We start from the raw sequence: 57,671 nt of genomic DNA, 5'->3' as shown, positions 1-57,671 counted from the left end.
CCGCTAATTTTCTGAAAAATTACAGTAATGATCCCCAAAGTTTAGCATCCCAAACAATTTTAATCGATCGCTCCGATTGGGGTTTATTAGAATTAAAAGGCCAGGACCGACTGCGTTTTCTCCACAATCAAACCAGTAACGCGATCGATCGCCTGAAACCGGGTCAGGGTTGTGAGACAATTTTCCTTAACTCTACCGGTCGTACCCTCGATTTTGTCACAGTTTACGCCAGCGATGATTCCCTCCTCATCCTCGTTTCTCCCCAACGTCGTCAATTTTTACTGGAATTGATCGATCGCTATATTTTCCCCTTCGATAAGGTGGAAATTAGCGACTTAACCGATAATTTTGGCATTGTCACCCTAATAGGTACTGAAAGCGGGCAATACCTGCAAAAAATCGCCATTCCAGAGCAGATTTTAACGGGGGTGCAGCATAGTCATTATCTCCTTTCTCAACCCGCCCTGAGAGTGGCCGTCGGCACCGGCTTAGACCTACCCGGATATACTTTAATCGTCGCCGCCGCCGAAGCGGGCCCCTTTTGGGAAAATTTAATTAAAAATGGCGTTACTCCCGCAGATGAGCAGGTGTGGGAATACCTGAGAATCCATCAGGGCCGACCGGCAGTCGATCGAGAATTAACCGAAGATTATAACCCTTTAGAGGCCGGTTTATGGCGAGCGATCGTTTTTGATAAGGGCTGTTATATTGGTCAAGAAACTATCGCCCGTCTCAACACCTATAAAGGCGTAAAACAAAGACTTTGGGGCATAAAACTCAGCCAACCCGTCCCCAGCAATACCCCGATTATTTTAGAAGCGCAAAAAGTCGGTTTACTCACCAGTGTGCTGGAGGATTTTGGCTTGGGTTATGTGAAAACAAAAGCGGGAGGAGAGGGTTTAAAAGTACAAATCGGCGAGGCAACAGGAGAATTAATCCCCTTACCCTTCCTCTCTCACGAATACCCCTTTCAGTGAACAGTAATCAGTAAACAGTGATCAGTAATCAGTAATCAGTAATCAGTGACCAATCACTAATCAATGATAACTGATAACTCACATCTTATAAGTAGTTGTGCAAAATTAATTTATTGGTTAGGATAGGCAAAAGGCAGGAGGCAAAAGGCAAAAGCTTTATCGAAATGTGTAATTAATTTTGCTTAGATACTTAACTAATAACTAATAACTGATAACTGATAACTGATAACTGATAACTGATAACTGATAACTGATAACTGATAACTGATAACTGATAACTGAAAAACCCCCTAACCCCAGCGACTAGCGATAGGCATTCGCCAACCAGTGCCAAAAGCGCGATCGCTAATTTTTAGACCCGGGGGGGCTTGTTTGCGCTTAAATTCGGCATTTTTAACTAATTTAATCACTTTCTGCACAATTTCTGCCTCAAAGCCGGCGGCGATAATTTGTTCGGCGGATTGATGGCGATCGATTAATAGTGCTAAAATAGCATCTAAAATCTCGTAGGGAGGTAAAGAATCTTGATCCTTCTGATTGGGTTTTAATTCAGCACTAGGAGCTTTATTAATCACATTGAGGGGAATAATTTCCCCGTGCCGATTTAACCAGCGACAGAGGGAATAAACCCTCGTTTTCGGCACATCAGCAATCACTGCTAAACCACCATTCATATCACCGTAAAGAGTGCAATATCCCACCGCCATTTCTGATTTATTGCCAGTGGATAATAGTAAATGACCGAATTTATTAGAGAGGGCCATTAATAAATTACCGCGAATGCGTGACTGAAGATTTTCTTCGGCAATACCAAAATCAGTCCCAGCGAAAACCGGCTCTAAAAGTTGATCATAAGCGGTCATAATTTCCTGAATTGCTAACTTCTCACTTTTGATACCTAAATTATTAACTAAAGCCACTGCATCGCTAATGGAATGGTCGGAACTATAGGGAGAAGGCATCATCACAGCGAGAACATTTTCTTTACCTAATGCGTCGCTGGCAATAGCGGCAACTAAACTAGAATCAATGCCACCACTCAAGCCGAAAATTACCCGTTTAAAACCGCATTTCTGCACATAATCTCGTACTCCTAAGACTAAAGCTCGATAAATTTCCTCATCTTCATCGACAGGTAAAGGATGAATAACTGCGGGTAACAAATCCTGATTAAACTCGATCAATTCTAGGCTAGAAGTAAATGCCTGAGCGCGATAAATCACTTCTCCTTGTCGGTTAAAAGCCACGCTGTCACCATCAAAAATTAAATCATCATTACCTCCCACTTGATTGACGTAAACTATCGGTAAATTATATCTAGTGGCACTATGGGATAATAAAGATTCTCGCAATTTTTGCTTACCGACACTGTAGGGAGAAGCGGAAAGATTAACGATTAAATCCACTCCTAAATTAGCTAAATCGGCGATGGGATTAACTGCGTATTGACGCTGACCCCAAAATTGTTCATCATTCCAAACATCTTCACAGATAGTTACACCGATTTTTACATTATTTTCTGTTAGTTGAAAATATTGACTTTCTTTCCCAGAAGCAAAGTAACGATCCTCATCAAAAACATCGTAGGTAGGCAATAAACGTTTAGTAAAAATTTGTTTAATCTCTTGACTTTTTAACAAAGCTATGCTATTAAATAACGGCTTTTCTCCCCTGACCGTTGCCGAGGGATTTTTTTCGACAAAACCGACTAAGACGGCTAACTTTTCTGGTAATTGTTGGGACAATAATTGCAATTGTCGAGACATTTTCTCCACAAAACCCAGATTTAATAACAAGTCTCTGGGAGGATAACCACAGAGGGATAATTCCGGGGTTAAAAGTAATTCTGCTCCCTGATTAAATGCTGTTTGAGCAGCCTCTAAAATTCTTTGGGCATTTCCTTCGATATCTCCAACAATGGGATTTAATTGAGCGATAGCAATTCTCATATTTTTTCCTATTTAAACAAAAACTAACGGTTGCTCTTTAAAGGGAGCAAAAGCTTTTTCATCAAAGCGATATAAACTAGCGGGACGACCGGCACCACGCGAGACTTTTAAACCCATATCCTTGAGAAATCCTAATTTCAATAGCCGATTTCTGAAGTTAGAATAATCACTAAAATTTTTACCTAAAATTGTCTCATAAAATTGATAAAGATCATTTAAAGTAAATAATTCTGGTAAAACCTCAAAAGCGACGGGACTATATTCTACTTTATTGCGTAATCTTCGCCAGCCATATTCCAAAATTTGACCGTGATTAAAGGCTAAATCTGGCACTTTATCAATCATATACCAAGTGATATTATAATCCCGTTCAGTGATTAACTTTGCTTCTTCAAACCGCACTAAAGCGAAGTAACTCACCGATAGATAACGTTTCCCAAAACTCTCGGCCGCTGCCGGGGAATCTCCCTCTGGACTGCCAAAAGTATATAACTGTTCCAGATAGAGATTATTGACGCTAATTTTCTCGGCTAAAATTCGATAGGCTGCCGTTTCCAGTGATTCCCCATTTCTCACTAAAGTCCCGGGTAAACTCCAGTAATTACTAAAGGGTTCTTCCCGTCTTTTAATCAGAAGCACTAGCAGCCGATTTAATTGGGTATCAACGGAAAAGATCACGTTATCAACTCCGACTTTAAAATCAGCTAGAGATTTATTAGCTAGGGTATTTAGCGGTTTCATGGGTAAAGTTTTTGACCTTCGATATAATCTTTAATCGGTGCGGGAACAGCCTGTTTATCGCCTTTTTCTCGATAATCTGTTGAGGATACAGCCGGAGCAAAGACATCGGCAATCAGACAATCACCCCCTAATGTTTGCAGTTGTTCAATATCATCTTGGTTAATAGGATAACCGGGACGAGGAATCACGAGAATTTTGACTTTTTCTAGTAATTCTTGGCTGCGATACCAGTGCCTAATTTGTCCCGCTAAATCAGAACCAATGACTAGGGTATATTCCTCCTGTTCTCCCCAAATTGTTTGCGCTTTTTCCACACTAATTAAGCTACGTCGATCGCTTAATTCTCGTCGCAGTTGTATATTATCCCTTGGGGTTTGAATGTCCCGGATGAGCAAATTTAACATCCTCAGACGATGTTCGAGACTGGTTTGATGATTTTTAAAGGGATTATCGGCAGCCCAAACTGCAACGATATCGTACTGTTCCGATAACCATTTTAGTATGGCTTGATGACCGGCAGTAGGAGGATCGGCACTGGTTCCAAAAAGGGCAATTTTAAGCATAGGATTCAATTGCTTGCTCACTGAGGGATTAGTTTAACTCTGCTCAAGCTTGGCAAAGATTAACTTCTCCCCATTATAGTTGATTTTACCAAAATAGGGCAAGAGGATCAGTCATCTCCTGCAAAAGTAAGTTATCGAGCCGCTATCGGGTCAAAATATCTAAAACCCCGGATAAATTTGACATAATCTTAGGTTTTATGAATAGGATAGTTATCTCTTGTCTTCATCGACAAAGAAGCGGTGAGGAATAGTTCATTAGACCTATTCAGGATGGTTAGGCAGAGAATGATATTGAAAAATGCCAAAGATACTGCCGACACTGCCAATACTGAGAATACTGCCGACACTGCCAATACTGAGAATACTGCCGACACTGCCAATACTGAGCATACTGCCGATACTAACCAGACTTAAAATGCTGCTGGCACTAGCGAGACTTAAAATACTGCCGGCACTGCCTAAACTCAAGATACAGCGATAACTAGCTTTGCTCAGATAATTAAGACCAGAAATCATTTTAAATCGGGGAAAGATTGGGGAATAGTTAGGGAAGTATTTTGCCAAACCTGTTGTAAACGCATAGCCGGCATAGTTAGATAAAGAATATCACCTTGATCGAGAGTAATTTCCAGTAATTGCCAACCGTGGATAGTTTGACCTTGTTTTTCTAGGTAAAGTGGCACAAAATCGGCATTCATCGCCGCTTCCTTGATAATTTGCCCCATAAAAGGATGATTAGGTGTGATTAATGTAGCCAAAGCAACCCAGAGGAGATCATCGGTCATGCCATTACCGAGAATTCTACCGCCCAAAGCGGCTGCGGCAAAGGAATAGGTAGCCAGATCCCGGGGACATAATACCGTATCAAAATCAAAAACTTCTTGAATCGATCGCCCGAATTGTTCCTGAGAGCAGCGTAAAACTAGATTAATTTTAGGAGCGATCGCTTTAGCAGTGAGGGCAATCTCCACATTAATCATATCCTCGTAAGTAACCACGATCAAAGATTCAGCGTTGTTAATATTAGCCGTTTCTAGGGTAGCCACTAGACGCGCATCCTCGATGATGACGGGGATTCCCCAGGAGCGCACGGAATGCAAAAATCGATTATTGGGGTCCGATTCGATCACCACCACTTCACAGCCTTGGTCGTGCAATTGTCGCACGATCCGGGTGCCGATACCTCCTAAACCACAGATAATGTGATGATTGCGGACGGGAATGCGGGTAGCATCCCAAAACTGCTTAAAGCGACTACCGAGAATAAAATCGTTGAGGAGAGCATAACAGATACCAATAACCCCCGCACCGACAATCATCATGACCACGGTAAAAATTTTGATACTATCGGGGGTAGATTCGGCCACTTTTTCGTTACCTCCGGCGCCGGTAATCATCCCGACAGAGAAATAGAGGGAATCGACGAGGGAAATTTTTTGATTAACGCTGAGATAGGTAACGGTAGCAAGGGAAATCATCCCCAGGAGGGAAAGGGTGACAAGAATTACTGGTTGGACATAGTGCTGATAGGGACGGAGATTGAGTAGATTTCTCAGCCACTTTTGCAGTTTAAAACGCTGTTTTGCTCTAATTGTCGGTTTATTGCCGATAATGAGATGATCGCCAGTTTGGAGTTTTTTGCCCGAAAGAACTGCGGAAACCAGATCGATTTCGTCGTGAGCGGGGAGATAATAGATTAACATCCGGGCCGGATCGTCCCAAAGTTCGTAAAGGGGTAATCCCCACCAAGGATGATTTTCCTCAATAATTATCTCTTGAATTGGCCAAAGGCGATCGAATAGCTGTAATTGACCGATAGCTTTATTACCAAGGGCAGCAAAGGAAAAGATCGGGGCTGCTAGGGAAGCAACGCTCATGCTAACGTGAGCAGGGAGGGTTTGATCGAGTCTTTCTCCCAAAGTTTCGTTAAATAGTCGGTTAACTATCCGAATTTTCGGGTTAATTATCCTGGCGCGGGTGAGAATTTCCAGATTGAGTGCGTCGTTATCGATGGCCAAAACTAGGGTTTCTGCATCTGGAAGGCCAGCTTGCAGGAGAGTTTTAGGAGAGCAGGGATCGCCGATAATAATATCAGACTGGTATTCGCAGACCATTTGGCGATCGCTAATCGCCGCTACTGCCGCAGATTGTTGTTTGAGTAAACAAAAGATTTTATAACCCGTGCGACCTAATCCACAGACGATGATTTGCGGTTTCATTCGTCGAGCGCGTTTTTTGCTGATTAACCTTTCAGTTTTAGCGCAAAAACTAGGAAAAATCTGTAACTAAAGCTGCAATGCTGCCAATTTTCCTAATCAGGCTTTGAAGATGATAAAATAACCCTCATCACTGATTTAATCACTTAAGTCTTGACTCGCTTTCTTTGGGACAAATTTAGTAAAGATTACCTCGAAACCTTTCTCTCTTCTTCCGGTGACGTGAAAACTAGCCTTGATGTGACGGCAGAAACTCAAGAAATCGATGTGTATTTTCGGCCGACTTCTCCCAAAATACCGCCTGAATTAGGCTTATTAGGCCGATTAGCTCAAACCCCTTGTTTATTGGAACCCTATCGCAATCCAGTCACGATTGAGGGCATTATTGCCTGTTTATCTAAACTGTTTACTGTGCGGGAACAATTACAAAGAGAAGCTCACCGTCACCAACAACCCTTATTAGCATAAAATATTCCTAGACTATGGATACTAACTCCTACTGCCAGTCAAAGAATTATAACTGCTTTTTCCGCTCAATTAAACCCAGATTGGGGAGAAGGAATTTATTTTTTACCTCCAGCATTAACCACAGCCCTTATTGTCCTACATCAATTACCCGAAACCCCTGAAACCCTTTGGTTAAGATTACTAGGCAGAGGAGGAACCAGAACCAGAGCGATTGATGAATTAGAGGCATTATCTTCTAATCATCCCTTTAAATCAGCTGCCTTAAAATTATTATACAATTTGAGTAGAAACTTGCAAGCCTTACCCAAAAGAACCCAAGAGGAGAGGAAATTTATTATGCGTTTAGCCCCTTTATACGAACAAGATAGAGAAAAAGCTATTCAACAAGGAGAAGCTATCGGACTTCAAAAAGGAGAAGCCAACCTAGTGCTACGCTTACTTAAACGACGTTTTGGTGAACTACCCCCGCATATTACCGAAACTATCCAAAAACTAACCGTTGAACAATTAGAAGACTTAGGAGAAGCATTACTAGACTTTGAGAGTCAAGCTGACTTAATCAATTGGCTTAATCAAGCCTAAAACGGGAAAGGCAATTTTAAACTCATCTGATTGTTTTCTTGATCCTCAGGAAATTGTAATTACTGGACTTCCACCTTTATCTAGAGAGGAGTTAAAAAATAACCTAGATTTATCTGCCAGTGATTTAATCAATGGTTTACAATCCTTGCAACAACGTTATTTAACTCAAAGGGAGCAAAACCGATTTCAATTATCATCTATTTTTAAAGAGTATATCAAAAGCGATCGCTTTACCCAAATATGACTATAAGAGTTTGCTACCCCTAAATTCCCCTTAAAAAGGGGTACTTAAAGCCGAAAAAAGGGGCTTTGCGCCCCCTAAAAATCTTTAGTCAACGGATTAAAAATCTACACCAGACTATAGACAATTACTAAACCCAAAACTGCGGCAAAGACAATTAAAGCGTAGAATTGGGCGCGACCATTTTCAAGGTATTTAAGACCTTCACCACTGACAAGAGTAGCTAAACCAGTTAAATTCACCGCCCCATCGATAACCCGATAATCCACTTCCATAATTTGCCGCGCAAGACGACGACAACCCTGGACAAAAACTCGATCATAGAGATTATCAATGTACCATTTGTTCAGGGAAAAACGATACAAAACGGGGAATTTTTGGGCAATAGTTGCGGGGTCAATTTTCTTCTGGAGATACATCAAAGAAGCGACAGTAATCCCGATTAAAGCAATCCCCACCGAATTACCCGCCATAATCAGAAACTCTGTCCAATCAAAAGCATGAACTTCTTCTACCACTTCGTTAGGAACATGAATAAAACCCTCGAAGAAATTCTGCCAAGGTTTACCCACCAAACCAATCAACAAAGAAGGAACCGCTAAAATCATTAGAGGTAAAGTCATCGTAATTGGCGATTCGTGGGGTTCATGGGCATGATGGCCGTCGTTGTCTTCTTCCTGCGCTTCCGAGTCCAATTGCTTAACATTCATTGCCCCCGGTCCAAAAGCCGGAATCGCGCCCGCATTGGCTAACAGTCGGCGTTTAATCTCCTTATTAGTCCCTCTAAACTCCCCTTCAAAGGTGTTAAAGTACATCCGGAACATATAAAAAGCTGTTAAACCCGCAGTGGCCCAACCGATTAACCATAAGGACGGGTTCGCCTCAAAAGCTAAACCGAGAATTTCATCCTTCGACCAGAAACCAGCGAAAGGAGGAATCCCACAGATGGCCAGAGTTCCCACCAGGAAAGTTAGGGCAGTAATGGGCATATACTTGCGTAAACCGCCCATCATCCGCATATCTTGCGCTAAAACCGGCTCATGACCGACCACATCCTCCATACCGTGGATGACCGAACCAGAACCGAGGAACAACATCGCTTTAAAATAAGCGTGGGTCATCAGGTGGAATAACCCGGCACTATAAGCGCCGATACCCATAGCCATAACCATATAACCCAATTGGGAGATGGTGGAATAGGCTAAACCCTTTTTTATATCATTCTGGGTGAGGGCGATACTTGCCCCTAGAAAGGCGGTAAAGGCCCCCGTCCAAGCAATTACCGTCATCGCCGTGGGAATTGGCTCAAAAACGGGATACATCCGGGCAATCAGGAAAACTCCAGCGGCCACCATCGTGGCGGCGTGAATCAGGGCCGAAATCGGGGTCGGACCTTCCATGGCATCCGGTAGCCAGACATGAAGGGGAAATTGGGCTGATTTGGCCACCGGTCCAAGGAAGACTAAAACGGCGAATAATGCCGCTAAACTGCCGGCAATGGCTCCAGAAGAGACTAATTCCTCTAGACGTTCACCCATGATATCAAACTCGAAGCTACCAGTGGCCCAGAAAAGCCCCAGCATTCCCAGTAATAAGCCAAAATCGCCGACGCGGTTGGTAACGAAGGCTTTTTGACAGGCCTCGGCAGCCGCCGGACGAGTGAACCAGAAACCTACTAGCAGATAGGAACACATCCCCACCAATTCCCAGAAAACGTAGATCTGGACGAGGTTAGGACTGATGACCAAACCGAGCATAGAACTGCTAAAAATGCTCAGATAGGCGTAAAAACGCACATAACCGGGGTCATGGGCCATGTAACCATCGGTATAAATCATCACCAAAAAGGCCACGGTGGTGACGATAACCGACATTAAAGCACTGAGGTGATCGATCGTATAACCCATTTTCAGGTGAAAGTTACCCGCCGATGCCCAATCGATCATTTGGGTATAGGGAGCGTGTCCATTGATTTGACTCCACAGCAGCGCAAAAGACAGCACCATCGACGCACCGAGGGTAGAAATGATCAATACAGCATTCACCTGTCGCAGACGATTGGTGACTTCATTAAAGGAAATTAAGCCCGCGCCCACTAGGGTAGCGCCTACCAAAGGCAGGACGGGAACTAGCCACGCGTACTGATAAAGCGGTTCCATTCAGTAATACCTAGTTTACAACTTCACACTATTTGGTTTATCTTCATCTATTGTGACATAGGTTAATTCTTAAGAAAGTGTTTATACCTAGTTTTGCTCAATAGGGCGGCGAAAGGTCAAAGGATCTTATCAATTTGGCAGTTTAGCGAGCGGGACGGTAATTTTTAGGGAGAAGCGGTAAAATTATCGAATAACCACGAAAGCAAGGAAACGATTAAATACGGGTTTCTCCTAGCCAATAGGACAATTTATTTAGTACAATTTAACTATACCGATCAAAATTAGTCTAAAAGGGAAATCATTCTTCATATAGTGCCTGTCACAGTTAAAATCATTGAGTATGATGGGGAGTTTAACTTAACGAGGTATCATGTCCACCGCTCGCCATATCCTAGCACTTCTAAAAAGTCATGTAGAAGGAGAAGAGCAGCAATTTTATTCTGCTGCCCTACAGATGGCTGCACACGAAGCAAGACAAGGACATGGTAAGTTAGCCCAAGAAATTCGCGAATTAATTGACCAAGCAAAGGCTAGTAAATCGGTTATTGAAAAAAAATCTGATCCAATTCCTTTAGTACAACCAAAAGGAGACGGATTCGACAAGCTCACCGTAAATTTAGCCAATCTGGTTTCGGTCAGATATCCCGATACTCGATTATCGGATATGATTTTAACCTCTGACCTTGAATTTAGACTTAAACGAGTATTAACTGAACAAAGACAAGGAAAAAGACTCAGAGAACATAATCTTATGCCTCGTCGGAAACTGTTGTTAGTAGGTCCACCGGGTTCTGGTAAAACAATGACGGCTGAAGCTTTAGCAGGAGAGCTTAAATTACCTTTGTTTACGACTTTATACGATAGTCTAATGGGCAAGTATATGGGAGAAACGGCTAGTCGTTTAAAAGTGATTTTTGAGGCAATGACAATAACAAAAGGGGTCTATTTTTTTGATGAATTTGATGCGATTGGGACTCAACGTCACAATTCTAACGACGTGGGAGAAATTCGTCGCATTCTCAATTCTTTTTTGATGTTTTTAGAACAAGAGCAAGGGGATAGTTTGATTTTGGCAGCAACTAATCATCCTCAGTTACTAGACAAAGCTCTTTTTAGGCGTTTTGATGATGTAATTGAATATCAGCTTCCCGATGCCGCAATTATTCGTGAATTGATTGAATCTCGTCTTATTTCTTTTGAAATTGACTGGAAAGATTGGTCAAACATTCTTAATCAAGCCAATGGACTCGCTCAAGCTGAAATTGTCAGAGCGACAGATGACGCAGCCAAGCAAGCTGTTTTGTCAAATAGTCAGAAGGTAAGCGAAGATTCTCTGATTTCAGCTATTATGGAACGTAAGGATCTGAACTTCAATGAATAAAACCTAATCCCATAATGTCGCAACGTTCTCGCCGTCTTCCTCACTTGTATCTACGGAATAACGATAAATTTCGTGAAAGCGTCAATTATACTTCACCGCTCTCAGTTAATGCTCCACCACCACCCGATCGGAACAGAATAGAACACGCTGCAAAATTAGAACTTGCTATTGGTGAAGCGATTACGAAAGCTCGTCAACAATTAGAATCACGTTTATCGGAAATTGCCGTCGGACAACCCGGATTCTATTTAGAATTTCAGGTAACAAAAGATCAAGCGAATGCTTTTGAAAATTTAGGAGATAAACGCAAAAAAATTGAATTAGTTGCTGTTAAGCCTTCTCCTGACCAAGAAAATATAGTTAAGGCTACCGTTTTTGTACCAGAGTCAGCGACAGAATTTTTTGAGAACAAAGTAGAAGAATATCGTGATGAAGAAACAACAAAAGGAAACCCAAAAAATGCATCCCTAATAACCCGACTAGAAAACGTTGAAATTGGTACAGTTCAATCATTATTTACTGATGATACTGCTTTATTTCCTCAGAATGGACAAGCAATCTGGTGGGAAGTATGGTTACGTCGTGGACAACTTGAAGACTTCCAAACCATTGCTCAAAGACTCGATATTATGACTAAATCTCATATACATTTTCCCGAAAGAACTGTTACTTTAGCTATGGCTAATGTAGAAAAAATACAGCAAGTTCTTCAAAATTCTGATACGGTTGCAGAATTAAGAATTGCTAAAGATACGCCTTCCTTTTTTCTTGATATGAAATTAATTGAAAAGGAGGAATGGGTCGAGGATTTATGGAATCGAACTTTACCTCCTAGAGATAATGCTGTTGCTGTCTGTCTTCTTGATTATGGAGTTAATAGACGACATAAACTGATTGAAAAAGGTCTTGATAGTAGTGATTTATATACTTGTGATCCTAATTGGGGAACTCATGATCCTCATAATACACATGGTACAGAAATGGCGGGTTTAATTCTTTCTGATGATTTATTTAATGCTTTACAAACACAAGGATATATAACGCTTATTCACCGTTTAGAATCAGTTAAAATTCTCCCTCCTGTCGGACAAAATGATCCTGAACTTTATGGCGCAATTACAGAGCAAGCAGTCTCTCGTCCAGAAATACAAAATCCCAAGCGAAAACGTATTTTCTGTATGGCTGTAACTAGCGAGCAGCCATCACCAAATTATGGAACTCCCTCCTCATGGTCAGCAGCAATAGATCAACTATCTTTTGGTGAAGATAATTTTAAGCGATTAATCATTATTTCAGCAGGAAATATCAGAGAAGAAATATCTTTATCTGATTATTTAACCCGCAATGATGTGGCAACAATTGAAAACCCAGCACAAGCTTGGAATGCTCTTGTTGTGGGAGCTTACACTGAAAAAGTTAATATCAGTCATCCCGACTTTCAAGGTTGGCAACCTGTAGCTCCTTGGGGTGATTTATCTCCTAAAAGTTGTACTTCTGTTTCTTGGGAAAATCAATGGCCAATTCGTCCGGATATTGTTTGTGAAGGAGGAAATTATGCCTCAGATGGGGAAAATTATGCACAAATGATTGACGATTTATGCTTATTAACAACTGCTCATAGTCATAACTATAAATTGTTTACTTATATGTGTGATACCAGTTGTGCAACTGCACTCGCTAGTTATATGGCTGCTCGAATTCTTTCAGAAAATCCCAAATATTGGCCAGAAACAATACGCGCTTTAATCGTTCATTCAGCCGAATGGACTGTTAGGATGATAGCTAATTTTCCAAAGAAATTGAAGCAGCAAGATAAAAAAAATTTGATTCGTCGCTATGGATATGGTGTTCCTGATTTAGACAGAGCTTTAAAAAGTTCAAATAGTGATTTAACAATGGTTATTGAAGATCAATTGACACCTTTTAAAAAAGATGGTAGTGACATTAAAACAGACAAAATGAATCTTCATAGCTTACCCTGGCCAAAAGAAAAGCTAGAACAATTAGGAGAAGCCAAGGTAGAACTGAGAGTAACTTTATCGTATTTTATAGAACCTAATCCAGGGGAGCGAGGTTATAAAAGAAAACACCATTATGCCTCTTATGGACTCAGATTTCAAGTAAAAAAACCTTTAGAGACCGATGACCAATTTCGACATAGAATTAATAAAGCTACCAGAAAAGAAGAAAAAAATATTTCTGGCAGTAAAGAGGAAGATAACTGGTTTTTGGGTCCTCATTTAAGGAGTCAAGGTTCACTTCATTCTGATATATGGACAGGAACGGCCGTCGATTTAGCAAGTAGAGGAATGATAGGCGTTTATCCTGTTGGTGGATGGTGGAAAGAACAAACACAAGAGGAACGCCATGATCAACCTGTTCGCTATACATTAATTGTAACGATTCGAGTACCAGAAATTGAGTGTGATATTTACACCCCTGTATCTAATTTAATTTTAATCAGTCAAGATACACCCACTAACATACCAATAGAAACAGAGATTTAATCTTTACATCGAACTTCATCCATTAAATATATCTCAGGAATTGAGACAATTGGTAACAATTCTCTGTAAGTTTCCCTACCAACTTTTTCACCTTCCCTCCCCAACAATCCAACTTAATCAGCGTGATTCAGACATGGCTAGAGGAAATAGAGGTGTAGATGAACTAAAAAGTTAGTCAATAGTGGGTAAAATGTTTGTGTATAGGACATTTTTTCCCCATGACTAAACCCTTAGACTCCCTGAAACAGCCCAATCCCTCGGAAAAAACAGCCCCTAGAGATGATTGGTTAGATAGCGAACTATCTCGTTTAGAAGATTATGAACCTTACGATTGGGGAGAAATAGATACCTTAATGTTAGGCAAACCCGTACAATATGTTTCTAGTATTGGCTTAGTTGTCGAGGGTGGCAAAGATTGGGGTTGCTGATTTGCAATAGGAATCTTCTTGTGTGGGGTTTTTAAAACCTAGAGCCAAACTAACTTTTGGATAGGATGCACAGTTGGCATTCATAGCTTGAGTCAGCAACACCCCTCCCCAGCAACCCAAGTTAATCAGTGCGATTAAAACATGGCTAGAGGAAATAGAGGTTTAAGCGATGGTTAATCTTCTGGATCTTAGTCAGTTATACTAAGTATATCCATAACTTATACTTCTTAATAGCAGAACCGACTGAAGAGCAATATTTACCTATTCAGGTATTAGATACCCTAGCTGATCCATCTGCCAACCTAACTTAGTTGGCTGCTGATAAACCTTTTTTAAAGTGTTAATATCCCGGCTAGAAATCGGGGCAATATCTCTAGTTTGAGCGAAATACATCACATCCGTCTCCAGGGGACTATGACCCCAAATTCCCAAAGCGTGACCTAATTCGTGCCGCGCTGCCGCTAAGGCCGACCGATCGGCTAAATTAGGACTAATCTGGATACTCATCCGATGAGTTAAGCGATTTTCCTTGACAAAAATCTCGTATTGTGTTACGGCAGAACGCACCCGAGGCAGTTCTAACTTGCCGGTTTCGGCATTAAAACGAACTCCCGACGGCGGTAACTCTCGTTTAATGAGGATATCGGCCAATTCTGCCCGATTTACCAACTCGATCGGCAAATACTGCCCCCATTCAGCGATCGCCTGTTGTACTAAACTCAGCCAAGAACTGCGATCGCTATGAACGTAAATCTTCACGGGAAATTGCGACCAAATCAACGCCCCCACGGGGCTGATTTCCACAGCATCAAAATAATCCCCGGACTGGTTTTGCTCTTGCCATTGGGCTAAATTAGCGGGTAAAGGATGGGTTTTTAACTCTGGTAGCGATCGACTGTCGGCGATCAAAGAATAGGAAAACAGCAAAAGACTCGCCAAGGCTGCGAGTCCTAGAAAAGAGAACCGACCTCTTAGCATTTAGCGATTTAACCAGCCGGCGCTCAGTACAATAGTTAGGGTGATAAATACCGTCCCCAAGGCCCAAGTCACCTGATTTAAGGTTTTTTCCGCCGTTTTTGCGCTGGTAAAAATCTGTGATTGACCGCCAATACCGCCAATACCATCCCCTTTGGGACTGTGTAATAACACCAAAATCGCCAGAAAGGCCGCCGCCAGCGCCCAAATAATCTGTACTACCAGCACCACTGTCATGATTATTACTCTCTATTTTCCATTACAAAGTATAGCAGTTATGATCAGTTATCAGTTATCAGTTATCAGTTATCAGATGTAAGTTTTAAATTTTTATGGCTCTCTCGGAAATTGGCTGAAAAATGTTCATTATCTTACATTCAAAGATGCCCTACGCCCTTTCTTCGATAAGATTTGCTGATCACCATGACTGTTAGAGAGCGGTTTTTATTGGTCATTTTTCTGCTAATTAGGGCTTGCTGAATAATGGTGAAATATAGACGAGGTAAGGGTTTTAGGGTCTTGTTTCGCGAAACAGGTGCAAGATTTTGAGAGAATCGTGCTTCCAAACCTTGCGTTTTCATCGGCCCGCGTCCTGTAGGGGCGAAGCATTCGGGCAATAACCTATCGGTGAAACCGGAGATTTTCTATCCGAATGCTTCGCCCGTACTTTTTGCCGCAAACCCTAATTAGCCAATTTTTTAATTATTTCCACTGATGACTGATTACTGATTACTGATCACTGTTAAAGCGAGATGCGGACGGGAGTGCGACTGGCTTTAATTTCCACTTCGGCCGGTTTAATCAGCGATCGCCCAGTCATTTCTACTGGGACGGGAATAGAGAGAATTTCCAGGATAGTGGGGGCAATATCGGCTAAACGACCATCATCCCGCAGCTGCACATCGCCACCATGGCCTGGTATTTTTCTCTGTTCCCCTTCAATTAAAATTAAAGGAACGGGATTAGTCGTATGGGCTGTCCAAGCATTACCCGACTCATCCACCATCGTTTCCGCGTTACCGTGGTCGGCAGTGATTAACACTGTTCCCCCCAATTTATTGATGCTACTTAACAACTTAGCCAAGCATAGATCCACCGTTTCCACTGCTTTCATGGCCGCGTCTAAAATGCCCGTATGACCCACCATATCGGGGTTAGCGTAATTGACCACCACGAGACTATAGATCCCCTGTTCGATCGCCGCAGAGACCGCTGCTGTCACCGCGGCTGCCGACATGGCCGGCGCTTGGTCATAGGTGGCGACTTTTGGACTAGGAATTAATTCGCGCACTTCTCCCTCAAAGGGTTTTTCTAACCCCCCATTAAAAAAGTAGGTGACGTGGGGATATTTTTCGGTTTCCGCACAACGAAACTGTTTTAATCCCTGTTGAGCGATCACCTGTCCTAAAATATTATTTAAATTCTGGGGAGCAAAGGCCACATCTACCGGTAATTTCGGATCGTATTGGGTGAAAGTGACAAAACTGAGCGGAGAAATTAAATCTCGATCGAAATCTTCAAAATCGGGCATAGTCAGGGCATAACATAACTGTCTAGCTCGATCGGGACGGAAATTATAGAATATCACCCCATCGCCCGCTTCGATCGCCCCCGGGGCAATTCTGGTGGGGGGAATAAATTCATCGGTAATATTTTGATCATAAAATGCCTGTAATACTTCAGTAATCGATCGCCCGTCGATACCTTGATCACTGGTCATCACGTTATAGGCTTTTTCCACCCGATCCCAACGGCGATCCCGATCCATGGCATAATAACGGCCACTGAGAGTCACCAGGCGACCGAGACTGATTTTATTAATATGTTCTTGAATCCGTTTAATAGCTGGCATTCCGTCGGTGACATTAGTATCGCGACCATCGGTGATGACATGAATGCAGACATCGCTAATCCCTTGCACTTTCGCTAAGTCTAATAATCCCAGTAAGTGATCGAGATGGGAATGGACTCCCCCCTCAGAACATAAACCAATTAGGTGTAATTTGCTTTTTTTGGGGCGAATCTCCCCGCAGAGTTTTAATAAAGCCTGATTTTGTTGAATCGAACCATCTTCGATCGCATCGGAAATTCGTACTAATTCTTGTGGTACAACCCGCCCCGCTCCGATATTCAGGTGGCCAACTTCCGAGTTGCCCATCTGTCCTTCTGGTAGTCCCACATCCTTAGCGGAGGTGCGGATTAAGGTGTGGGGATACACTTCCCAGAGACTATCCATAATCGGGGTTTTCGCCATTGCGATCGCATTATCCGACCTTTGCGGGCGATAACCCCAACCATCAAGGATAACCAGCACGACTGGGGATATAGGTGCGTGGGTCATGATATACAGTCCTAAATCAAGAGTGGATTTCCATGCACTAAGATAATATCATCGAAACTTCCATTGATCACCGGTGTCGGGGCGATCGACCCCCTAATGTCAGCAAATGATGGGTATGTCTCAAAAAAACGAAACAACTGCTTTAATAATCGCTCTTTTAGCCACTGCGGGCATTTTAGGTGGGGGTTACTTCTGGCTGCAAAGTCAATGTGCCGCGGGTAAAGAATTCTTTCTCTGTGGCAGCAGTAAAAGTCCGCAAAAACCGCCGGTATCGGAAAGTGCCTCCTCTCCCTTACCCCCTCCCCCCTCACCCCAGGGAGTGGTCAGTTTTGCCCCACCGACTTCTATCCCCAGTGGCACGACAATTCGCATTAACGGCTCTACCAGTATGGTACAGATTAATCAAGCCTTAAAAGCCGCTTTAACTGCCAAATTTCAGGGGGTAGAGGTCTTGACAAATGCTCAAGGCTCTGATAATGGATTAGAGGAAGTGGCCCGGGGGGCGATCGATATTGCGGCGGTGTCACGACCTTTAACCGAGTCGGAACGCTCTCAGGGATTGGCTTCTAGTCCGATCATCCGAGATGCGATCGCTATTGTGGTGGGGGTAAAAAATCCTTTTGCGGGGGGTTTAACCACTGCCCAAGTTAAAGATATTTTTACCGGAAAAATCACCTCTTGGTCGGAGGTGGGCGGTTCTGCTGCTACTATTCAAGTGATTAATCGTCCTCCTATTAGTGGCACTTATCAAAGTTTTCGTCAGGAAGTGCTGCAAGGGGGAGAATTTGGTAGGGGAACTAATTTTAAAATGATGGAGAGGGATGCCACTACCCCAATTTTGCGAGTTTTGGGACTGAATGGCATTAGTTACGCAACCTATAGCCAAATCGCCAACCAAAAAACCGTCAGGGCGCTCGCTGTGGACGGAATTTCAGCCAGTGAACCTAATTATCCCTGGCAGCGTACCCTTTACTACGTTTACAAAGAACCTGCTAGTGAAGCGGTCAAAGCTTTTATGGGTTTTGTGGCCTCTAGTGGTGGTCAAGAAGCGATTTTTCGGGCTAATGAAGACCTACAAAAGTAGTCAGCGAGAATATCTGAAAATCTGGGAAATTTTACCTAAAATGTCGGATGAATGCCCCCGCTACATTTTTCGACTGTATAAAGACTAGACACCTCCAATTCTAATTAGCTAGAATTGCCCCAAGGCCCGCTAATTGTTATTGTGAGATTATGACTGGGAGACAAAAAAACCCTACTTATACTCTTTGGGACACAGAGAGTCTGCCTCGGTGATAGGAAACTATTACGCCAGTTAGTGCCTTCTTTAGGGAAGAGCAAAACCTGCGGAGGCTGAGTAAGACCAAAGCTAAGGAACCACTTGGCGGAGGCATTGGCCGATGAAAGAGGAAGCCCTCGCTTTTAGCGACGAGTATGTCACTATTACCAGACTAATTGAAGGTGAAGAATTAAGCTATGAACAAAAATCGTCTGAATGAGATTGAGTCCCATCTTAAACTGCTTTACGAACAAAGAAGGGAGAAAGAAGAGGCTATTATTGTGGCTGCAAGAGGTGATAAAACAATCCTAAAACAGCAACTTCGGCTTGAAATTCTTAAACCCATTCGAGATTATGAACAGGAATATTGGCAAATTATCGCTGGTCAGTCTAATTTAGTTAAAATCTCAGAAGCAGACGCAGAAGTTGTTATCGCCGAATTTGTGGAAGGAGTCGGACAACTTCGGGGAGAAAATGCAGAAGTTATAGAATATTTGCAAAAAATCCTCGCTAAAGTCGAAGAACCCGGTCCAACAGCCGCCGCTAAACTTAAAGCGGTTGTTTCTTCGATTCCTCCTTTTGTGGGAATTTCCTACGAGGCTGAGTTGGACACGGAAAATTTCTTAAATCGCCATTTTCCTACTTTGATGAAGGCGGTGCAACGCCTAAAAAAGTAATAGGGCAGGATGTCTCATCAGCCCAACAAAAAGAAACTCCTCGCTCTTTTAATGAACCTAATCCACAAACTTCTGGTACTCATGGAAACAGAAATAAACCACAAGAAAGTTACGAACAGCTTTCAATTTTATTAGCTGAGAAAAAATGGAAAGAAGCAGATTGGGAAACAATGCAGATTCTGCTTCGTATTGCCGAGAGAACTGAACAAGGTTGGCTACTAAGTATTGACGAAATTCCCTCTGAAGACATCAGAAAAATAGATCTTCTCTGGTTAGATGCCAGCAAAGGTAAATTTGGTTATAGTGTACAAAAGAATATCTGGGTGAATGTTCAAGGTGAAATTGGTGTGTTTGATGCTTTAGTATTTTATAAATTTGCTAAACAAGTAGGTTGGCAAGTAAATGATCAGTTGCGAATGAACTATGATGATTTTGACTTTTCTTTAAATGCCCCTGACGGTCATTTACCTACATTTAGATTTCCTTCCGATACTGATCAGTTAGGAACATGGCTGGATGCTTTCAAAGATTTTTTACCTCGCTTATAAATTTACCTTCTAAAATAGCAAAAGGAGACAAAATCAATGGTTTTTATTAATATCAAAGAAGATGAAGTAGGCATTGTTTATAAACGATTTGGTCGTCCCTTGCCTGCGGGTCGTCGAGTTGCTCTCAATGGAGAAAGTGGTTTACAAGCGGAGGTGCTTACCCCTGGACGGCATTTGAGTTTGCCTAATGTGGAAATTCGCATTGCTAAGGCAATTGTAATTGCTTCTGATGAGGTGGGATTAGTGGATGCAAAAGACGGGGCAAGCTTACCTCCAGGAGAAAACTTTGGAAAAGTCGTCGAGTGTAAGGATTTTCAAGATGCTAGGGTATTTATCCATAATGGTGGACAAAAAGGAAAACAACGAGCCATTTTGACTAATGGTACTTATTATATTAATACTGAGCTATTCTCTGTTGAGATTGTTAACGTTATTCGTATCCGTGAAGACGAAGTAGGACTCGTGGAAGCGAGGGATGGTAAACCTCTACCGCCAGGTCAAGCCTTTGCCAAGTTTGTAGAATGCAATAATTTTCAAAATGCCCAAGCTTTTTGGGACAATGGTGGTCAAAGCGGTAAACAAATGGCAATTTTAACCGCCAATACCTATCAGATTAATACCAATATCTTTAAAGTAAAAAATGTAAAATGTATTCGCATTGCGGAGGATCAAGTAGGATTGGTTCGGGCTACCTTTGGCAAGCCGTTGCCTCCAAATCGAACTTTTGGTAAGGTTGTTGAATGCAATAATTTTCAAGATGCTCAAGCTTTTATCAATAGTGGCGGAGAAAGTGGTAAACAATTAGCCTTTTTAACACCTAGCACCTATCAAATTAATACTGATTTGTTTGAAATTAAAATTGATTCAGTCACTAAAGTTCCCCAAGGAGAAATTGGCTTAGTTGTGGCTAATGATGGAGCAACCCGCCCCGAAGATAGGAATTTAGGTAAAGTTGTTGAATGCCAAAATTTTGAAGATGCTGAAGCTTTTATTAAAAATGGTGGTGAAAGTGGCAAACAGTTGGCAGTTCTACCTGCGAGGACTTATCAGATCAACACTGACTTGTTTACTGTTATTACTTCTGCTAATGCCACTCAGTACAATGTAAACCCTGAAGAATTAAAGGTTTATACTGTGGCCAAAGACAAAATCGGTATTGTTACTACACTTGAAGGAAAAACTCTTCCTGAAGGTGTAATTGCTGGGGATACAATTAAAGGTCATGATAATTTTCAGAAACCTCAAAAATTTATCGAAGCTGGGGGCTATAAAGGCTTACAGGAAGAATTTTTACAGGAAGGTTCCTGGATTCTCAATCCCTGGTTTGTTTGTGTTGAGCAAGTACCATTGATTGAAATTCTTGCCGAGCAAGTCGGGGTGATTATTTCTTATGTCGGCAAAGATAACGAGTCAGAAAATGATGATCGGCTTTCAAAAGAAGGAGAAAAAGGCGTACAGCGCAAGCCCCTTCTACCAAGTAAGTATCCGATAAACAGAAGAATTCAAAGTGTTCATGTTGTTCCGACAAACGAGATTATCCTAGAGTGGTCTAAAGCGGAAGGAAAAGATGCGGATAATTATGATAAAATCCTTGAGCCATTACAACTTCGATCAAAAGATGGTTTTGTTTTTCAGTTGCAATTAACTCAGACTATCTGCATAGCAGCAAAAGATGCTCCACAAATGATTCTCAAAGTCGGTACTCAAGCAATTGATCCTTTGAGCCTAGAGTATTCTAATGCTCTTGATAATATTACTGATAAGAAATCTGTTAAATCTCCTGCTATCAGAAATTTAGTCGGTAGAGTTTTAGCCCCTTTAGTGAATTCTTATTTTCAGAATGCCGCTCAGTATTTTGAGGCTCTTGATTTTTTTAGTAAGCGAAGCGCTATTCAAAAGCATGCAGCAGATTTTATTAAAAAGGCACTTAATGATTATGGCGTACAGTCAATCCAGACTTTGATTACAGACATTGATTTGCCTGATGAATTGGAGGAGCTATTAAGAGAGCGTCAAATTCTGAAACAACAAGCCGAAAACTATAAACGACAAGAGTTAACTGAACAAGCCCGTCAGTCTCTCATCAAACAGCAAGAGGAAAACAAAGCTCAAATCAAAATAGTTGAGGCTCAAAGTAATTTAGAGGTAGCAACTCTTAATGCTAAAGCTAAACTTGAGGAATCAAAAGCAGATGCACAAATTCAACAAGAAAAAGATGAGCTTGAGTTAAAGCGGATGCGGGCAGAATCTGACATGAAAACCGAAGACGAGAAAATTGAGTCTGGTATTCGTATGGAAGAGTTTCGTCAAAGAGTTCAGGTTCTTAGTCCTGCGATTTATGCTCAGTTAGAATCAGAAGGGAAATGGGCTGAGGCATACGCCAACAGCCAAATTAAACTTCCAGAAGTGTTTATTGGTGCTAGTAGCGGTGGTGGTAATACTTCTGGTGGTGGAGGGATTGTTGAAGCCAGTGCTATGCAGATGGCGTTCCTAGAAATCTTAAGAGACTCCCTGAAATCAAAAAGACAAAATGAGCAAATTAATATGTCACGAGAATATGAGATTCTCCCCCCTTCTGAAAATGATTAAATTCAGAGAGCGTTAATTCCTTTATTTTTGCTCTGAATTAAGAAGTATAACCATTAACTAAGGTAATCAAGTGCTAACTAAAACACGACTCAATTCTGTACAAAAACTTTTAATCTGGTCTGCTGGTGCAGATCAAGAAATTTTGTCTCAAGAAAGCTGCCGCACAGAAAGGTATAAATATGAGTCTATCGGCACCACCGTTATTCTCACGGCAATAATGGCTTTTTGTTCAGGAGGCTATGCACTTTTTACGGTTTTTGGCTCTTTAACAATTTCAATTTCTTTGGGTTTTATTTGGGGTAGCATAATTTTTAACTTAGATCGCTTTTTTATCCTTACAGCTAGTCAAAATAAGTCTTCATCAAAACTACAATTTTGGGTAGGAGCCGCCACTCGCTTAAGCATAGCAATTCTTTTAGGTTTTATCGTTGCTAAACCTCTAGAGTTAAGATTGTTTGAGAGTGAAATAAATCAAAAAATTAGCCAACAAAGAAGAGAAAGAGAAAGAGAAGAAAGCAGAAAAGATCAAGATACTCCAGATGTCAAAAGGATCAATAAAATCAATGAAGAGATTGACAATCTCACAAGAGAAAAAAATCAAGCTTCAGACGCTTTACAAAAAGCTCGTATAGATGCGATAGAAGAAATAAAAGGTAAAGGTGTGACAGGTAAACCCGGTGTCGGTACTATTGCAAAAGAAAGACAAAAAAATGTAGAAACAATAGAAAAAAGTGTTACTTTTTTGGATAGTAGAATCCAAGATTTACTCAAGGAAAAAAATAATTTAATTAAACAAAAATCAATTTTGAGTGTCAAGACACCACAAAAAAAGGAATGGCAAGAAGGAAGTCTTTTGGATCGTATCTCAGCCCTAGAAGCATTATCGAAAGATGATCCTGCTATTGCTATTACAAATAAATTAATTACTCTGTTATTAATTATTATTGAAATTGCTCCAGTTTTGGTAAAAATCTTGTCGAAAGAAGGTCTTTATGAAAAACTGCTTGAGAAAGAAACTATCGATAGAATGAATCAAGAAAATCTTGGCAAAATGGCAGAAAAAGAACTCTCAAAAATGAAAGAACTAAAAAATTTTCAGCTAAATATTGAAGCTTTAATGATTGAATATATCCGACTTAGAGAAAGAAATAAAGAAAAAATCGAAGATATACAAATGAATAAAGCAAAAAATATTTATCAGCAACATGATGAAGAAACTGCTAACTTTATTAAGTTATGTAGAGAACGAGTAACTAATTATGAAGATTTAGTAGATTAAACTTTATCTTAAGATAAAGATAATGAGATTTTTAAAGATCAATAATAATCTCTAGAATTGCTATATCGTATGATTTTGAAATAGTGATTGCATTTTTTTAATAACTACCAATTAATCAGCGATCACAGTTTTAGCTCCTGCGATTGATTTTAACACTCGTACTATCAAGATAGTGGGTTAGCAGTCAAGCTATAGTTAGCCAACGAACACAAAACAGCAAAAAAACGATGATGCAATACAAAGGCTATGAAGCTGTGATTGAATACGATGAAAGCGATCGCTTATTTTTTGGTCGTGTCATCAACATAGAAGATATTATCGTTTTTGATGGTCTTTCCGTTGATGAACTAGAACAAGCTTTTAAAACTGTTATTGAACAATACTTAGCAGATTGTCAAACCCTTAATAAAAACCCTAATCAACCGACTTATCCCTTATCTTCTCATTAGTTAGAAGGCGATTGCGTTTTGTGGTGAGTGATTAGGCGATCGCCTATAATGAGGATTATTGTCAAGTTCAGGCGCTAGGACTACCACAAACAATCAAGAAAGAAGAAACCAGTTGATGATGAAAGAAATCATTCCTTTCGATCAACGACTAAATTCTAGATTAAATAAACAAAAAATTACCATATTACAAGTTAATTTAGGCAAACGCTGCAATTGAGCTTGTAATCATTGCCATTTATAACCGCTTCTTGAGGTTCTTTACTCGGCAGATAATCGGCTATTGCGATTGATGTTTGACGTAGGTTCGTAATACATCATTAATTAGGTCGTGATAGCTCTTTTCTTGAGCATGATTCCTAAACCACTCAAGGATTTCTGAATCCAACCTGATACTAATTTGCTCTGTTTGTGGATTTGGTTTGACCAGTTTAGCATTCTTGAAAAATTCATCATCTAGGGGAGGAATATCTGAATAATCAATATCCTCATCGGACATTTGCATAAATTTCTCCTGTCGCTCTTTAAGAGGCATATCAAGGGAAAATTCAGGGTTGCTCATAGCGTTTTCTCTCCCGTTCATTGGCTTTTCTGGCTGATATGAGAAGAATGCTTTGACTTCTTTGAGTGTGAATAACTACGATGATCGCTTTCTTTTCTTGGGTGGCAAGCGTTATTTGCCCTATTGAAACAAATCTCGTTTCCCCATAGTTGCATCGGGTATCCTCAAAGGTCAGGATAGAAGGATCAGCGAATATAGCGATCGCTTCCTCGAAACTGATACCGTGTTTGATGAGATTGCTTTGGTTTTTATTGTTGTCCCAGTCGAAGACCATATCATCAATATATACATTTTTGTGCGTACAAGATCAAAGCATCTGAACAATCACTTTTTCTGGGAATGAAAAGTAATTCATTGATCTATTCAGCTCTTCTGGTTTCTGTGTGGAAACGAGGTCTATACTAGAGTTCTTCCATAATTAATTTTTGAGAGTGCAAAAATGAGAAAAATAGGCATAAAATCGCATAAAATCACTAAATAGAGCATTTAATTGATTAATGCTCATTCTTAATTTTCCTGACTCCGAGACTACTGGCTCCTTACTCCTCACCTAACGGAAGATTTTTGATTTCTGCCAGAGGTCTAGTACAAAAATTCTGCACTATCCATAGCATGGGAATGGGAGTTAGAAGACAAAACAGGATAGACTTTTCTCTAGTCTGATCGATTTTGAGGGCCATGAAGGATTTATTGGCAATTTTTAGCAAGGAATTAAGCTCCTGGTTTCGGCGCTGTTGGTTAGCGGTACTATTAACCGGCAGGGTTTTTTACTTCCTATTCACACGCAAACCCGATTGGCGCGTCACCCAAGAACAAATGGTGGCAGCCGGGCCCGCCTCGCTGATTATCGCCATGATCACGGCTGCGGTGATCGGCATGATCTTTACTATCCAAGTGGCCCGGGAGTTCCAAGCCTTGGGCGCCGGCAGTATGGTGGGGGGAATTTTGGCCCTTGCTCTCGGTCGGGAACTCTGTCCGATTATGATGGCGATCGTGGTAGCCGGTCGGGTAGGATCGGCTTTTGCGGCGGAAATCGGTACCATGAAGGTGACAGAGCAGATCGACGCACTCTATATGCTCAAAACCGATCCCGTGGAATATCTGGTGCTGCCCCGTTTAATTGCCTGTTGTCTGATGGTTCCCGCTTTGAGTGTTATGGCATTGCTGATCGGTTTGGGTAGCGGTTTGCTGGTCGGCCAAAGTTTATACGGGATTGCTAATTCAGTTTTTCTCGACTCGGTTCGCGGTTTTCTGCGCGTGGGAGACGTGCTGAGTGGACCAGTTAAAGGGGTGGTTTTTGGGGCTTTAATCGCGATTATCGGCTGTAATTGGGGTTTAACGACCGATGGCGGTGCTAAAGGAGTCGGCCAAGCTACGACCGCGGCCGTAGTCACTATGCTCTTAGCGATTTTTGTATCTAATCTGCTGATGACTTGGATCTTGTTCCAAGGATCTGGTAATAGTTCGGTTTTGTTTGGACAGTAATTTCAGTTAAAAACGCTCATTTTCTAGCCATTGTTCTAAGTCCTCTACTGACTGAAAATCTAATAAAGCTTCTCCTAAGTTTTCTAAATTTTCTAGGGAAAGACTTTGGATATTGGCGGATAATTCGGCAGAAATGCCACCTATACGCCGATTTAATAGACGTAGAAGCAAATTGATGGCTTCTTCTTGTCTTCCTTCCCCTTTGATTTCCTGATAGATGACAGATTCTTTCATAATGTCCTTCCTCAACAATTGTTGAATGATGTCTTTGTTTAATACTAATCCAGCGAGAATTGCGGTGGAGGCAGCCAGATTGCTTTGTTCTCGACTGTCGCTGATTTGTTCGATTTTTTGGGCGATTTGCCGCAGTAAATTCTCTTGCTCCTCAGCTTGAGCTAGTATAGCAAAGGGCAATAGTCCTGGTGCTTGTAATAAGGGTTGATAGGGTTGTTCCCATAGTCTAATCACCTCAAATTGATGATAAGTTTTTCCCTGTTGATAGTCATTCTGTCTGACTAGGGGCAAGGTACTCCTCCTTAGATAAATAACTACCTGATGGATAGGTTTGCCTTGATAGCGTCGATAGAGTCTTGTGGCATAATCGAGCATTCTATAGGGAATATCCTCTTTAGGGTCGGTTTGGAACTCAATATGTAAGATTAATTCTTCTGACTCTAAAAAGATTAAACTATCGGCTCTTATCGGCTCTAATGACAACTCTGGGGGTTTAATTTCGGTTAAATCTAAAGGTTTACCTAATAACCAAGTGGCTAAATCTCTCGAATATTCCAGGGCGATAAATTTACAAGTGGAATCATACATCGGTCTTGACTATATTTTACCTAAAATGTCGGATGAATGCCCCCGCTAAATTTTTCGACAAGATACTCACCTTTGCGGGGGATGAAATCCGACCAGGATATTGACTGCGAAGCACGATTTTAATTCTACCATTTGTAGGTAAACTGTGTTATACTTAATTGATACAGGGTCGAGGATTAATCGATGCTAGTCGTAGAAGCCAAGTTAAAAAACGGGACACCAGAGCAATATCAACGGCTTGATGAAGCTATCAAAACTTCTCAGTTTGTGCGTAACTCTTGTGTTCGTTATTGGATGGACAATCAAGGGACAACCCGCAATGATCTCCAAAAACTTTGCTCGGTACTAGCTAACAATAAAGAGACACCTTGGGTTAATAAATTAAACTCACAAGCACGTCAATCGGCTGCTGATAGAGCCTGGCAATCAATTAATAGGTTTTACCAGAATTGTCATGCTAAGATAGCGGGGAAAAAGGGTTTTCCTCGGTTCAAAAAGCATAGCCGTTCGGTTGAATATAAACTAACGGGTTACAAACTATCTGATGATAGACGTAAAATCAAGTTCACTGATGGTTTTAAAGCAGGAGAATTTGATTTATGGTGTAGTCAGAAAACCTTAGTTTATTATTCAGAACAACAGATTAAACGGGTAAGAGTTGTTAGACGTGCTGACGGTTATTATTGCCAGTTTTTAATTGACGTAGAGCGGCAAGAATACCATGAACCAACGGGACAAATAACAGGAATTGACTTAGGGTTAAAAGAGTTTTATACTGACGCTCAAGGTAATACTGTAGAGAATCCACGTTATTTAAGAAAGTCAGAAAAAAGACTTAAAAAAGCACAAAGACGATTATCAAAACTATTTCGTCAAGGAAAGAAACAGTCTAACAACTATCACAAGCAACGGATAAAAGTGGCTAGGCTTCATCTTAAGGTGTCAAGACAACGTAAAGACAAAGCAATTAAAGACGCTTTGGCGTTAGTCCAGTCTAATGATTTGGTAGTCTATGAAGCTTTAAAGGTAAGAAACTTAGTCAAAAACCGTAAGCTTGCCAAGTCGATTAGTGATGCTTCTTGGTATCAATTCACTGAATGGTTGAATTATTTTGCCAAGATTTATCGGATTGTTTGTATTGCTGTTCCTCCCCATTTCACGACTCAAGATTGTTCAGTTTGTGGGACGAGAGTTCAAAAAACATTAAGCACTAGAACTCATCAATGTCCCAATTGTAAAACAGTCTTAGATAGGGATCATAATGCAGCAATAAATATTCTTAAAAAAGGGTTGCAATATTTGGGAAAACATCTCAATGCCTCGACTTCGCTCGGCATTGACACTGAGCGAAGTCGAAGTGTCAACGGTACTGTTGGGCAAACAGAAACCGACCTAAACGCCTTGGGAGAGTCCGACCTCTGGGTTTTTAATGGAGACATTGAGAATCTAAGTTGTCTCGTTGAACAAGGAATTTCTAACAGCGATGTGGAAAGAATCCCCCGTCACAGCGTAGCTTGACGGTGGGAGTATGTCAATCAAAAATAGAGATAAATAGACTAAAGCCTGGTAAGACATCCTCTCCGCTTAAATTAGCGGGTAGTTCCATAATTTCTACGGGTTGCTGAGGACGATAAATTTCCACCTGTTGTTGTTGAGGATTAACTAGCCAACCTAATCGCAAACCACTGTGGAGATATTCCCGCATTTTAGCTTGAATTTCTGGGAGGGAATCGCTACGGGAGCGCAGTTCAATGACGAAATCGGGACAAATAGGCGGAAATTTCTCCTGTTCTTCTCGACTTAGAGCTTGCCAAAGAGTTAAACTCACCCAAGCAGCATCGGGAGCGCGATATCCGCCTTTCGGTAAACGAAAAATCGTCGCCGAACTAAAGACTTTACCCAATCCGGTTTGACGATTCCACAACCAAAGCAAACTAATAAAATCGGCCTCTCGGTTGCCGCTAATTCCCCCAACAGGTGGCATCACAATTAATTCTCCTTGGGCGTTTCTTTCCAGTTGCCAATCTGGGTTAACTTGACAGAGACGGTAAAACTGCTCATCGCTGAGATTGACTGTATCTAAGTTTAAAATCACTGCTGCCATAGCTATATTTCGCCCTAGAAAACACTCTAGTCTTAATTATAGTCAATTAGATTCCCCGCCAGATTGCGATCGCACCGTCCCGATCTCCAGTGACTAACCAACGACCATCTTGACTGGCAACCATTCTTAAGATGACGTTTCCCTTGAGGGTATTCAAGCGCTGACGGGTATTAACATCCCAAAATTTGACAGTTCCATCCCCGGAAGTGCTGGCCAAAACTGTACCCCCATCGAGCAAGGCCATATCGGTAACAGCGTCGTTATGGGCGAGAATAGTCGTGGTGCCGATGCCGCTTTTTACTTGCCAACTGCGGATCGAACCGTCTTGACTAGCAGTACCGGCGATATTACCATCCTTGGAAAAAAGCACCCGATAAACGGGGAATAAATTACCCGCATAGGCGCGAATAAAGCGACCGGTACTCACTTTCCACAGTTTAACGAAGCCATCGTAATCGGCGCTAACAATTCCTTCACCATCGGGACTAAATGCGATCGCCTGAATCGGATGATGATGGCCGCGCAGGGTTTTTAACAGTTTACCCGTCTGAAAATCCCAGAGTTTGACTGTACGATCCCAGCTACCCGTAGCCAAAATTTTGCCATCGGGAGAAATAGCGGCATCGGTAACGAGAAAAGCATGGCCAGGATAGGTCATTTCTAATTTTCCCGTGCGCGTATTCCAGCGTTGCACTTTTCCCCCCGCATCGGCAGTTACGAAAGTCTCACCATCGGGACTAAATTGGATAGCGTTAACGGTATCACCTAGTTGCCAAGTCCTGAGAGGTTTTTGGGTTTTTAAATCCCATTCCCTAACAGTACCGTCAAAACTACCACTCAGCAGCAGGGAGTTATCGGGACTAATGGCTAAAGCATAGATGGGATCCTGATCGGCTTTTAAAATAGTAACCCGTTCGACCATCTGCCAAGGAACGATTTCTGCTAGGGGAGACGCTTGCGGAGTGGTGGTTTTCTCTTTTTCCCGATTCACTGCACAACCCCCCGATAGCAACAGCAGCAATAATAACGATAATGTCGGTTGATAAAGGGTTATTTTCATAGAATTTTGCCGTTGTCAAAATCATCTTAAACTACTTTAAACTTGAAGGGGTAAAATTTGCATAGAATAACGACAACGAGGAACAAGATAAATGACAAATTCTTGATTGGTTGTGTTGGCTTCTTCCAGAACATTCTGTAAATTTTCACCGTGAGCAATGACCCCTTTTTCATTATAGGCAATGTATTGATTTTTATACAAATCAAGCACGGTGTCACGATTTTTGTTTAACCAACGTAACATTTCTTGGGCTTTTTCTTTAGAGATTGAGTTGGTCATAATCTTTCTAGGGAGAGACGTTTTTGATCAGAATGAAAGCAGTGCTAATCAGTTTATTTTTGTCAATTATAGCTTCTATTTGCTCCGATTGATACCGACCTGCTTCGACTTCTAAAGAAGCGGCATCCAAAGCATTAAGATAAGCATCGTTTAAAGTGTCTGTTAATTCCTGATCACTTAAATAATATCCTGCTGCTTTTCGGCGTTTATTTTGGCGTTGAATTTCTCTAACACTATTGCGAATGGAGACATCCCAAGAACGAGTGGTTCGGTTTTCTGCCTGTTGTTTAATTAAATGCAGTAATAAGATAACAGCATAACTACGAATGGTGCTAATAATCCCATTTTTGCTCATATCTTCAAGTTCTTCTACAATCGCCAGTGAACCTTTAATATCACCTTTTAAGAGCAAAGCTTTTAATTCTAAAAGTTCTTCCATAATCGAATTTCTTCCCTCAATACCCCTTAATTATATCTTGCCACAAGTCTCTCTATCTAAAAGCTCATCCCTCACTAACGCTCTTGGAGGGAGTCTGGCAAAAGTCTTACAGTCTCTAAACTCTAGCTCTCTTATGGGGTAAGCCTTCAAGCTATCGCTAACTAACAGAAACCCGAAATTTGAGTTTTTATTAGAAAAAAAGTTAGCGATCACTTGTCAACCAAGGCTTTCAGAATCTGGATTCGGTCAGGGATTTCCGAAAGTCCCAGAAGCTCCCTAAGTAGTCGGACATAAATAAACAACACTATGTTAAGGAATGTAAAATAGGCGGTTTTTGCTGTTGCATACAGCTTTCTACCCTATTTACAAAACTTTATACAGCAGCGAAAACTTATGTTCGACTACTTAGGGTTTGCTGAAAAAGTGTATTGGTGGGGTTAGGAGTCTGGGGAGTCAGGCTTCGGCCGTGAGCTTTTGCGTTCGACAAAAGCTCCCCCCGATGTCCGAACGGAGCCGGTCGTTTCACGCTTTGTTGCCCTTGTTTTTTGTACCAAGCTATGTACTACAAGAAGGATAATGCAAGGTTTTTGAAAGTCCCAATCCTATTTTCGCAGCATGAACATCGGATTTTAACAGGTCAAAAGCCTTATTTTAAAAGGGTTTTACCATTATTCAGCAAGCCCTACTTAACTGTTATTTAAGGCCATCGTAACCGTTCGGGGGGGTGATTCGGTAGTATTGATGGAGGCTTAATCCTTTGCTTTGCTGTGCATTGTAGTCATGGATAAAATACCGGCTCTTCGGTAATTGTTATGCAAATAATTAACTTAAAATAAAATTCGATGATAGTGCTTACGCTCAAAAATAGCTGAAATCTATACAGGGAGAAATTTTAGACACAAACAGGTTAATACCAAAAGATAGACAATTGAGTTAAGATTTAATATAATAGCCAAAAACCAGAGTATTTTACTTATGATACTTGACAAATTTTTGAACCTAGAAGGAACCTCTATTCAAGGCTATCGACACCTAGAAAATGTCGGTATAGTTTGACGAATCGAATCGAAAAAGAAAAAAGCAATCTGTCCTCGTTGTGGGTTAGAGAGCGATAAACTACACCAAAATCATCGACATTTAGTCAAAGATTTACCGCTCTCAGGCCAACCAGTGTACCTACAAGTTAATCGTCGTCAATTTAAGTGCGATAATTGTCAGAAGCCCTTTAGCGAAGAGTTAGATTTTGTCGCCAGTAAACGAACCTATACGAAAAGACTAGCCGAGAATATACTTGAACAATTAAAATCAGGAGATATTTTAAATGTTAGCCGAAGAAATGACGTAACGGAAGAAGAGATTCAAAGAATGCTAGAGGACATCGCTGAAGAAATTACCGAGCCAGATTTATCGGAATTAAAAAGACTAGGAATTGATGAAATCGCTCTAGTGAAGGGACAAAAAAATTACTGTGCAGTTTTAGTAAATTTAGATACGGGAAAACTAATAGCTATTCTGGAGAAGCGAACACAAGAAGAGTTTAAGAAAACCCTTACGGGCTGGGGAAAAGAGGTGTTAGAGCAAATTGAAGAAGTGAGCATAGACCTTTGGTTGTCCTATAAAAATCTGGTAAAAGAATTGATGCCGTCGGCCGAGGTAGTCGCTGATAGATTCCATGTAATGAAACAAATTAATCAAGAGTTAGACGAACAGAGAAGAGCGGAAAAAAGAGCCGTAGAAGCGCGGAAAAAGAAAAAACAGAAAGCGGAAAAAGAAGCGAAGCTAGAAGTTTTAAAGCGAAGTAAATATAGCCTGTTAAAAAATGAAGAAGATTTAACGGAACCCCAAAAAATCAAACTAGAAGCTATCAAAAAAACTTGGCTAAATTTGAAAGAGATGCACGAATTAAAGGAAGAATTCAGAAGGATTTACGAAACCTCAAAGAATCCGACAGAGGGAATGCTATCCATCTCGGAATGGTTGGCAAAATCCTCCAGTGTTTTTACCAAGAGTTGTCAAACAATCCGAAACTGGTTTGGAGAAATCATTAGTTATTTCGAGCGAAGGACAACGAATGGATTAGTCGAGGGAATCAACAATAAACTTAAACTAATAAAACGAAGAGGCTATGGCTTTAGAAACTTTCGAAATTTTTGGGTTAGAAGTATGTTGTCTTGGCATCTTGTCTGTTGATTTAGCATAAAGAGTAACGAAGAGCCAAAATACCAAAGGGCTCCCCAACGTGATTCTCCATTTTTTTAGAGAAAGATAGACTCTCTCTCACCAGCCGAGAAATCCTTGGTCGAAAGGTATTATTTAATCTTTCAATAGGATTAGTTTGACCAGTTTCCAAAGTTTTTTGGCTGATTGGCGACTCCTATGGCATAGAACGAGTTAGTTAGGACAGATGCCTGAAGGCTTTACTCACAGCATCCACAAGGTTTTCACTATCATTGATAATCTGACTAACATAGTTTTTCAATCTAGCCCAGAACTTTTCAATTTTGTTGATATCTGGAGAATAGGCGGGTAAAAATAGCACTTCACATCCCGCTTTAGCTAACAATTTTTTGATTCTCTCTTTGGGATGAAAACTGGCGTTATCAATGATGATAATTTGACCGGGTAGTAGTTCGGGTAATAGCAATTGTTCTATCCACTCACACACCAACTCTGTATTACAGTACCCCTCAAACACCATTGGCGCGATCGTGGAACCACGCCACCAACCGCTGATCACACTAACTCTTTCGCTACAGTGACCTAACTTTAAAGCCTCAAATCTTTCTGATTTGTGACAATATCCATAAGGGTAATCGATGGTGTTATCTATTCCAGCTTCATCAATATAGACAAATCTTTCCGGGGCATAACCTCTGATTTTTTGGAGAAACTCTTTTCGGGCTTCTTCATCTCTTTCTCTGTAGCCATAAGTTTTTTTTTTCTAGTAAATCCAATTCTTTTGAGCGCTTGACCAATTCTCATCCTACTGACTGGGTTAGCCCATTTTTGCGCCATTTTTTCTTGGGTCAAATGCCCATATTGTTCGGCCAACTTTTGAAAGGCTTCTAAATCGTCAATTTTGGGCTTCGGCCCTCGACGATAGTTAGTTTTAGCGGCCACCGTCCCAGTTTGTTTCTTCCGTTTCAGCCATAGGTCTAATGTATTACGACTAATATTGAGGGTGCGACAGACATGGCTTTTTTTCTCCCCTCGCTCTACGGCACTCACTGCTTTCTGTCTTAAATCATCACTATAGGGTGCTGCCATGAAAGCTTCTCCTCATTTCTTTTTCTCTATTATGTCCTAACTATCCCGCTCTTTGCTATAGTAGGGTTGATTCATGAATCAACCCTACCCAAACCCCCCGTTGGGGCCCAAACCCCGGAGCGCATTAGTTTTTCGGTGGGATGCTTACACGCGATTGTTCATATTTTTGTACTAATTTAAGAGTCACTGATAATTGCTAATTGTCGGTATTTCTGCAAATGTGGGATGCACTCGCTAAAACTCCTTTCTTTCACTTTTTACTTGACAAATTACTGGCTATTTGCTGCGCCGGCTGATATTCGGGAACTAAATCTTGTAGGGACTTAACTAAGCCCTGACGGTCATTAACTTGAATATAATTAAGCAGTTGCTCTAATTTGATTCGCAATTTGTCCCAAGCAAGAAAGTGTTCATGAGCGCAAAAAATCTTTGGGTGAGCGGTGGGACGAGCTTTATCGGTATCGATTAATAATTCTTCGTAGAGTTTTTCCCCCGGTCTTAATCCTGTGATTTCAATATCGATATCTTGCCCTAATTCCAAGCCACTTAAACGGATCATCTGTAGGGCCAAATCGTAAATTCTTACCGGTTCACCCATATCTAACAGGAATACCTCACCCCCTCGGGCCATGGCTCCCGCTTGTATAACCAAACGCACCGCCTCTGGAATAGACATAAAATAGCGAATAATATCGCGATGGGTGAGGGTAATATTCTTACGTTGGGCGATTTGTTCCCGGAAACGCGGCACCACGGAACCGCTACTATCAAGAACATTGCCAAAGCGGACGATAGCGCAACAGGTGGAAGTATGGGGTAAAGCGGCCAAAGCTTGCACGACTAACTCAGCACAGCGTTTGCTGGCCCCCATAATGTTAGTCGGTCTGACGGCCTTATCGGTGGAAATGAGAACTAAATTACTAACTGAATTCTCGATCGCGGTCTGAGCGACATTTAAGGTTCCCCAAACATTAGTGTAAATCCCTTGACTAGCATTGGTTTCCACAAGGGGAACGTGCTTATAGGCGGCCGTGTGATAAATTGTCTCAATTTGGTGTTGTTGGATGACTCGGTCTAGATGATTGCGGTCAAGAACATTGCCTAGATAGGCATACTTGGCTAAATCGGCATAATTTTCGCTTAAATCGAGATCGATTTTGTAGAGGGAAAACTCGTTTAATTCGTAGATTACCAAGCATTTTGGCTTGAGGAGGGCGATTTGTCGGCATAATTCCGAACCGATGGAACCGCCACCCCCGGTGACTAACACCGCTTTACCCGTGACATTTTTTCCCAAAAGTTCGGGATGGGGTAGAATTTCTTCCCGTCCTAATAATTCCGAGACATCGACACTGCGAATCTGATTGATGGCCGCTTCTCCCGATAAAATTTTTGAGAGGGGAGGGACGGTTTTAATGACGATGGGTAAAGTTTCTAGACTTTCGATGATTTGCCGCTTTCTGGTCTTGTCTGCATTCGGAATAGCGAGAATAACCCAGTCAAAGGCCCGTTTTTGGTGCAGTAGTGCCAATTGAGAGGGGGGATAAACCCTAATGCCTTGGATAACTCGCTGCTGCAAATCGGGATTATCATCAACAAAGGCCAATAAACGATAGTGGGGGTCATTTTGTAGGGAACGTGCCAATTGACAACCCACAACCCCGGCACCATAGATAACAATTGTCGGTTCCCTATCGACACTACTGACGTAAATATTCAGACGGTGAAAGACAGAACGAATCAACAGTCTCACCCCAATAACCAATACTAGGGTTAACAATGCGTCGATAATCAGGACTGAACGCGGCAAAAAGGCATCCCTTTGAAAGTAGGCAAGACTGATTAAAACCCCTGAACTATAGAGAACCGCTTGCAGTACGGAGGAAAGAAACTCTAATCCTGTATAACGTAGTACGGGACGGTAAATACCTTTAAGATAGAAAACTAGAAGTTTAATGGCAATTAAGCTGAATATTTCCCCGAAAAAAGGTCTAATTTGCTGATATTCGAGGCTAAGATTAAACCTGAGAGAGAAGGCTAGATAGATGGTCAGACAAAAAATAAGGCAATCGGTGACAATTAGAAGAGATCGCTTCGATGATCTAGATAGGCAATTAGCTAATTTAAGGATTTTGTTCGCCAGTTTTCTATACATTATCCAATTGATTAATTAATCTTAAGGTAAATTTACTTAGCTCCTCTCGACTTTGTGCGATAATCAGTGCTTATTATTCGGACGAGTTTTGCTAGGCAAGGCTTTGAAGAATATATTTCTGGAAAATTACCCCTATTCTTCTCCCTTCCATACAGAAACAAGAAGAGCCGAGCCAATATTCTTTATAACAGTAGCGCTGCCTGTCTTTCCGCAAGATGATATCACCCAAATCCAATTAGGGCTGGCTGAATAATGGTAAAACCCTTTGAAAATAAGGCTTTTGACCTGTTAAAATCCGATGTTCATGCTGCGAAAATAGGATTGAGACCTTCAAAAACCTTGCATTATCCTTTTTTTAGTACATAATTGGTACAAAAAAGGAGGGCAACAAAGCCTGAAACTCCTGCCTCCTGCCCGCTGCCGACCGCCTGACCCCACCAACAAACTTTTTCAGCCAACCCCAATTATATCAAGCGGCGCGATTTGTCAAGACTTTTGGCTCTTCTAGAGTAGTTATGATATATTAGCAGAAAATAATCCACGCAAGCCTTGCCAAAAGGCTCACCAGAATTCAAAAAAGCAATTTTAATCAAAAAAGCTTTTGGCTTTGTTGGATTCCAGGCTATTTAAGGGGTTAGGCTCATTTAAACTACTAATTTGCTATAACCAGTCTAGGAGAGCCGACACAATTAACTCCTTGGTTAGGATAAGCAAGAGGCAGCTTTTTCTGCCTATCTCCCCACCCCCCCAATTCATAATTCATAATTTATAATTTATAATTCCCACTCCCTTTTTTAGCTTTTGACTTTTCATGACTATCATTGTCGATTATCGCTTTCCTACCGCTATTAATGCCGAAAAACAGGCAAAAACGATCGCTATCGGTCAAACCGCTGGCACTTGGAGCGATCGCCACAGTCATCGTCAACAGCAGCTGCAACAACACCTAGGGGAAGTGGTGGGGATCAGGGAGGAAGCCGACGGTTATAAGGTGGCTAGGGTGCGTTTTCCCCAGATAAACGTTGAAAATGACATCGCCAGTCTTTTAACCATGATTTTCGGCAAATATTCCATGGCTGGAGCCGGAAAAGTGGTGGGGGTGTATCTCCCCGAAAGCTACGGCACGAAAGCCAAGCTGGGAATCACAGGAATTAGGCAACGTTTGGGGGTTTATGATCGACCTCTAGTAATGGCAATTTTTAAACCCGCTTTAGGACTATCGGCCCAAGATCACGCCGATATCCTGCGAGAAGTGGCTTTTGCTGGCTTAGACGTGATTAAAGATGATGAAATCATGGCGGATCTTCCCGTGGCTCCCACCCACGAGCGCCTAGATTGTTGTCGTCGGGTTTTGGAGGAAGTGCGGCAGCAAACCGGCAGAAATGTTCTCTACGCGGTCAATGTCACTGGAAAAGCGGACGAATTGCAGAGAAAAGCCCGTTTATTGGTGAAACATGGGGCTAATGCCCTGTTATTAAACGTTCTTACCTACGGTTTTTCCGTTTTAGAAGCTTTAGCCAGTGATCCGGCGATCGATGTGCCTATTTTCGCCCATCCTGCCTTTGCCGGAGCGATGTGTGCCGGTAGCGATACGGGATTAGCCTATTCTGTGGTTTTGGGGACGATGATGGCCCACGCAGGAGCCGATGCGGTGCTATATCCCGCCGCTTACGGTAGTTTACCCTTCGATCCCCAGGAGGAGGGCAAAATTCGCGATATTTTGCGCGATAGAAACGTTTTTCCAGTTCCCTCGGCCGGCATTCGTCCAGGTATTGTTCCCCAGGTCCTTGGGGATTACGGACGTAATGTTATCCTCAATGCGGGAACCGGAATTATGGACCACCCATCGGGGCCTGCCAGTGGTGTGAGGGCTTTTTTTGAAGCTTTAGCCAGAATAGAAGCGGGTGAGTCTTTTGATCCAGCCAATTTGCCCGAAGGAGCCTTAAAACAGGCAATTCTAGAGTGGGGTTAAGTTCAATTCTTTCAAATGCACTATATAGGGTTTGCGGCAAAAAGTTTTTCTTGGGGGCAGGGTGTGGGGTGTGGGGTGTGGGGTGTAGGGTTTTACCGATTTTCAGGTGGTCAACTACCCAATTTTCAGGGAAAAAGTACCTGAATTTTCCCCCTGATCACTCCCATATCCGGTACTTTTTGATTGACAAAAGGTCTAAAAGTCTTACCCAACAAGGTTTTTAGATTTATTCAGCAAACCCTATATAGAGATTTTGTCAAGCATTTTTATCAAAAATTAACAAATAACTTCCCGTTTTAGATAGGGTTGCAGCACTTCTGGCACTTTTACCGTCCCGTCCGGCTGTTGATAATTTTCTAGGATAGCAGCCATAGTACGACCGATCGCTAATCCCGAACCGTTGAGGGTGTGGACAAAATTAGTGCCTTTTTGCCCTTTTTCTTTAAAGCGAATATTTGCCCGTCGTGCCTGAAAGTCTCTAAAATTAGAACAACTGGAAATTTCCCGATAGGTATTAGCCGAAGGTAGCCACACTTCTAAGTCATAACATTTGGCTGCCGAAAAACCCAAGTCACCGCTACACAATTCAATCACCCGATAGGGCAACTGTAAAGCTTGCAGGATTGCCTCTGCATTAGCGACTAAACTTTCATGTTCCTGAGCAGAAGCGTCAGGATGGACGATTTTGACCATTTCCACCTTATTAAATTGATGCAAACGGATCAAGCCCCTCGTATCTTTGCCATAGCTGCCCGCTTCTCGACGAAAACAAGGGGTATAGGCACAGTGTTTGATCGGTAATTGCTCCGATGAGAGGATTTCATCGCGATAGAGGTTAGTTACAGGTACTTCTGCCGTTGGTGCTAACCAAAGCTCATCATCTCGACATTTAAAGCTTTCTTCCGCAAATTTCGGCAGTTGTCCCGTCCCGCGCAGGGAGTCACTATTAATCAGAATTGGCGGTAAAACTTCTGTATAACCGGCGACAATATGGCGATCGAGCATAAAATTAATTAAAGCTCTTTCTAGGGCTGCCCCGAGGGCGATAAGATTAACAAAACGACTCTGGGCGATCTTTACTGCCCGTTCAAAGTCTAAAATGCCCAATTTTTCCCCAATTTCCCAGTGAGGCAAAATATTCGGGTTGGTGGGTTTATATTCCTCTCCCCAGCGTCTGACTTCCACATTTTCCCGTTCATCCTTACCGATGGGAGTGGTTTCACTAGGTAAATTGGGTAAATCTAAGATTTTTTGGTCAATGGCCGCTTTAATGGCTTTTTCCTGCGGTTCTAATTGAGCTAGTTTACTTTTAATCTCGTTTCCTTCTGTTTTCAGTCCCAAAATTTCGGGACTGTTGACATCGCTGCCACTTTTCACTTTTTGTCCCACCAGTTTACCGATTTCGTTACCCCGGGCCTGTAAACTGCTGCGTTCTAACTCTAAAGCCTTCTGTTGTTGATTTAACTGGAGAATAGGGGCAATATCATAACTCCCTCCCCGACTATCTAAGCGTTGCTGTACTTCCTCTGGATTTTCTCTAATTTGCTTTAGGTCTAACATGGTAAGTGGGTGGGTGGAATTAAATATAAGATGAACGTAGGTTGGGTTGAAGCATGAAACCCAACGCCCGATCATGTTACGCTACCGCTAACCCATCCTACAAATAATTGTGCCTCCCTACTTACGAGTCAGTAAAAAGTAAAAAGTAAGTGGGGGAGTCGGGGAATCGGCAGCCTGAGGGGAAATGTTGTCAACCGCTAACCAATGCTCAATATAACTCAAAACTTAACTAAAATATCGGTTAAAAGCCGCCGGTAAAATTAGCGGCAGCGGAAACTGGGGTATATTTAATTTTGGTGTCTGGAGTAAGTCTCATGCTCAAATATCTGCCTGTTAAATTCCTGCGTTTTTTAGCAATTAGCTGTCTTGTCACGTTAATTTCTCTAGGATTTGACCGTTTACACCCCGTTAAAGCTAATCCCACTCTCATAGCTCAAAATGCTTGGGCCGGGGCCTCCTTCCCCGTGGAAAACTTTCAAACCTATACCTCCGGTTTCGGTTATCGTTTCTCTCCCATGGATGGCAGTCAACAATTTCATGCCGGGTTAGATATGGCCGCACCCTTGGGCAGTTATATTCGCAATTGGTGGACCGGCAGAATCGTCGAATTATCGGATAATACAGGCTGTGGCACCATGATTAAGATGCAATCCGGTCAATGGACGCATATTTATTGTCATCTCATGGGTTCGGTTCAATCCGATAGCCGTGGTACTTTTTTGATTGACAGGTCAGGAGGAATCGTCCTTACTCTCGGTCAGGATATACCGGCAGGGGCCCGTATGGCTAGAGTGGGAATGACCGGACGCACCACCGGACCACACCTGCACTGGGGACTGATGTACGGCAATCAATACGTTGACCCCGCTTTGGTTTTAAATGCTATGTACGGTTCTAATCCTTCCGGTAATACTTAAGACTTGCTGAATAAATCTAAAAACTTTGTTGGATAAGGCTTTTAGACTTTTTTTCCCTCAAAAAGTGCCTACCATTGGAGGGATCGGGGGGAAAATCCCTGGACTTTTTCTCTGAAAATTAGGTAACTGACTACCTCAAAATCGGTAAAACCCTACACCCTACACCCTACACCCCACACCCTGCCCCCACGAAAAACTTTTTCAGCAAACCCTAGTTAAGAGGAAGGGGGAATTAGGGAATCTGCGATCGCATTCTGTGGAGAAAAAACATCGCTGCCCGGATTTAGTGAATAACGAGGGACACTGCTAGAATTAAGCTGATCGATTCAGGTATATCCAGATAAAATGCGAATATTAACCCTTGTACCGGGAGGAATTAGCGATCAACTGCTGTTTTTTCCCACTCTAGAAACCCTCCGGCAAACTTACCCCCAAAGCAGCATTGATGTTTTGGTCGAACCTAGGGCAAAAGCTGCCTATCGTCTCTGTCCCCAGGTTAGGGAAGTGCTTTTATTTGACTATCGAGATCAGTACGGATTAGCGGATTATTTAAATATTTTGGGAGTAATTCGAGACCGGGAGTACGAAATCGCCATTAGTCTCACTAATCGTCCTGCTATCAACCTTTTACTCTGGTTAAATGGTGTTCCTAACCGTATAGGCTATGAAAATAATGGCAGCTGGTTCTTATCGGAACAAGTACCCCGGCCAACGGAAGGCTATCTAGCGGATAATTATCACGCACTGGTCAAAGGGTTAAAGATTGCTCCACCCTGTCCACCTTTAAAACTAACCTTGAATCGCGATGATATCGATTGGGCCCAAATGGAGCAGCAACGCCTCAATATCAAGGATAGCGGCTATATTCTCCTCTACGCCGGCGGTAGCGATCTCAGCATCAGCCAAGGACTAGAAACGGTTTATCCCCTAGAGAGTTGGCTAGAAATTATCCAAGGTATTCGCCATCAACAACCGGATTTGCCAATTGTCGCAATCCAGGGAGAACTGGATGAAGATTGGGTTTTAGCCCTCAAAGCCATGGATAATAACTTAAAAGTGTCCAGAACGGCCGATATCGGTAAAATGGCGGCCATGATCGCCGGTGCTAATTTATTGTTAGCTACCGAAAGTGTCCCTTTACAGTTAGCCGTGGCCGTGGGAACCTATACCCTCTCTCTGCTGCTTCCTTCGTTGCCTAAGAGAGTTTTACCGAGTGGGGGAGAGCTTCATCGATATATTGAAGCTAATACGGGAAAAGTCGCCGATATTACTCCCGAAACTGTCCTGAAAAAGATTTGGGGCCGGTAAAGAATCGGGTTTCGATCGCTTTTCTCGTGGCTCGAAACCCGAAAAAAATCGGCATCAAGGCTCAATTTTGCGATTGAGATAACTGACTTTTCAAGGATTCTAGGGAGGCCCAACGACCATCGATGGCAGTATTTTCTGGAAGAAAAAAATCGGGTGGTTGACAATTGGCTCCGCAGAGTTGACGGGGGGGCAAAGTTAGACACAACTGCTCGTATAACCACATTTGCGGGTCAAAATCCCCGTTAGGATCGAGGGTTTCCGAGAGGTCTTCGTAGGCTATTTCTCGCTCTAGAGGATAGGAGTGATCGTAGTCTTTATTTTTGTCTAGCCAGATTAATTCGGAAGTGTTTAATTGCAGACGATGATTATATTGCTGTAAACAGCGATCGCAGGTTAAGGTGACGATGGTTTCTGCTTTCACCGATACTTCCAAAAAATTCCCCCCATGTCTAACCAGCAAGGTCCCCCGCACTGGTGTCAAGGTTTCTAGATCGGGGATAAAATTATCGATGATGATGACTCTTTGTCGATCAGGAGATTTGAGGAGGTGGGGGATAAAAATAGTTTCCATAGATAACTCCTGTATCATTTATCGGGTGTCAACTGCGTTAGCGAGTAACGCCACCATAATTGCTCGGTGACAATCTTTCCTTTATCAGCTTATCGCAGACTGACCTCTAGAGACATAGACCAGTCCTAGACTGTGGGGTGTGGGGTGTAGGGTGTGGGGTGTGGGGTGTGGGGTGTGGGGTGTGGGGTGTAGGGTGTGGGGTGTGGGGTGTAGGGTGTGGGGAGAACAAAGCGTTCGACAAAAGCTCACGCCGAAGTCTGCCTTTTGCCTTTTGCCTTTTGCCTCTTGCCTTTTGCCTGTCCTAATATGTAGTCTATATTCAACGGATTTAGTTTGACAGGCTGTCTGTTGATCGATCGAGAAAGTTTCCTCAGAATTGGGAGTATATGCACAAAGATACTCCTATGTCAACGGTTTTGAAAAATTTTCTTCCTCGCCTCGGTGGATTGGTTATTGTTGCACTGCTCTGCTCGCTTGTGCTGGGGGGATGGCCTCGGCAGGGAAAAGCGGCTCAATCAGTACATTTATCCTACTGGTTGCGATCGGGAATTGAACAACTAGAGGCAGGTAATTATCAGCAAGCTTTGCAGGATTTCAATCAGTCGCTGGAACAGGAAAATAACTTGGCCCTAGCCTACAGTAATCGCTGTTTAACTCAGATTTATTTGCAGGATTATCTGCACGCTTGGCAAGACTGCACCCGCTCTTTACAACAGCAATCCGATAATTATCTAGCCTATTTCCATCGGGGTTTAGCTTTTTATCGTTTGGGAGATTATTCACAGGCGCTGACCGATTATAACCAGACTATCCGGTTAAAACCCACCTATTATCAAGCCTACTATAATCGGGGTTTAGTTCAGGCGGCCATGAAAAATTATCCCCTTGCCCTAGCCGATTTTAATCAATCCTTGCGTCAAATTACTAACTGGCAACCCGACACTTTAGCCACTATTTATAATGATCGAGGTTTATCTCATTTAGCCCTCCACAATTTTACCTCAGCCAAGGCGGATTTTAATCAAGCTCTCCGGTTAAATAAAAATAACGCCTCAGCCTACTATAATCTAGCTTGTACCGCTCACCAATTAGGTGAATACGACCGCTCGATCGCCGATTTAAATCGGGCGATTGCCATCGATCCTTTTTATGCCGATGCTTATATTAGAAGGGGATTACTGCGGCATCAATTGGGTTATTATCAATCAGCTTTAGCGGATTTAAATCAAGGAGCAAATCACCTCTATCATCAGGGATTGCACCACAATTATCAGCAAATCCTCGCCCTAATCGAGCAGATTCACCAACAGTTACTTTCCTTACCATCTCCCATTGTTTAAAAGAGCGATCAATATTAGACCTCTTGCATAATTAATTTTTCAGGGTTCAAAAACGTCAAAAATAAGGATTAAATGGCATAAAATCTGTAAATATACCATTTAATTGATTAATGCTTATTTTTAATTCTCCTGACTACTGACTACTGGCTACTGGCTCCTAACCCTAACAACGATTTTTGATTTCTACAAGAGGTCTATTATAAAGGAAAGCGCTTCATGGCTGTGACGGCGAGACGGGCATTATCTTTAAGAACTTGGGAAACCCGGGGAATTTGGGGAATTTGCCAGAGAACATCGACGGTGCGCCGTAATAATCGCACTAGATCTCCCTCATCGAGGCTAGTATTTTCGCACAATTCCGGCCAGGATGTCCCCTGGGCCCAACGGGAGGCAATCCCCATCAGTTGGGTTTCTAACCAGACGGGAATGGTGATATCGTAGCGAGATTGAGCTTGATAGAGTAAACGGCGAACTTCTCGCAGACCGGGGGAATTTCCTTCTCCTTGCCGCAAAATATCGATAACTTCTGGCACAGGCGGGTAATTGCACCAAGTATCGGGGCGAGGGGGTTCCGTAATCATGGCGCTGATGGCGGCGGCTAGTTGGCTAGGAGTCAATCTGTCCAAATCTCCGGACATCATCGCTAATCCTAACCAGAGTTCATTTTCCCCGCGAATAGTGGCCGCCGCTTCTCCGAGGGGAGTGGGCAAATAACCCTCTAATGCTTGGAATTCTCGCAAAATCTCGATTAGATTCAGAAATTCTTCCCAGTAGTAGGATTTGCGCGATTGTTGTTTCTGGTATTTAATCTGGGCTTTGTGTAACTTATCGCGAGCAATCTCTCGATCGTAGTATAATTTCATCAATCGCCCTGGATTTTTGCGTTTTTGCAGGGGATGAGCGGCAATTTGACTATTGACAATTTCAATTCTTTGTGCTTGTGTTGCCAGTTCCGTCACCGGTGGGATGCCCTGCACTTGTTGGGGGATTAAATCGGCGATCGCCTGAGTATTTTCCTCACCCTTGCGCCAACCCCCTAGGGAGACTGCTGCTAGAGAAGGGGGTATCAGTTCGCCTAATTCCGCAGGAGAGAGAAAACCTCGATCGATCTCGCTAATATCGGCATAGGCGGCTAAATACCAGCGATTATCACTGCCTAAACAAACAAGGGTTCGCACTTGACCGGCTCCGTGCAGGGTATTGACAAAGATAGCGGGGACGGGGACGGGAACCTTAATGTGTTTGCCCTTGAGATGGAGGATAGTTCCGACGGGAATATTCGGCAATTTTAGATGTATTTCCTGTCTTTTCTGTGCCTCTGACTGACTAGCGAGGATTTTATACAGTCTTTCTTCCTCCCGCAGTCTTTCCCGTAGCTTTTCGTAACTGAAGACCTGCTCCCGCTCGATCCCGGCTAATTCCATATCCAACTTAGCTAATTCGGTGGTTAAGGCGGTAATCTGTTGTCGTTCGGGGCTTAACTTCAAACGAGCGAGATATTCGGCGAAACTGCGCTCTAAGAGGTCTTTGGCCTCCTCTAGACTGTGTTTTTGCAGGAGATTTAAGACCATGCCGTAACTGGGCGCAAAACAGCTTTGCAGAGGTTCCGGTTGGGCGGTGGCCAGAAAAGCCGCTTCTTTTGCCCCTTCAAAGGGCGTTTGTACTGTCACCACATGGCCCACCGCGTCCATTCCCCGGCGACCGGCCCGGCCGGCAATCTGGACAAATTCCGAGGGAGTCAGCATACTATGGCCATCATCGGTGCGTTTGGAGAGGGCCGAGATAACGGTGGTGCGGGCGGGCATATTAATCCCGGCCGAGAGAGTAGCGGTGGCAAAAACCACCTTAATTAAACCGGCTTCAAAGAGTTGTTCGACTAACTCTTTCCAGAGGGGTAAAACCCCCGCATGGTGAACACCACAGCCCCGGGTGAGGGGTTCCACTTGGTCGGCGCGCACCAATTGGGAAGCACTGGCCAGGAATTCAAACAGTTGATTTTTCGTCTCGGGGTCGGCGGTTAAGAGGCTGAGGAGTTGCTCGTCGGACTGGGGGTTATTCGCGAAAAAAGCCAGTAATTTTTGGTGTAGAGGCGGATTTTCGACGGCAAAGAAGGAAAGGGCGAGTTCTTGCAGATTGGGATTATCTTCCAGGAAGAAAATGAGTAAACGGTAGTAAATGGCTCTAGCTTCTTCTGGATTAACGAGATTGAGGTTTTTTAGCTCTCGAATCGCCTGATCGCAACCTTTACGGCTGAAAATGACGTAAATGGCCGGGAGCATATCCTTGTCCCGCAGAGTGGTGACAATCGAGGCGATGGTGGGACAATCTTCTCGTTTTAAGCGTCGGGGTTTGCCGTGGCCGACTTTTGAGTGTAGTTTCGGGTTAACTTTGCTCTGTTTTGGGTCGAGCAGCGGGAATAATCCCTCTTTATTGGCGAAATAAAAGCGCAGGGGGACGGGGCGAAAATCGGAGTTAATTAGCTCGCAGCTGGAGGTCTGTTTATTGTCGCCGGATTGGGGCAGTTGCCGCACCCAGTTAATCCAGTCGGTGAGTTCCCCCGGGTTGCCGATGGTGGCGGAGAGGGCCACTAATTGGATACTAGGGGGACAGTAGATAATTGATTCTTCCCAAACGGTGCCGCGACCTCGATCGCTGATATAGTGACATTCATCGAGAACCAGGGTTTCCACGTTTTCTAGGGAAGTGCCTACCTGACCGATCGGAGTCCTATACAGCATATTGCGAAAAATTTCTGTAGTCATGACTACAATTAATGCTGAGGGATTGATCACCACATCGCCGGTAATTAATCCCACTTCCGCAAACAGCAGCGGGGAATCCTCATCGCCATCGGTGGGGGTGCGACCGAATTTTTCTTGAAAATCCCGGAATTTTTGGTTAGAAAGAGCTTTCAGGGGAGTGGTGTAGAAAACCCGTTTGCCCCTTTCTAGGGCGCGATAGATAGCGTATTCTCCGATTAAAGTTTTGCCGGAACCCGTGGGAGCGCAGACAACCACTGATTTACCGGCAGCGAGAGATGCGATCGCCGATTGCTGGAAGTCGTCGAGTTTAAAGGGAAAAATGGTTTTGAGATCCAAAGAAGTAGGGTTGAGGGACTCTTTCACGTCAAGTCTAAGAGGAGAAATTTTCTTAATTGTGGCTATTCTGACTGGCTTTTTTTATTCTAGTCGAAAAAAGCGGACTTCTAGAAACTAGAGGCGGATTGACCTTTACAATGGTTATAATGAATGACTTTTTTTCTATCACCACTAGCTCGCCATGGCATTAAAGCACCTGCCCAGATTGGGTAACAAATCATTGCCCCTGTTGGTTATATCAATTATTTTAGGCTATTTGGGCAATTATTTTTACCTGCATTTATTTTTGAGACTAGATTTTCTTTTTGGCAGTAGTTTTGCTTTGATCTCGGTTTCGCAACATTTAGCCCTGAAGATAATAATCTAGAAGCGGTGATCGAGCGGGCTGATCATGCCATGTTCGCCGCTAAAAATCAAGGTAGAAATCGAGTTAGTTTAGGTAAAACAGTATGAAAAATTTGTTATTTATTCTTGGTTTTTTGCTCTTAGGTGTAGCTCCAAGTTTTAGCACCGATCTCGATACGATTATACGCCGGGGAAAATTAATTGTCGCTGTCAAAAATAATCTCCCTCCCCTCGCTTTCCTTGATTCTCAGGGGAATCTGCAAGGATTGGAAATCGACATCGCTAAACGTCTAGCCGCAGAAATTCTCGGTTCTGACAGTGCTATTATTCTCCAACCCGTTAGTAATCAAGAACGTTTACAGGTGGTTATTGATGATCGGGTGGATTTGGCGATCGCTCGTGTGGCGATTACTCCTGCACGTCAGCGCTTAGTGGATTTTAGCCCCTTTTATTACCTCGATAGCAGCGGTTTTGTGACGAAAAACCAGCAATTTCAGCGTTTAGAAGACCTAGCTAACTCTAGAATCGCCGTACTCAACGGTTCGACGACAATCGCCCTTGTGCGTTCCAATTTGCCTAACGCTATCCTGCGCGGGGTTGCTTCCTATCAAGAAGCTTTTAATTTACTGGAAACGGGGGAAATAGACGCTTTTGCGGCTGATAATAGTCTTTTAACCGGTTGGGTGCGGCAATTCCCCAATTATCGTCAATTACCGATCCAGTTGGGCGCGATCGCTCTAGGAGTCGTTCTCCCTAAAGGTTTACAGTACCAAAGTCTCCGAGAACGCGTCAACCAAGCGATCGAGCGGCTAGAATCCACCGGCTGGTTAGCAGAACGGGTGAACTATTGGGGCTTACCCCTGAGAATTCGGGAAATGGGGAGATAGGGTGCTTTTTTGCTGTGAACAGTGAACAGTAATCAGTAATCAGTGAACTGAAAACTCAAATCTGATCAGTGATCACTGATAACTGATCACTGATCACTGACTAAATCCTGTTATAATTTGAGGGAATAAGTATAAAAATATTGATTGCTCGATCGCTAATTATGGAAGATACCCTGCCGCTTATTTACGTTTCTGGATTGCTAATTTTCGTGATTGGTTTAGGAATTTTTGTCATCGTGCAAATCTTTAAAACCCGTCGAGTGGAAGGAACCTTTAACAAGCTACAAAAGAAATTGCAAAAAGAAAAAGGTACAGCTAAAGAATACTATGAATTAGGGAGTCTGTATCTCGATAAAAAACTCTATGTTCAAGCATTGAGTTTACTACAAAAGGCTTTAAAAATCTCTGAGGAAGAAAACATCGAACCAGAAAATCAAGCTCTAATCTACAATGCGCTCGGTTTTTCCTATTTTGCCCAAGAACAATTAGAATTAGCGATTCGTAACTACAAAGAAGCAATTAAACTTTATCCTCAATACTCGATCGCTCTCAATAATCTTGGCAATGTTTACGAAAAGAAACAGATGGCTAAAAAAGCTCTCGAAACCTACGAAGAAACTCTCAAATTTGATCCTAACAATACCGTAGCGAAAAAGCGAGCCGAATCCCTGCGTAAACGCTTCGCCGAATCGAAATAGTTTTGACTACTATCAAATTCTTTTTAGAGATCGAAGATTCTTCGATCTCTTTCTTTCTTTATTTCAAGCCATAAAACAAGACAATTAAACTAGGGGTTAAAATCGTCAAAATTAAATTTAGGGGCGCACCCAAACGGGTAAAATCGAGGAATTTATAGCCGCCTGGTGCATAAACCATGGTATTAGTTTGATAGCCAATCGGTGTTAGATAACTATTAGAAGCAGCAAAGGTGACAGCATACATAAATGCCAAAGGATTTAAACCCAACGTTTTCGCTACTTCCACGGCGACGGGAATCATTAACACCACGGCGGCGTTATTAGAGAGGATTTCAGTTAAAACTGAGGTAATTAGATAGAAGAAAACTAAGATCCAAAACCCCGAAAGATGACCGCCGATAGCCACTAAATTATCTGCCAACCATTTAGTCGTTCCCGAGTTATCCATGGCAGTACCCAGGGGAATTAAACCCGCTAATAAAAAGATAATATCCCAACGAATGGAACCATAGACTTCTCCCGGTTTTAGACAGCCAGTAATTACCATTAAAACCACCCCGACTAAACTGGTGACAAGAATCGGTTGAATATCAAAAGCAGCAATAATAATCACTAACAAAGTAATCATTAAAGCAATAATGCCTTTATCCTGTCGCAATGATTCAAGCTCTTTTTCTTCTAAAACTAATAATTCTCGCGTGGTTTGTAACCCCACAAAACTCTGTTTTGGTCCCTGAACTAAGAGCAAGTCGCCAAATTTTAAAGGAATTTTCCCTAATCTTCCTTGTAGTAATTCCGAACCACGCCGAATCGCTAGAACTGTTGCATTATAACGCTGACGGAATTTTAGATCTTTTAAAGTTGTCCCAATTAAACGGGAATTAGATAGAATCAAAACCTCGGCTAATTTTTCCTCACCTGTAGTAATTGTCGATTCAATATCTCCTTTCTGAAATTTGACATCGGCAAAGATTTCTAAGCCTCGTTCATCTTTAATTTTTAATAGTTCTTCCCGACTACTATGAACGATTAAAATATCGCCAGCATTGAGAACTTTATCGGCTAAAGGTTGGGGTAAATGTACCTTATTTCTGATTAATTCCAACACATCAAAATCAAACTTTCTTTGTAGTCCACTTTGGGATAAAGTTTGACCGATAAGATTAGAACGAGGGGTAATAATTACCTCACTCAGATATACTTTAGAACCATAATCATCGTCTAAAAATTCCCCTGCGGAAGATTTGCGATCGGGTAGTAATTTTGGGGCAAAAATTGTTAAATAAATCAAACCTGCTAAAAAAGTGACTAATCCTAAAGCAGTAAATTGAAATAAGCTAAATTCCCCATAACCCAGCTTGGCAGAAATACCACTAGCGAGAATGTTAGTAGAAGTTCCCACCACGGTAATCATCCCCGCTAAAACTGTGGCGTAGGAAAGGGGAATTAATAACTTAGAAGGAGAAATTTTTTGTTTTTTACACCAATCTTCAACGATGGGTAAAAAGATCGCCACCACTGCCGTGTTATTAATAAAAGCACTAATCGGCCCCACTAATGCCCCTAGGACAAATACCTGTTGGTGGGGACTTTTGCCCCCCCAAACCAGCAAGCGATCGCGAATTACTTGAATCACTCCCGTGCGGGTAATTCCGGCACTAAGCACAAACATCGCCATCACTGTCACCGTGGCAGAATTACTAAACCCGGCGATACCTTCTTCGGGAGTAACTAAACCCAAGAGAATGAGGACAATCGCCACGCATAAAGCGGTTAAATCTACTGGTAGCCATTCCGCCACGAAAGCGACTAAAGCAACGACTAAAACCGTTAAAGTCAGAATAATTGGTGTTGGCATTGATTTATTTTTTCGTCATGAACCAGCGAATAAATAACTTCTCTAACTCAATCCAAACAAACATTAAGGCGCTAAATCCAAAACAGATTAATAATTCCGTGCCACTAATCCATTGAGTACCGAAGAAGTTTTGTAGAGGAGGAGCATAAATTAACAACAATTGTAGGATCGTTGTCAAACCCACGGCGGCGATAATGTAAGGATTAGAGAAGGGATTCATTTGCACAGCTAACTGGGTATGGGAACGCACCGCCAAAGCATGACCCATTTGTGCTAAACAGAGGGTAGTAAATACCATGGTTTTCCAACGTCCGGGATCTCCGATTTCGGGGGTTGCTTGAGTATATCGGTAAGCCCAGTACATCATAATAATGGTGAGAATGGCAAAGACGATGCCGATGCGAATCATATACCAACCCAAACCGCGGGCGAAAATGCTTTCCCGGGGGCTAAAAGGTGGACGTTTCATCACATTAGGTTCGGCGGGTTCCATTGCCAGAGCAAGAGCCGGTAAACCGTCGGTGACAAGGTTCATCCAGAGGATTTGCAAGGGAGAAAGGGGTACACCGCCTAAACCGAGCAGAGGAGCCGCTGCAATGGTTAAAACCTCGCCAATATTACTGCCGAGAATGTATTTAATAAAGCGCCGAATGTTACTGTAAACCACGCGCCCTTCTTCGGTGGCGGCGACGATGGTGGCAAAATTATCATCCAGCAAAATCATATCGCTGGCTTCTTTGCTGACATCGGTTCCGGTAATGCCCATGGCGATACCGATATCCGCTTGTTTTAGTGCCGGAGCATCGTTCACCCCGTCCCCCGTCATGGCGACGAATTTGCCCCGTTTTTGCAAAGCTTGGACGATTCTCAGCTTATGTTCGGGAGAAACACGAGCATAGACGCTAACACCATCTACCTCTCCCTCTAGGTCATTCTGAGACATTTTTTCTAATTCTTTACCGGTGATTACTCGCTCCCCAGCAGCCGCAATGCCCAATTCACTGGCGATCGCCTTGGCCGTTAATTGGTGATCTCCAGTAATCATAATCGGACGAATTCCCGCTTGACGACAGAGGGCAACCGCTTCTTTAACTTCTTTGCGGGGTGCATCGAGCATTCCCACCAATCCCAACCAAACCAGGGATTGTTCCTCACTATCTTCTCTTTCCGCTTCCGGCACTTCTGTCATCGGTTTATAGGAAAAACCTAAGACTCGTAGGCCATTACCCGCCATTTCGTCATTTTGTGCCAAAATACGGCTTCTTTGTGCTGCTGTTAAGGGTTGACTTTCCGCCCCAACTTGGATCAGAGAACAACGTTCGAGAATTAATTCCGGTGAGCCTTTGGTAAACATTAAATAGGCAGAATCCCCCAAACCTAACTGGGCATTCTCACAGATTACTGACATTCTCTTTCGTTCGGAAGAAAAGGGAAATTCGCCTAAACGAGGGCTTTTTGGTTCCAATGCTTCCCGATATAGTCCTCCTTTACCCGCTAACGTCAGTAAAGCTCCTTCGGTGGGATCGCCTAAAATTGACCATTCTTGCTCTTTATTCTGCAAAAGTGCATCATTACACAGCACACAAGCCGTTAAAATTGCCTGTAGTTCGGGATCACTTTCACTAGCACCACTAAACTCACCGATGGGCGCGTAACCTTCCCCCGCGACAGTAATGACATGGTGGCAAGTATTGACTTTCTGCACCACCATTTTATTTTGAGTTAAAGTTCCGGTTTTATCGGAGCAAATCGTCGTTACCGAGCCTAAGGTTTCCACTGCTGGCAATTTACGGATTAAAGCTTGTCTTCTCACCATTCTTTGGGTTCCAATTGCCAAGGTCACCGTTACCACTGCCGGTAAACCTTCGGGAACAACGGCCACAGCCATACTGAGGGAAGTTTCGAGGAATGATTCAAAAAACTGCCAACCAAAGCGAATTACGCCCCCAAGCACGACTAGAGCCACTAAAGCTAGGGAACTACTCACTAAAACGTTACCTAACTGCGACATTCGCTGCTGTAGGGGAGTTGGTTCACTTTCTACTCCTTGCAACATGGCGGCGATTTTACCGATTTCCGTATCCATTCCCGTCTTGGTAATCGCCACTTTCCCGCGCCCCTGTACTACTTCTGTACCCTGATAGACGAGGTTAATGCGATCGCCTAAAGAGGCATCTTCAGGTAAAACCTTCTGTGCTTGTTTATTCACCGATTCCGCTTCCCCCGTGAGGGCAGCTTCGCGGATTTGCAGGTTTTGTGCTTCTAATAATCTGCCATCGGCGGCAATTTGTACCCCCGCTTCCAGTAACATGATATCCCCGGGTACGAGTTCCTTGGCCGCCACTTCAAAGGTGCTACCATTACGGATAACCCGGACTTTCGGCGAGGATAACTGCTTAAGGGCGGCTAATGCCTTTTCTGCCCGACTTTCCTGTAAATATCCTAAAATACCGTTTAAAATAACAATCGTAAAAATAGCGATCGCATCTTTGGGAAATTCCCCTTTTTTCAGGTCCAAAACCGCCGAAACCACCGCCACGGCAATCAGCATCACTAACATAATGTTAGTAAACTGTTCCCAGAGAATCATTAACGGGCTACGTCCCCCCGTTTCTTTTAGTTCATTTAACCCGAAAATATCCTTTCTTTTAACAATTTCAGCCTCGATTAAGCCGGTTTCCCCATTGGTTCTCAGTATTTCTAGGGTTTGTTCGCCAGTTAAATTATGCCAAGCACGATTATTCTCTATTTCCGAGACTTGGGGTGACGTAGTGGGAAAAGTCATAGCGATCGATTGAAGAGGGTGTACGCGTGAACTAAAAAGGTAAGCGAATTAAGCTAATTACATATCACAATATCAGTTATCAGTTATCAGTGACCAGCAAACAGTTATCAGTGAGCAGTTATCAGTGAGCAGTTATCAGTGAGCAGTTATCAGTAAGCAGTCAGCAGTTATCAAGGAAGTGGGGAGACCACTTTGTGCGCGTTGCAGGGGGAGAATAAATAAAAATAATCTCCTGCCTCCTGCCTTTTGCCTCCTGCCTCCTGCCTTTTGCCTTTTGCCTCCTGCCTCCTGCCTTTTGCCTTTTGCCTTTTGCCTCCTGCCTCCTGCCTTTTGCCTCCTGCCTTTTGCCTCCTGCCTTTTGCCTCCTGCCTTTTGCCTTCTCGACAATCTGAAAAAAATGTAACGAAATGTGAAGTATAATAGCGAATGTGATAAAGACAAGACATTAGAGAGTAGATAGGAAACGATGCGAGTTGCGATCGCTGGTGCGGGACTAGCCGGATTATCTTGTGCGAAATACCTTGTCGATGCGGGACATACGCCCATCGTACTGGAACGTCGCGATGTATTAGGGGGAAAAATTGCCGCTTGGAAAGATGCCGATGGGGACTGGTACGAAACCGGTTTACATATCTTCTTTGGCGCTTATCCCAATATGCTGCAATTATTCCAAGAATTAGGCATAGAGGATCGCCTACAGTGGAAAGAACACTCGATGATCTTCAATCAGCCGGAAAAACCTGGGACCTATTCGCGGTTTGACTTCCCTGATATTCCCGCCCCAATTAACGGTATTGTTGCCATTCTCCGCAATAACGATATGTTAACTTGGGAGGAAAAAATTAAATTTGGACTCGGTTTAATCCCTGCCATTGTTAAAGGACAAAGTTACGTCGAGGAGATGGATAAATATTCTTGGTCGGAATGGTTAGAGAAACAAAACATACCCCCTAGGGTAGAAAAAGAAGTGTTTATCGCTATGTCGAAAGCCCTAAACTTTATCGATCCTAACGAGATTTCCGCCACGATTCTACTAACAGCCCTCAACCGCTTTTTACAGGAGAAAAACGGCTCAAAAATGGCTTTTCTCGACGGTTCACCCCCGGAAAGACTCTGCCAACCTTTAGTCGATTACATCAGCGCTAGAGGTGGCGAAGTGCGCTTAAATGCCCCTTTAAAAGAGATTCTCTTAAATGAAGATGGCACGGTTAAAGCCTTCTTAATGCGCGGTTTAGACGGTGGGGAAGATTATCTTTTTGAAGCCGATATTTATGTTTCTGCGATGCCTGTAGATCCTTTAAAAGTTTTACTGCCTAAGCCTTGGCAAGAGGATAAATTCTTTCAAAAATTAGAAGGATTAGAAGGGGTTCCTGTTATTAATTTACACCTCTGGTTTGATCGCAAACTAACCGACATCGATCATTTATTATTCTCCCGTTCGCCCTTACTCAGTGTTTATGCTGACATGAGCAACACCTGTAAAGAATACGCTAACCCCGATCGCTCGATGTTAGAATTAGTTCTCGCTCCCGCTCACGATTGGATTACTAAATCCGATGAAGAAATTATCGCCGCCACGATGAAAGAACTAGAAAAACTCTTTCCCCAACATTTTACTGGCGATAATCCCAGTCAATTGTTAAAATATCATCTGGTGAAAACTCCCCGATCGGTTTATAAAGCCACCCCTGGCCGACAAGCTTATCGACCTTCTCAAAAAACTCCGATCGAGAATTTTTATCTCGCCGGTGACTATACCATGCAAAAATATTTAGGAAGCATGGAAGGAGCGGTTTTATCGGGGAAATTAGCGGCAGCAGTGATCAGCAAAGATCACCCCGCAGCACCGCTAAACCCGAATAAAACCCAATCTACACCAGTGTCCAGCGCTCGTTAATTCTCTGGCTAGGGACTAATGACGAAAATGGCCTTGAGTGAGACAATGCTATATCATTAGCCACAGTTCGCCGTTAATCTAAGTCAATCATTCCGCCCCAGCAGAATGCTCCAATTGCCAAAACCGACCCACCCCACCAAACCCCTCGTCTCCCTTGCGGAGTCCTACGAACTCTGTCGCCGGATTACAGAGAAGTATTCCAAAACGTTTTATCTCGGTACTCTCCTGATGCCGAAACCAAAACGTCAAGCGATCTGGGCAATTTATGTCTGGTGTCGTCGTACCGATGAACTGGTCGATGGCCCCCAAGCCCGGTTAACTACCTCTGAAACCCTCGATTTATGGGAAAAACAGCTAGAAACCGTCTTTTCTGGGGTTGCCCTTGAGGATGCCGATGTCGCTCTCGTGGATACTCTAGAAAAGTTCCCCATGGATATCCAACCCTTTCGGGATATGATCGCCGGGCAACAGATGGATCTCTATCGCAGTCGTTATCAAACCTTTGATGAACTAAAACTGTACTGCTATCGGGTAGCGGGGACGGTGGGGTTAATGTCCAGCGCGGTGTTAGGATTGGAAGATGGCGATCGCTCGGCTCCTTGGCGACGCAATCAAAGCGTCTATATCCCTCAAGAAGAAGCGATCGATCTGGGTATTGCCAATCAATTAACCAATATTTTGCGGGATGTGGGGGAAGATGTCCATCGTGGGCGGATTTATCTACCTTTAGAGGATTTAGAGCGTTTTAACTACAGCGAAGACGATTTACTCAAAGGGGTTAATGATGACCGTTGGCAGGCGTTAATGCGCTTCCAAATTGAGCGCGCCCGTTATTACTACGATTCCGCCGAAAGGGGGATTCGCGCCCTTAATCCCGATTCCCGTTGGCCGGTTTGGGCGGCTTTACTGCTTTATCAAGGCATTTTAGACGTAATTGAAGCAAATAATTACGATGTCTTTGCCCGTCGTGCCTTCGTGCCTTTACCCAAGAAAATGCTCTATTTACCCGTGGCTTGGTTGCGATCGCAGGCGTTATAAAAATGCGACGGGTTTTGTCGCTTGCCGACTCCACCCGTCGAGTCTCAACTAGGGTTTGCGGCAAAAAGTTTTTCGTGGGGGCAGGGTGTGGGGTGTGGGGTGTAGGGTTTTACCGATTTTGAGGGGGTCAATTACCCAATTTTCAGGGAAAAAGTCCCTTAATTCTCCCCCCGATCACTCCCATATCCGGTACTTTTTGACCTCCCAAAAGTCTAAAAGTTTTACCCAACAAGGTTTTTAGACTTATTCAGCCAACCCTAACTATTAACTGTTCCCAATTCAGTTGCTGAACTTGGGTTGGCTTTTTCAGAGCGATTTAGGAGTCACCAACCAGAAAGGTCCGGTTTCCGTGCAGGGAACATCTCGATCGGTTTCGTAAACCACAAGGCCATCTTGCCGATCCAAAACCAGGGCTTCTCCTAGACGGACGTAGGATATAAATGGGCCGAGATAGCGGACAACAGGCTCATCGCTACAGGCCGGCAACACCCTCTCGTTAAAATACTCCCACCCCACATCCTCGACGCTTTCATAGTAGCGGATGCTGAGATCATCGATCGCTTTCCCCGGAAAACGTTCTCGGATAGCTGACCGGAGAAGTTCTGGCAGCGGTCGATCGGGCGATAATAATGTGGCAGATTTCATGGCTTTTCCCCCTAAAACTAAAGGAAGCGGGAAACTCTGACAAATGCCCCCCCTATCGGGACTATTGGCTTCCGCTCCCCACCCCGCCAATTTCTTACTATCTAGGGATGGGATATGGTGCGGGGAGTCCCCTTGTATTCATTGTAACAAATTTCTCCGCAAAGGTTCGGGGCGATACCGTGAGAACAGGTTCTCTGGATTTTTCGTTACAAAGATTGACAAATTTATCCTTT

Annotated in this window: 44 protein-coding genes and 5 pseudogenes (1 of these 49 cut by a window edge); 24 read left to right on the top strand and 25 right to left on the bottom strand. The window is 42.9% G+C overall.

Annotated features, from left to right (window positions below; translation table 11 throughout):
• Positions 1-977: the 3' portion of a CAF17-like 4Fe-4S cluster assembly/insertion protein YgfZ gene (ygfZ, locus tag RAM70_RS08370; protein ID WP_312673247.1), read on the top strand. Its footprint begins 37 nt before the window's first position; 977 of the gene's 1,014 nt are visible here — the last part of the coding sequence; the start codon falls outside the window, past its left edge; it ends in the stop codon at positions 975-977.
• A 290-nt stretch (positions 978-1,267) separates the two neighbouring features.
• Here the strand turns inward: ygfZ and RAM70_RS08365 are convergent, their stop codons facing one another.
• The 5 genes from RAM70_RS08365 to RAM70_RS08345 all read right to left on the bottom strand — a co-directional run bounded on the left by RAM70_RS08365 (position 1,268) and on the right by RAM70_RS08345 (position 6,449).
• Positions 1,268-2,926 carry an NAD+ synthase gene (locus RAM70_RS08365; protein ID WP_288001357.1) on the bottom strand — a complete coding sequence of 553 codons (1,659 nt, stop codon included), beginning with the start codon at positions 2,924-2,926 and terminating at the stop codon, positions 1,268-1,270.
• A gap of 12 nt (positions 2,927-2,938) precedes the next feature.
• Positions 2,939-3,667: an NUDIX hydrolase gene (locus RAM70_RS08360; protein WP_190356412.1), complete on the bottom strand. Its 729-nt coding sequence runs from the start codon at positions 3,665-3,667 to the stop codon at positions 2,939-2,941.
• Complete coding sequence (locus tag RAM70_RS08355; RefSeq protein WP_288001355.1) at positions 3,664-4,230, bottom strand: nicotinate-nucleotide adenylyltransferase; 567 nt, start codon at positions 4,228-4,230, stop codon at positions 3,664-3,666. The genes RAM70_RS08360 and RAM70_RS08355 overlap by 4 nt, the downstream gene beginning before the upstream one ends.
• 261 nt (positions 4,231-4,491) lie before the next feature.
• Positions 4,492-4,746: a hypothetical protein gene (locus RAM70_RS08350; protein WP_045362440.1), complete on the bottom strand. Its 255-nt coding sequence runs from the start codon at positions 4,744-4,746 to the stop codon at positions 4,492-4,494.
• On the bottom strand, positions 4,743-6,449 hold the full coding sequence (locus tag RAM70_RS08345) for a potassium channel family protein (RefSeq protein WP_190380171.1): 1,707 nt from the start codon (positions 6,447-6,449) through the stop codon (positions 4,743-4,745). The genes RAM70_RS08350 and RAM70_RS08345 overlap by 4 nt, the downstream gene beginning before the upstream one ends.
• A gap of 150 nt (positions 6,450-6,599) precedes the next feature.
• Between RAM70_RS08345 and RAM70_RS08340 the strand changes: the two are divergent.
• Both RAM70_RS08340 and RAM70_RS08335 read left to right on the top strand, forming a co-directional pair.
• Positions 6,600-7,496 (top strand): annotated as a pseudogene (locus RAM70_RS08340) (DUF4351 domain-containing protein).
• 73 nt (positions 7,497-7,569) lie between these two features.
• A pseudogene (locus RAM70_RS08335) lies at positions 7,570-7,740 on the top strand (ATPase); the annotation flags it as partial.
• Positions 7,741-7,844: 104 nt separating this feature from the next.
• Here the strand turns inward: RAM70_RS08335 and RAM70_RS08330 are convergent.
• Positions 7,845-9,896 carry an NAD(P)H-quinone oxidoreductase subunit 5 gene (locus RAM70_RS08330; RefSeq protein ID WP_312673242.1) on the bottom strand — a complete coding sequence of 684 codons (2,052 nt, stop codon included), beginning with the start codon at positions 9,894-9,896 and terminating at the stop codon, positions 7,845-7,847.
• A 370-nt stretch (positions 9,897-10,266) separates the two neighbouring features.
• On the opposite strand from RAM70_RS08330, the gene RAM70_RS08325 reads away from it, so the two are divergent.
• From RAM70_RS08325 to RAM70_RS08315, 3 genes are all read left to right on the top strand, one after another.
• Positions 10,267-11,277, top strand: a complete 1,011-nt coding sequence (locus tag RAM70_RS08325) for an AAA family ATPase (protein WP_312673241.1) — start codon at positions 10,267-10,269, stop codon at positions 11,275-11,277.
• 14 nt (positions 11,278-11,291) lie between these two features.
• A complete protein-coding gene (locus tag RAM70_RS08320) occupies positions 11,292-13,784 on the top strand; it encodes a S8 family peptidase (protein ID WP_312673240.1) in 2,493 nt (830 codons plus the stop codon).
• 218 nt (positions 13,785-14,002) lie between these two features.
• Complete coding sequence (locus RAM70_RS08315; RefSeq protein ID WP_312673238.1) at positions 14,003-14,212, top strand: hypothetical protein; 210 nt, start codon at positions 14,003-14,005, stop codon at positions 14,210-14,212.
• 261 nt (positions 14,213-14,473) lie between these two features.
• Here RAM70_RS08315 and RAM70_RS08310 read toward each other — a convergent pair whose 3' ends face one another.
• The 3 genes from RAM70_RS08310 to gpmI form a co-directional block, all read right to left on the bottom strand.
• Complete coding sequence (locus tag RAM70_RS08310; protein ID WP_312673236.1) at positions 14,474-15,190, bottom strand: peptidase; 717 nt, start codon at positions 15,188-15,190, stop codon at positions 14,474-14,476.
• Entirely contained in the window at positions 15,191-15,424 is a 234-nt protein-coding gene (gene secG, locus RAM70_RS08305; RefSeq protein WP_002736485.1) for a preprotein translocase subunit SecG, read from the bottom strand.
• Positions 15,425-15,929: 505 nt separating this feature from the next.
• The gene (gene gpmI / locus RAM70_RS08300; RefSeq protein ID WP_045362459.1) at positions 15,930-17,528 is read right to left on the bottom strand and encodes a 2,3-bisphosphoglycerate-independent phosphoglycerate mutase; all 1,599 of its coding nucleotides are present in this window, start codon (positions 17,526-17,528) and stop codon (positions 15,930-15,932) included.
• A gap of 106 nt (positions 17,529-17,634) precedes the next feature.
• On the opposite strand from gpmI, the gene RAM70_RS08295 reads away from it, so the two are divergent.
• The 6 genes from RAM70_RS08295 (at position 17,635) to RAM70_RS08270 (ending at position 24,349) form a co-directional block, all read left to right on the top strand.
• A complete protein-coding gene (locus tag RAM70_RS08295; RefSeq protein ID WP_312673231.1) occupies positions 17,635-18,612 on the top strand; it encodes a phosphate ABC transporter substrate-binding protein in 978 nt (325 codons plus the stop codon).
• A 392-nt stretch (positions 18,613-19,004) separates the two neighbouring features.
• Positions 19,005-19,484, top strand: coding sequence for a hypothetical protein (locus tag RAM70_RS08290; protein ID WP_312673229.1), 480 nt, complete (start codon positions 19,005-19,007; stop codon positions 19,482-19,484).
• A complete protein-coding gene (locus RAM70_RS08285; RefSeq protein ID WP_312675854.1) occupies positions 19,484-20,032 on the top strand; it encodes a GUN4 domain-containing protein in 549 nt (182 codons plus the stop codon). Before RAM70_RS08290 ends, RAM70_RS08285 begins: the two co-directional genes overlap by 1 nt.
• Positions 20,033-20,068: 36 nt before the next feature.
• A complete protein-coding gene (locus RAM70_RS08280; RefSeq protein ID WP_079208776.1) occupies positions 20,069-22,621 on the top strand; it encodes an SPFH domain-containing protein in 2,553 nt (850 codons plus the stop codon).
• A gap of 70 nt (positions 22,622-22,691) precedes the next feature.
• The gene (locus tag RAM70_RS08275) at positions 22,692-23,900 is read left to right on the top strand and encodes a DUF4407 domain-containing protein (RefSeq protein WP_312673226.1); all 1,209 of its coding nucleotides are present in this window, start codon (positions 22,692-22,694) and stop codon (positions 23,898-23,900) included.
• Positions 23,901-24,130: 230 nt separating this feature from the next.
• Positions 24,131-24,349, top strand: coding sequence for a hypothetical protein (locus RAM70_RS08270; protein WP_012266176.1), 219 nt, complete (start codon positions 24,131-24,133; stop codon positions 24,347-24,349).
• Positions 24,350-24,626: 277 nt separating this feature from the next.
• Here the strand turns inward: RAM70_RS08270 and RAM70_RS08265 are convergent, their stop codons facing one another.
• Together RAM70_RS08265 and RAM70_RS08260 are read right to left on the bottom strand one after the other, a co-directional pair.
• Positions 24,627-24,908: a BrnA antitoxin family protein gene (locus RAM70_RS08265; protein ID WP_149973672.1), complete on the bottom strand. Its 282-nt coding sequence runs from the start codon at positions 24,906-24,908 to the stop codon at positions 24,627-24,629.
• On the bottom strand, positions 24,895-25,182 hold the full coding sequence (locus RAM70_RS08260) for a BrnT family toxin (protein ID WP_287767221.1): 288 nt from the start codon (positions 25,180-25,182) through the stop codon (positions 24,895-24,897). The genes RAM70_RS08265 and RAM70_RS08260 overlap by 14 nt, the downstream gene beginning before the upstream one ends.
• A gap of 404 nt (positions 25,183-25,586) precedes the next feature.
• On the opposite strand from RAM70_RS08260, the gene RAM70_RS08255 reads away from it, so the two are divergent.
• Positions 25,587-26,393 (top strand): MlaE family lipid ABC transporter permease subunit, encoded by an 807-nt coding sequence (locus tag RAM70_RS08255; protein WP_046661119.1) that lies wholly within the window; start codon positions 25,587-25,589, stop codon positions 26,391-26,393.
• Between the two features lie 6 nt (positions 26,394-26,399).
• Here the strand turns inward: RAM70_RS08255 and RAM70_RS08250 are convergent, their stop codons facing one another.
• Positions 26,400-27,215, bottom strand: a complete 816-nt coding sequence (locus RAM70_RS08250; RefSeq protein WP_312673221.1) for a DUF4351 domain-containing protein — start codon at positions 27,213-27,215, stop codon at positions 26,400-26,402.
• 183 nt (positions 27,216-27,398) lie between these two features.
• Between RAM70_RS08250 and RAM70_RS08245 the strand changes: the two genes are divergently transcribed.
• Positions 27,399-28,733, top strand: coding sequence for an RNA-guided endonuclease InsQ/TnpB family protein (locus RAM70_RS08245; RefSeq protein ID WP_312673220.1), 1,335 nt, complete (start codon positions 27,399-27,401; stop codon positions 28,731-28,733).
• 13 nt (positions 28,734-28,746) lie between these two features.
• On the opposite strand, the gene RAM70_RS08240 is transcribed toward RAM70_RS08245, so the two are convergent.
• The 4 genes from RAM70_RS08240 to RAM70_RS08225 are packed head-to-tail and all read right to left on the bottom strand — an operon-like array spanning position 28,747 to position 31,097.
• Positions 28,747-29,319: a Uma2 family endonuclease gene (locus tag RAM70_RS08240; protein WP_312673219.1), complete on the bottom strand. Its 573-nt coding sequence runs from the start codon at positions 29,317-29,319 to the stop codon at positions 28,747-28,749.
• 46 nt (positions 29,320-29,365) lie between these two features.
• Entirely contained in the window at positions 29,366-30,379 is a 1,014-nt protein-coding gene (locus RAM70_RS08235) for a WD40 repeat domain-containing protein (RefSeq protein ID WP_312673217.1), read from the bottom strand.
• 36 nt (positions 30,380-30,415) lie between these two features.
• Positions 30,416-30,658, bottom strand: coding sequence for a DUF5678 domain-containing protein (locus RAM70_RS08230; RefSeq protein ID WP_045362478.1), 243 nt, complete (start codon positions 30,656-30,658; stop codon positions 30,416-30,418).
• 7 nt (positions 30,659-30,665) lie between these two features.
• On the bottom strand, positions 30,666-31,097 hold the full coding sequence (locus RAM70_RS08225) for a DUF29 family protein (protein ID WP_045362481.1): 432 nt from the start codon (positions 31,095-31,097) through the stop codon (positions 30,666-30,668).
• A 975-nt stretch (positions 31,098-32,072) separates the two neighbouring features.
• On the opposite strand from RAM70_RS08225, the pseudogene RAM70_RS08220 reads away from it, so the two are divergent.
• Positions 32,073-33,287 (top strand): annotated as a pseudogene (locus tag RAM70_RS08220) (ISL3 family transposase).
• A gap of 205 nt (positions 33,288-33,492) precedes the next feature.
• Here the strand turns inward: RAM70_RS08220 and RAM70_RS08215 are convergent.
• The 3 genes and pseudogenes from RAM70_RS08215 to RAM70_RS08205 form a co-directional block, all read right to left on the bottom strand.
• A pseudogene (locus RAM70_RS08215) lies at positions 33,493-33,978 on the bottom strand (IS630 family transposase); the annotation flags it as partial.
• Positions 33,924-34,364 carry an IS630 transposase-related protein gene (locus RAM70_RS08210; protein ID WP_312672026.1) on the bottom strand — a complete coding sequence of 147 codons (441 nt, stop codon included), beginning with the start codon at positions 34,362-34,364 and terminating at the stop codon, positions 33,924-33,926. The gene RAM70_RS08210 and the pseudogene RAM70_RS08215, both read right to left, overlap by 55 nt.
• A gap of 250 nt (positions 34,365-34,614) precedes the next feature.
• A complete protein-coding gene (locus RAM70_RS08205) occupies positions 34,615-36,519 on the bottom strand; it encodes a polysaccharide biosynthesis protein (protein ID WP_312673211.1) in 1,905 nt (634 codons plus the stop codon).
• 811 nt (positions 36,520-37,330) lie between these two features.
• On the opposite strand from RAM70_RS08205, the gene RAM70_RS08200 reads away from it, so the two are divergent.
• Positions 37,331-38,491, top strand: a complete 1,161-nt coding sequence (locus RAM70_RS08200) for a 2,3-diketo-5-methylthiopentyl-1-phosphate enolase (RefSeq protein ID WP_312673209.1) — start codon at positions 37,331-37,333, stop codon at positions 38,489-38,491.
• Between the two features lie 276 nt (positions 38,492-38,767).
• On the opposite strand, the gene serS is transcribed toward RAM70_RS08200, so the two are convergent.
• Complete coding sequence (gene serS, locus RAM70_RS08195) at positions 38,768-40,051, bottom strand: serine--tRNA ligase (protein WP_312673207.1); 1,284 nt, start codon at positions 40,049-40,051, stop codon at positions 38,768-38,770.
• A gap of 314 nt (positions 40,052-40,365) precedes the next feature.
• Between serS and RAM70_RS08190 the strand changes: the two genes are divergently transcribed.
• On the top strand, positions 40,366-40,968 hold the full coding sequence (locus RAM70_RS08190; protein ID WP_312673205.1) for a M23 family metallopeptidase: 603 nt from the start codon (positions 40,366-40,368) through the stop codon (positions 40,966-40,968).
• Positions 40,969-41,313: 345 nt separating this feature from the next.
• On the top strand, positions 41,314-42,276 hold the full coding sequence (locus RAM70_RS08185) for a glycosyltransferase family 9 protein (RefSeq protein ID WP_045362561.1): 963 nt from the start codon (positions 41,314-41,316) through the stop codon (positions 42,274-42,276).
• Between the two features lie 61 nt (positions 42,277-42,337).
• Here RAM70_RS08185 and RAM70_RS08180 read toward each other — a convergent pair whose 3' ends face one another.
• Positions 42,338-42,847 carry a YceD family protein gene (locus tag RAM70_RS08180; RefSeq protein ID WP_045362558.1) on the bottom strand — a complete coding sequence of 170 codons (510 nt, stop codon included), beginning with the start codon at positions 42,845-42,847 and terminating at the stop codon, positions 42,338-42,340.
• 386 nt (positions 42,848-43,233) lie between these two features.
• Between RAM70_RS08180 and RAM70_RS08175 the strand changes: the two genes are divergently transcribed.
• The gene (locus RAM70_RS08175; protein WP_312673203.1) at positions 43,234-44,187 is read left to right on the top strand and encodes a tetratricopeptide repeat protein; all 954 of its coding nucleotides are present in this window, start codon (positions 43,234-43,236) and stop codon (positions 44,185-44,187) included.
• A gap of 197 nt (positions 44,188-44,384) precedes the next feature.
• Here the strand turns inward: RAM70_RS08175 and RAM70_RS08170 are convergent, their stop codons facing one another.
• Positions 44,385-47,312, bottom strand: a complete 2,928-nt coding sequence (locus RAM70_RS08170) for a DEAD/DEAH box helicase (protein WP_287999871.1) — start codon at positions 47,310-47,312, stop codon at positions 44,385-44,387.
• A 345-nt stretch (positions 47,313-47,657) separates the two neighbouring features.
• Between RAM70_RS08170 and RAM70_RS08165 the strand changes: the two genes are divergently transcribed.
• From RAM70_RS08165 to RAM70_RS08155, 3 genes are all read left to right on the top strand, one after another.
• Positions 47,658-47,738 carry a hypothetical protein gene (locus tag RAM70_RS08165; protein ID WP_223210873.1) on the top strand — a complete coding sequence of 27 codons (81 nt, stop codon included), beginning with the start codon at positions 47,658-47,660 and terminating at the stop codon, positions 47,736-47,738.
• Positions 47,735-48,517: a transporter substrate-binding domain-containing protein gene (locus RAM70_RS08160; RefSeq protein WP_045362550.1), complete on the top strand. Its 783-nt coding sequence runs from the start codon at positions 47,735-47,737 to the stop codon at positions 48,515-48,517. Before RAM70_RS08165 ends, RAM70_RS08160 begins: the two co-directional genes overlap by 4 nt.
• Positions 48,518-48,678: 161 nt before the next feature.
• Positions 48,679-49,215 carry a tetratricopeptide repeat protein gene (locus RAM70_RS08155; protein ID WP_045362547.1) on the top strand — a complete coding sequence of 179 codons (537 nt, stop codon included), beginning with the start codon at positions 48,679-48,681 and terminating at the stop codon, positions 49,213-49,215.
• A 58-nt stretch (positions 49,216-49,273) separates the two neighbouring features.
• On the opposite strand, the gene RAM70_RS08150 is transcribed toward RAM70_RS08155, so the two are convergent.
• Positions 49,274-51,073 (bottom strand): SLC13 family permease, encoded by a 1,800-nt coding sequence (locus RAM70_RS08150; protein ID WP_287999868.1) that lies wholly within the window; start codon positions 51,071-51,073, stop codon positions 49,274-49,276.
• 4 nt (positions 51,074-51,077) lie between these two features.
• A complete protein-coding gene (locus RAM70_RS08145) occupies positions 51,078-53,858 on the bottom strand; it encodes a cation-translocating P-type ATPase (protein WP_312673199.1) in 2,781 nt (926 codons plus the stop codon).
• 466 nt (positions 53,859-54,324) lie between these two features.
• Between RAM70_RS08145 and pds the strand changes: the two genes are divergently transcribed.
• Entirely contained in the window at positions 54,325-55,755 is a 1,431-nt protein-coding gene (pds, locus tag RAM70_RS08140; RefSeq protein ID WP_312673197.1) for a 15-cis-phytoene desaturase, read from the top strand.
• A 105-nt stretch (positions 55,756-55,860) separates the two neighbouring features.
• Entirely contained in the window at positions 55,861-56,793 is a 933-nt protein-coding gene (gene crtB / locus RAM70_RS08135) for a 15-cis-phytoene synthase CrtB (protein ID WP_190380845.1), read from the top strand.
• Between the two features lie 306 nt (positions 56,794-57,099).
• On the opposite strand, the pseudogene RAM70_RS08130 reads toward crtB, so the two are convergent.
• Positions 57,100-57,580, bottom strand: a pseudogene (locus RAM70_RS08130) (hypothetical protein).
• Positions 57,581-57,671: the final 91 nt, after the last annotated feature.

The sequence above is a fragment of the Microcystis wesenbergii NRERC-220 genome, assembly GCF_032027425.1.
Taxonomy (GTDB): domain Bacteria; phylum Cyanobacteriota; class Cyanobacteriia; order Cyanobacteriales; family Microcystaceae; genus Microcystis; species Microcystis wesenbergii_A.
This window is presented reverse-complemented; position numbering and strand designations above follow the sequence as displayed.

Excerpts from the sequence above, each read along its gene's own strand:
- RAM70_RS08320 (WP_312673240.1), top strand. The coding sequence starts at position 11,292 with ATGTCGCAACGTTCTCGCCGTCTTCCTCACTTGTATCTACGGAATAAC.
- RAM70_RS08250 (WP_312673221.1), bottom strand. The coding sequence starts at position 27,215 with ATGTATGATTCCACTTGTAAATTTATCGCCCTGGAATATTCGAGAGAT.
- RAM70_RS08290 (WP_312673229.1), top strand. The coding sequence starts at position 19,005 with ATGAACAAAAATCGTCTGAATGAGATTGAGTCCCATCTTAAACTGCTT.
- RAM70_RS08240 (WP_312673219.1), bottom strand. The coding sequence starts at position 29,319 with ATGGCAGCAGTGATTTTAAACTTAGATACAGTCAATCTCAGCGATGAG.
- RAM70_RS08225 (WP_045362481.1), bottom strand. The coding sequence starts at position 31,097 with ATGGAAGAACTTTTAGAATTAAAAGCTTTGCTCTTAAAAGGTGATATT.
- RAM70_RS08175 (WP_312673203.1), top strand. The coding sequence starts at position 43,234 with ATGCACAAAGATACTCCTATGTCAACGGTTTTGAAAAATTTTCTTCCT.
- RAM70_RS08310 (WP_312673236.1), bottom strand. The coding sequence starts at position 15,190 with ATGCTAAGAGGTCGGTTCTCTTTTCTAGGACTCGCAGCCTTGGCGAGT.
- RAM70_RS08205 (WP_312673211.1), bottom strand. The coding sequence starts at position 36,519 with ATGTATAGAAAACTGGCGAACAAAATCCTTAAATTAGCTAATTGCCTA.
- serS (WP_312673207.1), bottom strand. The coding sequence starts at position 40,051 with ATGTTAGACCTAAAGCAAATTAGAGAAAATCCAGAGGAAGTACAGCAA.
- RAM70_RS08295 (WP_312673231.1), top strand. The coding sequence starts at position 17,635 with ATGATGGGTATGTCTCAAAAAAACGAAACAACTGCTTTAATAATCGCT.
- RAM70_RS08235 (WP_312673217.1), bottom strand. The coding sequence starts at position 30,379 with ATGAAAATAACCCTTTATCAACCGACATTATCGTTATTATTGCTGCTG.
- gpmI (WP_045362459.1), bottom strand. The coding sequence starts at position 17,528 with ATGACCCACGCACCTATATCCCCAGTCGTGCTGGTTATCCTTGATGGT.
- pds (WP_312673197.1), top strand. The coding sequence starts at position 54,325 with ATGCGAGTTGCGATCGCTGGTGCGGGACTAGCCGGATTATCTTGTGCG.
- RAM70_RS08185 (WP_045362561.1), top strand. The coding sequence starts at position 41,314 with ATGCGAATATTAACCCTTGTACCGGGAGGAATTAGCGATCAACTGCTG.
- RAM70_RS08360 (WP_190356412.1), bottom strand. The coding sequence starts at position 3,667 with ATGAAACCGCTAAATACCCTAGCTAATAAATCTCTAGCTGATTTTAAA.
- RAM70_RS08325 (WP_312673241.1), top strand. The coding sequence starts at position 10,267 with ATGTCCACCGCTCGCCATATCCTAGCACTTCTAAAAAGTCATGTAGAA.
- RAM70_RS08190 (WP_312673205.1), top strand. The coding sequence starts at position 40,366 with ATGCTCAAATATCTGCCTGTTAAATTCCTGCGTTTTTTAGCAATTAGC.
- RAM70_RS08330 (WP_312673242.1), bottom strand. The coding sequence starts at position 9,896 with ATGGAACCGCTTTATCAGTACGCGTGGCTAGTTCCCGTCCTGCCTTTG.
- RAM70_RS08200 (WP_312673209.1), top strand. The coding sequence starts at position 37,331 with ATGACTATCATTGTCGATTATCGCTTTCCTACCGCTATTAATGCCGAA.
- RAM70_RS08280 (WP_079208776.1), top strand. The coding sequence starts at position 20,069 with ATGGTTTTTATTAATATCAAAGAAGATGAAGTAGGCATTGTTTATAAA.
- RAM70_RS08160 (WP_045362550.1), top strand. The coding sequence starts at position 47,735 with ATGAAAAATTTGTTATTTATTCTTGGTTTTTTGCTCTTAGGTGTAGCT.
- RAM70_RS08255 (WP_046661119.1), top strand. The coding sequence starts at position 25,587 with ATGAAGGATTTATTGGCAATTTTTAGCAAGGAATTAAGCTCCTGGTTT.
- crtB (WP_190380845.1), top strand. The coding sequence starts at position 55,861 with ATGCTCCAATTGCCAAAACCGACCCACCCCACCAAACCCCTCGTCTCC.
- secG (WP_002736485.1), bottom strand. The coding sequence starts at position 15,424 with ATGACAGTGGTGCTGGTAGTACAGATTATTTGGGCGCTGGCGGCGGCC.
- RAM70_RS08265 (WP_149973672.1), bottom strand. The coding sequence starts at position 24,908 with ATGAGCAACCCTGAATTTTCCCTTGATATGCCTCTTAAAGAGCGACAG.
- RAM70_RS08155 (WP_045362547.1), top strand. The coding sequence starts at position 48,679 with ATGGAAGATACCCTGCCGCTTATTTACGTTTCTGGATTGCTAATTTTC.
- RAM70_RS08355 (WP_288001355.1), bottom strand. The coding sequence starts at position 4,230 with ATGCTTAAAATTGCCCTTTTTGGAACCAGTGCCGATCCTCCTACTGCC.
- RAM70_RS08230 (WP_045362478.1), bottom strand. The coding sequence starts at position 30,658 with ATGACCAACTCAATCTCTAAAGAAAAAGCCCAAGAAATGTTACGTTGG.
- RAM70_RS08315 (WP_312673238.1), top strand. The coding sequence starts at position 14,003 with ATGACTAAACCCTTAGACTCCCTGAAACAGCCCAATCCCTCGGAAAAA.
- RAM70_RS08145 (WP_312673199.1), bottom strand. The coding sequence starts at position 53,858 with ATGACTTTTCCCACTACGTCACCCCAAGTCTCGGAAATAGAGAATAAT.
- RAM70_RS08150 (WP_287999868.1), bottom strand. The coding sequence starts at position 51,073 with ATGCCAACACCAATTATTCTGACTTTAACGGTTTTAGTCGTTGCTTTA.
- RAM70_RS08245 (WP_312673220.1), top strand. The coding sequence starts at position 27,399 with ATGCTAGTCGTAGAAGCCAAGTTAAAAAACGGGACACCAGAGCAATAT.
- RAM70_RS08260 (WP_287767221.1), bottom strand. The coding sequence starts at position 25,182 with ATGGTCTTCGACTGGGACAACAATAAAAACCAAAGCAATCTCATCAAA.
- RAM70_RS08365 (WP_288001357.1), bottom strand. The coding sequence starts at position 2,926 with ATGAGAATTGCTATCGCTCAATTAAATCCCATTGTTGGAGATATCGAA.
- RAM70_RS08210 (WP_312672026.1), bottom strand. The coding sequence starts at position 34,364 with ATGGCAGCACCCTATAGTGATGATTTAAGACAGAAAGCAGTGAGTGCC.
- RAM70_RS08350 (WP_045362440.1), bottom strand. The coding sequence starts at position 4,746 with ATGATTTCTGGTCTTAATTATCTGAGCAAAGCTAGTTATCGCTGTATC.
- RAM70_RS08180 (WP_045362558.1), bottom strand. The coding sequence starts at position 42,847 with ATGGAAACTATTTTTATCCCCCACCTCCTCAAATCTCCTGATCGACAA.
- RAM70_RS08270 (WP_012266176.1), top strand. The coding sequence starts at position 24,131 with ATGCAATACAAAGGCTATGAAGCTGTGATTGAATACGATGAAAGCGAT.
- RAM70_RS08345 (WP_190380171.1), bottom strand. The coding sequence starts at position 6,449 with ATGAAACCGCAAATCATCGTCTGTGGATTAGGTCGCACGGGTTATAAA.